47 protein-coding genes and 2 pseudogenes are annotated in these 49,963 nt (G+C 74.7%); 27 read left to right on the plus strand and 22 right to left on the minus strand.

The window, feature by feature from the left end; genetic code table 11:
- Positions 1 to 308, minus strand: a pseudogene (locus ACFXAM_RS13120) (hypothetical protein); the annotation flags it as partial.
- A gap of 173 nt (positions 309 to 481) precedes the next feature.
- Between ACFXAM_RS13120 and ACFXAM_RS13125 the strand changes: the two are divergent.
- Positions 482 to 1,540 (plus strand): aldo/keto reductase, encoded by a 1,059-nt coding sequence (locus tag ACFXAM_RS13125; protein WP_380290459.1) that lies wholly within the window; start codon positions 482 to 484, stop codon positions 1,538 to 1,540.
- A 42-nt stretch (positions 1,541 to 1,582) separates the two neighbouring features.
- Here ACFXAM_RS13125 and ACFXAM_RS13130 read toward each other — a convergent pair whose 3' ends face one another.
- Positions 1,583 to 2,500 (minus strand): NAD(P)-dependent oxidoreductase, encoded by a 918-nt coding sequence (locus ACFXAM_RS13130; protein WP_380290461.1) that lies wholly within the window; start codon positions 2,498 to 2,500, stop codon positions 1,583 to 1,585.
- 104 nt (positions 2,501 to 2,604) lie between these two features.
- On the opposite strand from ACFXAM_RS13130, the gene ACFXAM_RS13135 reads away from it, so the two are divergent.
- Positions 2,605 to 2,952 (plus strand): winged helix-turn-helix transcriptional regulator, encoded by a 348-nt coding sequence (locus ACFXAM_RS13135; RefSeq protein WP_380290548.1) that lies wholly within the window; start codon positions 2,605 to 2,607, stop codon positions 2,950 to 2,952.
- 10 nt (positions 2,953 to 2,962) lie between these two features.
- Here ACFXAM_RS13135 and ACFXAM_RS13140 read toward each other — a convergent pair whose 3' ends face one another.
- Positions 2,963 to 3,385 (minus strand): DUF350 domain-containing protein, encoded by a 423-nt coding sequence (locus tag ACFXAM_RS13140; RefSeq protein WP_380290463.1) that lies wholly within the window; start codon positions 3,383 to 3,385, stop codon positions 2,963 to 2,965.
- A 171-nt stretch (positions 3,386 to 3,556) separates the two neighbouring features.
- On the opposite strand from ACFXAM_RS13140, the gene ACFXAM_RS13145 reads away from it, so the two are divergent.
- The 3 genes from ACFXAM_RS13145 (at position 3,557) to ACFXAM_RS13155 (ending at position 7,109) form a co-directional block, all read left to right on the plus strand.
- A complete protein-coding gene (locus ACFXAM_RS13145; protein WP_380290465.1) occupies positions 3,557 to 3,973 on the plus strand; it encodes a hypothetical protein in 417 nt (138 codons plus the stop codon).
- Between the two features lie 6 nt (positions 3,974 to 3,979).
- A complete protein-coding gene (locus tag ACFXAM_RS13150) occupies positions 3,980 to 5,209 on the plus strand; it encodes a glutathionylspermidine synthase family protein (protein ID WP_380290467.1) in 1,230 nt (409 codons plus the stop codon).
- 82 nt (positions 5,210 to 5,291) lie between these two features.
- A complete protein-coding gene (locus tag ACFXAM_RS13155) occupies positions 5,292 to 7,109 on the plus strand; it encodes an NHL domain-containing thioredoxin family protein (protein WP_380290469.1) in 1,818 nt (605 codons plus the stop codon).
- Between the two features lie 76 nt (positions 7,110 to 7,185).
- Here ACFXAM_RS13155 and ACFXAM_RS13160 read toward each other — a convergent pair whose 3' ends face one another.
- Both ACFXAM_RS13160 and ACFXAM_RS13165 read right to left on the minus strand, forming a co-directional pair.
- Entirely contained in the window at positions 7,186 to 8,499 is a 1,314-nt protein-coding gene (locus ACFXAM_RS13160; RefSeq protein ID WP_380290471.1) for a M18 family aminopeptidase, read from the minus strand.
- A 312-nt stretch (positions 8,500 to 8,811) separates the two neighbouring features.
- Positions 8,812 to 10,641, minus strand: coding sequence for an acyl-CoA dehydrogenase (locus ACFXAM_RS13165; protein WP_380290473.1), 1,830 nt, complete (start codon positions 10,639 to 10,641; stop codon positions 8,812 to 8,814).
- Positions 10,642 to 10,867: 226 nt separating this feature from the next.
- Between ACFXAM_RS13165 and ACFXAM_RS13170 the strand changes: the two genes are divergently transcribed.
- Together ACFXAM_RS13170 and ACFXAM_RS13175 are read left to right on the plus strand one after the other, a co-directional pair.
- Positions 10,868 to 11,368 carry an SseB family protein gene (locus ACFXAM_RS13170; RefSeq protein WP_380290475.1) on the plus strand — a complete coding sequence of 167 codons (501 nt, stop codon included), beginning with the start codon at positions 10,868 to 10,870 and terminating at the stop codon, positions 11,366 to 11,368.
- Positions 11,369 to 11,509: 141 nt separating this feature from the next.
- Positions 11,510 to 12,469, plus strand: coding sequence for a pirin family protein (locus ACFXAM_RS13175; RefSeq protein ID WP_380290477.1), 960 nt, complete (start codon positions 11,510 to 11,512; stop codon positions 12,467 to 12,469).
- Between the two features lie 341 nt (positions 12,470 to 12,810).
- Here ACFXAM_RS13175 and ACFXAM_RS13180 read toward each other — a convergent pair whose 3' ends face one another.
- Both ACFXAM_RS13180 and ACFXAM_RS13185 read right to left on the minus strand, forming a co-directional pair.
- Positions 12,811 to 13,404, minus strand: a complete 594-nt coding sequence (locus tag ACFXAM_RS13180; RefSeq protein ID WP_380290479.1) for a hypothetical protein — start codon at positions 13,402 to 13,404, stop codon at positions 12,811 to 12,813.
- Positions 13,401 to 14,288: an alpha/beta fold hydrolase gene (locus ACFXAM_RS13185; protein ID WP_380290481.1), complete on the minus strand. Its 888-nt coding sequence runs from the start codon at positions 14,286 to 14,288 to the stop codon at positions 13,401 to 13,403. The genes ACFXAM_RS13180 and ACFXAM_RS13185 overlap by 4 nt, the downstream gene beginning before the upstream one ends.
- Before the next feature lie 139 nt (positions 14,289 to 14,427).
- On the opposite strand from ACFXAM_RS13185, the gene ACFXAM_RS13190 reads away from it, so the two are divergent.
- The gene (locus ACFXAM_RS13190) at positions 14,428 to 15,075 is read left to right on the plus strand and encodes a TetR/AcrR family transcriptional regulator (protein WP_380290483.1); all 648 of its coding nucleotides are present in this window, start codon (positions 14,428 to 14,430) and stop codon (positions 15,073 to 15,075) included.
- A 10-nt stretch (positions 15,076 to 15,085) separates the two neighbouring features.
- Here ACFXAM_RS13190 and ACFXAM_RS13195 read toward each other — a convergent pair whose 3' ends face one another.
- From ACFXAM_RS13195 to alc, 3 genes are all read right to left on the minus strand, one after another.
- Complete coding sequence (locus tag ACFXAM_RS13195; protein ID WP_380290485.1) at positions 15,086 to 16,405, minus strand: amidase; 1,320 nt, start codon at positions 16,403 to 16,405, stop codon at positions 15,086 to 15,088.
- Positions 16,406 to 16,463: 58 nt separating this feature from the next.
- Positions 16,464 to 16,727 (minus strand): hypothetical protein, encoded by a 264-nt coding sequence (locus tag ACFXAM_RS13200; protein ID WP_380290487.1) that lies wholly within the window; start codon positions 16,725 to 16,727, stop codon positions 16,464 to 16,466.
- Positions 16,728 to 16,799: 72 nt separating this feature from the next.
- The gene (gene alc / locus ACFXAM_RS13205) at positions 16,800 to 17,861 is read right to left on the minus strand and encodes an allantoicase (RefSeq protein ID WP_380290550.1); all 1,062 of its coding nucleotides are present in this window, start codon (positions 17,859 to 17,861) and stop codon (positions 16,800 to 16,802) included.
- A gap of 259 nt (positions 17,862 to 18,120) precedes the next feature.
- Between alc and ACFXAM_RS13210 the strand changes: the two genes are divergently transcribed.
- The 3 genes from ACFXAM_RS13210 to ACFXAM_RS13220 all read left to right on the plus strand — a co-directional run bounded on the left by ACFXAM_RS13210 (position 18,121) and on the right by ACFXAM_RS13220 (position 21,468).
- Positions 18,121 to 19,146, plus strand: a complete 1,026-nt coding sequence (locus ACFXAM_RS13210) for an LAETG motif-containing sortase-dependent surface protein (RefSeq protein WP_380290489.1) — start codon at positions 18,121 to 18,123, stop codon at positions 19,144 to 19,146.
- Positions 19,147 to 19,260: 114 nt separating this feature from the next.
- Positions 19,261 to 20,289, plus strand: a complete 1,029-nt coding sequence (locus ACFXAM_RS13215) for an LPXTG cell wall anchor domain-containing protein (protein ID WP_380290491.1) — start codon at positions 19,261 to 19,263, stop codon at positions 20,287 to 20,289.
- 66 nt (positions 20,290 to 20,355) lie between these two features.
- Complete coding sequence (locus ACFXAM_RS13220; protein WP_380290493.1) at positions 20,356 to 21,468, plus strand: hypothetical protein; 1,113 nt, start codon at positions 20,356 to 20,358, stop codon at positions 21,466 to 21,468.
- 514 nt (positions 21,469 to 21,982) lie between these two features.
- Here the strand turns inward: ACFXAM_RS13220 and ACFXAM_RS13225 are convergent.
- Positions 21,983 to 22,630 carry an ATP-binding protein gene (locus ACFXAM_RS13225; RefSeq protein WP_380290495.1) on the minus strand — a complete coding sequence of 216 codons (648 nt, stop codon included), beginning with the start codon at positions 22,628 to 22,630 and terminating at the stop codon, positions 21,983 to 21,985.
- A 228-nt stretch (positions 22,631 to 22,858) separates the two neighbouring features.
- On the opposite strand from ACFXAM_RS13225, the gene ACFXAM_RS13230 reads away from it, so the two are divergent.
- From ACFXAM_RS13230 to ACFXAM_RS13275, 10 genes are all read left to right on the plus strand, one after another.
- The gene (locus tag ACFXAM_RS13230; protein WP_380290497.1) at positions 22,859 to 23,698 is read left to right on the plus strand and encodes a hypothetical protein; all 840 of its coding nucleotides are present in this window, start codon (positions 22,859 to 22,861) and stop codon (positions 23,696 to 23,698) included.
- A gap of 210 nt (positions 23,699 to 23,908) precedes the next feature.
- Positions 23,909 to 24,676: a YcnI family protein gene (locus tag ACFXAM_RS13235; protein ID WP_380290499.1), complete on the plus strand. Its 768-nt coding sequence runs from the start codon at positions 23,909 to 23,911 to the stop codon at positions 24,674 to 24,676.
- Between the two features lie 104 nt (positions 24,677 to 24,780).
- A complete protein-coding gene (locus ACFXAM_RS13240; RefSeq protein ID WP_380290501.1) occupies positions 24,781 to 25,461 on the plus strand; it encodes an SCO family protein in 681 nt (226 codons plus the stop codon).
- Positions 25,458 to 25,964: a copper chaperone PCu(A)C gene (locus ACFXAM_RS13245; protein WP_380290503.1), complete on the plus strand. Its 507-nt coding sequence runs from the start codon at positions 25,458 to 25,460 to the stop codon at positions 25,962 to 25,964. Before ACFXAM_RS13240 ends, ACFXAM_RS13245 begins: the two co-directional genes overlap by 4 nt.
- A 12-nt stretch (positions 25,965 to 25,976) precedes the next feature.
- Positions 25,977 to 28,070: a FixH family protein gene (locus ACFXAM_RS13250; RefSeq protein WP_380290506.1), complete on the plus strand. Its 2,094-nt coding sequence runs from the start codon at positions 25,977 to 25,979 to the stop codon at positions 28,068 to 28,070.
- A gap of 13 nt (positions 28,071 to 28,083) precedes the next feature.
- The gene (gene efeB, locus ACFXAM_RS13255) at positions 28,084 to 29,385 is read left to right on the plus strand and encodes an iron uptake transporter deferrochelatase/peroxidase subunit (RefSeq protein WP_380290508.1); all 1,302 of its coding nucleotides are present in this window, start codon (positions 28,084 to 28,086) and stop codon (positions 29,383 to 29,385) included.
- A gap of 150 nt (positions 29,386 to 29,535) precedes the next feature.
- Complete coding sequence (gene pheA / locus ACFXAM_RS13260) at positions 29,536 to 30,471, plus strand: prephenate dehydratase (protein ID WP_380290510.1); 936 nt, start codon at positions 29,536 to 29,538, stop codon at positions 30,469 to 30,471.
- Positions 30,472 to 30,989: 518 nt separating this feature from the next.
- Positions 30,990 to 32,264, plus strand: a complete 1,275-nt coding sequence (gene serS / locus ACFXAM_RS13265; protein ID WP_380290512.1) for a serine--tRNA ligase — start codon at positions 30,990 to 30,992, stop codon at positions 32,262 to 32,264.
- A gap of 91 nt (positions 32,265 to 32,355) precedes the next feature.
- A complete protein-coding gene (locus ACFXAM_RS13270) occupies positions 32,356 to 33,210 on the plus strand; it encodes an HAD family hydrolase (protein ID WP_380290514.1) in 855 nt (284 codons plus the stop codon).
- Between the two features lie 244 nt (positions 33,211 to 33,454).
- Positions 33,455 to 35,305 (plus strand): LCP family protein, encoded by a 1,851-nt coding sequence (locus ACFXAM_RS13275; RefSeq protein WP_380290516.1) that lies wholly within the window; start codon positions 33,455 to 33,457, stop codon positions 35,303 to 35,305.
- Between the two features lie 68 nt (positions 35,306 to 35,373).
- Here the strand turns inward: ACFXAM_RS13275 and ACFXAM_RS13280 are convergent, their stop codons facing one another.
- Entirely contained in the window at positions 35,374 to 36,138 is a 765-nt protein-coding gene (locus tag ACFXAM_RS13280) for a sporulation protein (protein ID WP_380290518.1), read from the minus strand.
- 198 nt (positions 36,139 to 36,336) lie between these two features.
- Between ACFXAM_RS13280 and ACFXAM_RS13285 the strand changes: the two genes are divergently transcribed.
- Together ACFXAM_RS13285 and ACFXAM_RS13290 are read left to right on the plus strand one after the other, a co-directional pair.
- Positions 36,337 to 37,086, plus strand: a complete 750-nt coding sequence (locus ACFXAM_RS13285; protein ID WP_380290520.1) for a FadR/GntR family transcriptional regulator — start codon at positions 36,337 to 36,339, stop codon at positions 37,084 to 37,086.
- A gap of 76 nt (positions 37,087 to 37,162) precedes the next feature.
- The gene (locus ACFXAM_RS13290) at positions 37,163 to 38,440 is read left to right on the plus strand and encodes a CynX/NimT family MFS transporter (RefSeq protein WP_380290522.1); all 1,278 of its coding nucleotides are present in this window, start codon (positions 37,163 to 37,165) and stop codon (positions 38,438 to 38,440) included.
- A gap of 37 nt (positions 38,441 to 38,477) precedes the next feature.
- On the opposite strand, the gene ACFXAM_RS13295 is transcribed toward ACFXAM_RS13290, so the two are convergent.
- The 6 genes from ACFXAM_RS13295 to ACFXAM_RS13320 all read right to left on the minus strand — a co-directional run bounded on the left by ACFXAM_RS13295 (position 38,478) and on the right by ACFXAM_RS13320 (position 44,115).
- On the minus strand, positions 38,478 to 39,194 hold the full coding sequence (locus ACFXAM_RS13295) for an ABC transporter permease (RefSeq protein ID WP_380290524.1): 717 nt from the start codon (positions 39,192 to 39,194) through the stop codon (positions 38,478 to 38,480).
- Positions 39,195 to 39,265: 71 nt separating this feature from the next.
- Positions 39,266 to 40,183 (minus strand): ABC transporter ATP-binding protein, encoded by a 918-nt coding sequence (locus ACFXAM_RS13300; RefSeq protein ID WP_380290526.1) that lies wholly within the window; start codon positions 40,181 to 40,183, stop codon positions 39,266 to 39,268.
- A gap of 9 nt (positions 40,184 to 40,192) precedes the next feature.
- Complete coding sequence (locus ACFXAM_RS13305; RefSeq protein ID WP_380290528.1) at positions 40,193 to 41,104, minus strand: ABC transporter permease; 912 nt, start codon at positions 41,102 to 41,104, stop codon at positions 40,193 to 40,195.
- Positions 41,088 to 42,098 carry an ABC transporter ATP-binding protein gene (locus tag ACFXAM_RS13310; protein WP_380290530.1) on the minus strand — a complete coding sequence of 337 codons (1,011 nt, stop codon included), beginning with the start codon at positions 42,096 to 42,098 and terminating at the stop codon, positions 41,088 to 41,090. The genes ACFXAM_RS13305 and ACFXAM_RS13310 overlap by 17 nt, the downstream gene beginning before the upstream one ends.
- Positions 42,099 to 42,255: 157 nt before the next feature.
- The gene (locus ACFXAM_RS13315; protein ID WP_380290532.1) at positions 42,256 to 43,143 is read right to left on the minus strand and encodes an LLM class flavin-dependent oxidoreductase; all 888 of its coding nucleotides are present in this window, start codon (positions 43,141 to 43,143) and stop codon (positions 42,256 to 42,258) included.
- A 60-nt stretch (positions 43,144 to 43,203) separates the two neighbouring features.
- On the minus strand, positions 43,204 to 44,115 hold the full coding sequence (locus ACFXAM_RS13320) for a serine/threonine-protein kinase (protein WP_380290534.1): 912 nt from the start codon (positions 44,113 to 44,115) through the stop codon (positions 43,204 to 43,206).
- Positions 44,116 to 44,201: 86 nt separating this feature from the next.
- On the opposite strand from ACFXAM_RS13320, the gene ACFXAM_RS13325 reads away from it, so the two are divergent.
- From ACFXAM_RS13325 to ACFXAM_RS13335, 3 genes are all read left to right on the plus strand, one after another.
- Positions 44,202 to 44,747 carry an RNA polymerase sigma factor gene (locus ACFXAM_RS13325; protein ID WP_380290536.1) on the plus strand — a complete coding sequence of 182 codons (546 nt, stop codon included), beginning with the start codon at positions 44,202 to 44,204 and terminating at the stop codon, positions 44,745 to 44,747.
- A 157-nt stretch (positions 44,748 to 44,904) separates the two neighbouring features.
- Positions 44,905 to 45,606 (plus strand): hypothetical protein, encoded by a 702-nt coding sequence (locus tag ACFXAM_RS13330; RefSeq protein ID WP_380290538.1) that lies wholly within the window; start codon positions 44,905 to 44,907, stop codon positions 45,604 to 45,606.
- Positions 45,607 to 45,700: 94 nt separating this feature from the next.
- Positions 45,701 to 46,381 carry a hypothetical protein gene (locus ACFXAM_RS13335; protein ID WP_380290540.1) on the plus strand — a complete coding sequence of 227 codons (681 nt, stop codon included), beginning with the start codon at positions 45,701 to 45,703 and terminating at the stop codon, positions 46,379 to 46,381.
- 84 nt (positions 46,382 to 46,465) lie between these two features.
- Here the strand turns inward: ACFXAM_RS13335 and ACFXAM_RS13340 are convergent, their stop codons facing one another.
- A complete protein-coding gene (locus tag ACFXAM_RS13340) occupies positions 46,466 to 46,654 on the minus strand; it encodes a hypothetical protein (protein ID WP_380290542.1) in 189 nt (62 codons plus the stop codon).
- A gap of 208 nt (positions 46,655 to 46,862) precedes the next feature.
- Between ACFXAM_RS13340 and ACFXAM_RS13345 the strand changes: the two genes are divergently transcribed.
- Positions 46,863 to 47,702, plus strand: a complete 840-nt coding sequence (locus tag ACFXAM_RS13345; protein WP_380290544.1) for an HAD-IIB family hydrolase — start codon at positions 46,863 to 46,865, stop codon at positions 47,700 to 47,702.
- Positions 47,703 to 47,720: 18 nt separating this feature from the next.
- Here the strand turns inward: ACFXAM_RS13345 and ACFXAM_RS13350 are convergent, their stop codons facing one another.
- From ACFXAM_RS13350 to ACFXAM_RS13360, 3 genes and pseudogenes are all read right to left on the minus strand, one after another.
- Positions 47,721 to 48,497, minus strand: a complete 777-nt coding sequence (locus ACFXAM_RS13350; RefSeq protein WP_380290552.1) for a phosphate ABC transporter ATP-binding protein — start codon at positions 48,495 to 48,497, stop codon at positions 47,721 to 47,723.
- Between the two features lie 176 nt (positions 48,498 to 48,673).
- Positions 48,674 to 49,612 carry a class E sortase gene (locus ACFXAM_RS13355; RefSeq protein ID WP_380290546.1) on the minus strand — a complete coding sequence of 313 codons (939 nt, stop codon included), beginning with the start codon at positions 49,610 to 49,612 and terminating at the stop codon, positions 48,674 to 48,676.
- Positions 49,609 to 49,963, minus strand: a pseudogene (locus tag ACFXAM_RS13360) (phosphate ABC transporter substrate-binding protein); the annotation flags it as partial. The gene ACFXAM_RS13355 and the pseudogene ACFXAM_RS13360, both read right to left, overlap by 4 nt.

A 49,963-nucleotide genomic window follows, 5' to 3' on the forward strand; every position in this document is an offset into this window, starting at 1 on the left:
ACCCCGCCCCCCCCGCCCCCCCCCCCCCGCCCCCACCACCCCTCCCGCACCCCCGGGCCCGGCCCCCCGCCGCCCACCCCCGCGCCCGCCGCCACCGCGGCCAGGCCCACCGCCGCCACCGCCCAGCCCGCGGCGGCGGCGCCGAACAGCGGCGCCCCCGGCAGCGGTGTCCCGCCCAGCGCGCAGCCCGCGCCGAACACCGCGTACCCGACGCCCCAGGCGGCCACCGCCCGCCCGGCCGCCCCCACGTCCGCCCACCACCGCCGGGACGGCCACCGCCGCCCCCGCCACCCGCGCGTCGTCGTCATGCCGTCACGCTCGCAGCGGGCGGACCGCCCGCGCCTCGCCCACCGGAACGAGCCCGCTCCCCCCGCCGGGGGAGCTTTCCGCTTGCCCTGGAGCGCACTCCAACTCCTAGGGTTCGGCAGGCGGATCACCGAACGGAACGCACCACCGACGCACCACGAGGGGGACCACCACCATGCGCTACCGCACGCTCGGCGGCACCGGCATCGAGGTCAGCACCTACTGCCTCGGCACCATGATGTTCGGCGCGATCGGCAACCCCGACCACGACGACTGCGCCCGGATCGTCCACGCCGCGCTCGACGCGGGCGTCAACTTCGTCGACACCGCCGACATGTACTCGGCGGGCGAGTCCGAGGAGATCGTCGGCAAGGCCCTGCAGGCCCGCGGCGACCGCGACGACGTCGTGCTCGCCACCAAGGTCCACTTCCCGATGGGCGAGGGCCGCAACCACAGCGGCAACTCCCGCCGCTGGATCGTCCGGGAGGTCGAGGAGAGCCTGCGCCGGCTGCGCACCGACCGGATCGACCTCTACCAGGTGCACCGGCCGGACCCGGACACCGACCTGGAGGAGACCCTCGCCGTCCTCGGCGACCTGGTGCGGGCCGGCAAGATCCTCGCCTTCGGCTGCTCGACCTTCCCCGCCCACGAGCTCGTCGAGGCCCACCACGTCGCCGAGCGGCGCGGCCTGCCCCGTTTCCGCACCGAGCAGCCGCCGTACTCGCTGCTCGCCCGCGGCATCGAGCGGGACGTCCTGCCGACCGTGCGGCGGCTAGGAATGGGGGCGCTGACCTGGTCCCCGCTCGCCTCCGGCTTCCTCACCGGCCGCTACCGCAAGCACCGGCCGGTCGACCTCGGCAGCGGGCGCGCCGCCCTCATGCCGGCCCGCTTCGACCCGGCGCTGCCGGTCAACCAGGCCAAGCTGGACGCCGTCGAGCAGCTGACCGCCGTCGCCGAGGACCTCGGCCGCACCCTGCCCGAACTGGCCCTCGCCTTCCCGCTCGCCCACCCGGCGGTCACCTCGGTGATCATCGGACCGCGCACCCCCGGCCAGCTGGAGGCGGCCCTCAAGGGCGCCGACCTCGTCCTCGACGACGCCACCCTGGACCGGATCGACGCGATCGTGCCGCCCGGCACCGACGTCTACCCCCCGGACGGCGTCTGGCGGCCCCGCGCCCTGACCGACCCCGCCCTGCGCCGCCGCCCGGCCGCCGACCGCCCGGCGGCCGACTGACCGGGAGGCGGGACACCGGCCGGAGAGGGCGGGGCGGGCGTCCTACCCGCACAGCAGGTCGACCACGCCGGTGAGGTCCTCCACGCCGTGCCGGGCCGGGTCGGCGTCTAGGCGGCGGCGCATCAGCTCGAAGTAGGGCGTGAGCAGTTCGCTGCTCACCCCCTGCTCCTCGGCGGTGCGCAGGAAGGTCGGCACCCCGGCGACCTGCATCGCCAGGCTGGAGACGACGCCCTCGGTGTAGTCGCCGGCCGCCAGCTGCCCGGCGGTGGCCGCCACCGAGCCGGTCATCGCGGTGAGCCAGGAGGAGAGCAGCGGGGCCAGCGCGCGCGGGTCGACGGACTCGCCGCGGACCAGCGCGAAGGCGTGCGCGACACCCGCGAACATGCCGTACATCGCGCTCAGCAGCGCCACGTCGTGCAGCGCGGCGTGGCCGGCGTCCGCGCCGACGTACCGGGCGTCGGCCGGGGCCGCGAGGGTCGCGCGGTGCTCCTCGAACAGCTCCGGGGAGCCGCTGTAGAAGACGTACGGTCCGGCCTGCGGAACGCCGATCATCGGCGGGACGGCCATGATGCCGCCGTCCAGGTAGCGGGCGCCCCGGCCGGTCACCAGGGCCGCGCGGGCGCGGGCCGTGCCCGGGGTGCTGGTGACCAGGTTGACGACGTCCTTGCCGGTGAGGTCGACGCCGGCCAGCGCCTCCTCGACCGAGGCGTCGTCGAGCAGGCAGACCACCACCAGCCGGTTGGCGGCCACCGCCTCGCCCGCGGTGGCGGCGACGGCGGCGCCCCGGGCGGCGAGCGGTTCGGCCCGGGCGGCGGTGCGGTTCCAGACGGTGAGCGGGTGCCCGGCGGCGAGCCAGGCGCCGGCCAGCGCGGTGCCCATCGCACCGAGGCCGAGCAGGGTGAGCGGGGTGAGCGGGGTGAGCGGGGTCCTCGAAACGGCGTCAGCGGCGTTCTGTGTCATGCCGGCCAGCCTCGTTCTGGCCCCGGGAACGATCAAGTACGCACTTCGGAGTGGGTGGTTACCCTGAGGTGAGCGAGCAGGCCGGCGAAGGGGCGGGGCAGGAGATGGCGGTGACCGTGCCGAGGGCCGGTGCGTACGTCTGCGGGATCGACGCCGCGATGGACGTCATCGGCGGCAAGTGGAAGGTGCTGATCCTCTGGGCGCTGGGCGAGCGGCCGCACCTGCGCTTCGGCGAGCTGCGCCGCCAGGTGCCGGGGGTCACCGAGAAGGTGCTCGCCGCCCACCTGCGCGAGTTGGAGGCGGACGGCATCGTGCACCGCGCCTCGTACGACGAGGTGCCGCCCCGGGTCGAGTACTCGCTCACGCCCGCCGGGCACCGGCTCAACGAGGCGCTGGCGCCGCTGGGCGCCTGGGGCCGGCAGCACGTGCTGAACGACGCCCCGCACTCCTGAACGGGCCGGATCAGGCGATCGAGGCGGACACGATCGCCGCCACCGCGAGGTTGCAGCTGGCGGTCACCCAGACCGCCGGGTGCGGCTCCGGGTCGACCAGGATCGCGCCCAGCTTGCCCGGCGTCAGCACGTCCACCACCCAGAACGCGACGGCCATCAGCACCAGGCCGAGCACGCCGAAGCAGACGGTGGAGACCAGGCCCTTCCCGAAGTCCTCGTAGGTGTAGAGGATCGCGGTGAAGACGATGCCGCCGATGCCGAGCAGTGCCGAGCTGAGCAGCACGGCGGCGTTGCGGTTGCGGTCCACCCAGATCTGCCGGCCGAGCTTGCCGGGCGTCAGGACGTCCACCAGGACGATGCCGAGCAGCAGCAGGACCACGCCGACGCCGCCGAAGGCCGCCGCCGCGCCGAGACCGTGCAGGATGTCGTTCATGGGTGTCCGCCCCCCGGGTCGGTGTCACAGGTCGCCCGCCGAAAGCGGGCCGGCCGCGCGCAGGCCCCCTCCCGCGGTCAAGGATCGGCAAAAGATAACCCATCACGACCGGGTTCCGAGCGGGAACGGACCCCTCCCGCACCATCCGGACCACGCGTACCATCGGACGCCATGACCCAGCCGCCGCCCGTCGGTTCCACCCGGACACCGGACGCCACCGGACCTGTCGCCGCCGAGACGGCCGCCGCCGGACCCTCCGTCGCGGGGCCCCGCGCCACGGCGCCGGGCGCCCCCGTCCGCCGCCGCTCCGGCTTCGTCGCCCTGGGCATGGTCGGCACCCTCGCGCTCGCCCTCTCCGGCTGCTCGTCCTCCTCCGGGAAGAACCCGCCGAGCCGCTGCGTCGACCCGGCCACCCTCAAGGTCCTCGACAGCCACTCCTGCACGACCAAGGGCACCACCACCGCCGGCCGCTGGTACTACTGCGGCTCCGGCGCCACCACCGCCACCGGCGGCACCTTCGACAAGGCCGCCACCAAGCGCGGCGGCTTCGGGTGCCCGTCCGGCTCCAGCGGCTCGGGCGGGGGCTGATCCGCCGTGCGCCGCCGCACCGTCGAACCCCGCCCCGACTGGCTGGCCACCGTCGAGGGCCAGGGCCTCATCTACGCGATGTGCTCGGACCCCTGCAACCAGGGCGGCCCGCACGCCTACTGGGACGAGTCCGCCTACTACGAGTTCTCGCTGCCCGAGGTGGAGGCGCTGGAGGAGGTCGTCGAGGAGCTGCACGAGATGTCACTGGCCGCCGCCGGCCACGTGGTCCGCACCGGCCGGTTCGCCGACTACGGCATCACCGACCCGCGGCTCGCCGCCGCCGTCGCCGAGTCCTGGCGGCGCCGCGACGAACAGCCCACCCTCTACGGGCGGTTCGACCTCGCCTACGACGGCACCGGCCCGGCGAAGCTGTTCGAGTACAACGCCGACACCCCGACCTCGCTGATCGAGGCGGCCGGCCCGCAGTGGTTCTGGATGGAGGAGCGGTTCCCGCACGCCGACCAGTGGAACTCGCTGCACGAGCGGCTGGTCGCCGCCTGGGCCCGGCAGAAGCACCTGCTGCCGCCCGGCCCGGTGCACTTCGCGCACTCGCGCGGCGACACCGAGGGCGAGGACTGGATGACCACCCTCTACCTCCAGGAGTGCGCCGGGCAGGCGGGCATCGAGACGGTCGGCATCGCCGTGGAGGACATCGGCTGGGACGGCCTGTCCGGCCGCTTCGTCGACCTGGAGCACCGCTTCGTGCGCGCCGCGTTCAAGCTCTACCCGTGGGAGTGGCTGGCTTCCGACGAGTTCGGCGAGCAGCTGCTGGACGTCGTCGACCACGGCGGCTCGACCGGCTCCACCCTGTGGATCGAGCCGGCCTGGAAGATGCTGCTCTCCAACAAGGCGCTGCTGGCCGTCCTCTGGGAGCTGTACCCGGGCCACCCCAACCTGCTGCCCGCCTACCTGGACGGCCCGCGCGAGCTCGCCGGCCCGGACGGCCCGGGCTACGCCGCCAAGCCGCTGCTCGGCCGCGAGGGCGCGGGCGTGCGCATCGTCGAGCCGGGCGGCCGCGAGACCCGGCTCGCCGACTGGGCCGGCGACCCGGACCGCTACGGCGCCGAGGGCCACTGCTACCAGCAGCTCCACCCGCTGCCCGACTTCGACGGCAACCGCCCCGTCCTCGGCACCTGGGTGGTCGACGGCGAGGCCGCGGGCCTGGGCATCCGCGAGACCGACGACAGCCCCATCACCCACCAGGGCGCCCGCTTCCTGCCCCACCTCATCGTCTGAGCCACCGGACCCCGCCCGCCCCGCCGCCGCCCGCCCGCCCCGCCGCGGAATGCGGGCCGGGCGGGTGCGGTTTGATGGAGTTATGGCATCTCGTGCACGTGTACGCGCCCCCGAGCTGGTCGGGGCAGGCGGTTGGCTGAACACCGGCGGCAAGGAGCTGACGCTCGCCGACTTCCGGGGCAAGATCACCATTCTGGACTTCTGGACGTTCTGCTGCGTCAACTGTCTGCACGTCCTCGACGAGCTGCGGGAGCTGGAGGAGAAGCACCGGGACACGCTGGTGATCGTCGGCGTGCACTCGCCCAAGTTCGTGCACGAGGCCGACCACCGGGCCGTGGTGGACGCGGTGGACCGGTACGAGGTGCACCACCCGGTGCTGGACGACCCGGCGCTCGCGACGTGGAAGCAGTACGCGGTGCGGGCCTGGCCGACGCTGGTGGTGATCGACCCGGAGGGCTACGTCGTCGCCCAGCACGCCGGCGAGGGGCACGCGCACGCGCTCGCCCGGCTGGTCGAGGACCTGGAGGCGGAGCACGCGGCGAAGGGCACCCTGCGGCGCGGCGACGGCCCGTACGTGGCGCCCGAGCCGACCGCCGGGGACCTCAAGTTCCCGGGCAAGGCCGTCCGGCTGCCGAACGGCCACTTCCTGGTGGCCGACTCCGGCCACCACTCGCTGGTCGAGCTGGAGGCCGACGGCGAGACCGTGGTGCGCCGGATCGGTGACGGCGTGCGCGGGCTGGTGGACGGCACCGGCCCCCGGTTCAGCGAGCCGCAGGGCCTCGTGCTGCTGCCGGAGGGCACCGCCGACTACGACCTGGTGGTCGCCGACACCGTCAACCACGCGCTGCGCGGCGTCCGGCTCTCCGACGGCGCCGTGACCACCCTGGCCGGCACCGGCCGCCAGTGGTGGCAGGGCTCGGCGACCGAGGGCCCGGCCCGCGAGGTCGACCTCTCCTCGCCGTGGGACGTCGCCTGGTTCGACGGCCGGGTGTGGATCGCGATGGCGGGCGTCCACCAGCTGTGGGCGTACGACCCGGCCGCCGGCACGGTCGGCGTCGCGGCCGGCACCACCAACGAGGGCCTGGTCGACGGTCCCGCCGCCGAGGCCTGGTTCGCCCAGCCGTCCGGCCTGGCCGTGTCGGCGGACGGCGAGCGGCTCTGGGTCGCCGACTCCGAGACCTCGGCGCTGCGCTGGGTTTCACGTGAAACCAAGGCCGTGCACAGCGCCGTCGGCACCGGCCTGTTCGACTTCGGGCACCGGGACGGCGCGGCCGCGCAGGCCCTGCTCCAGCACCCGCTGGGCGTCACCGTGCTGCCGGACGGCTCGGTGGCCGTCAGCGACACCTACAACCACGCGCTGCGCCGCTACGACCCGGTGAGCGGCGAGGTCAGCACGCTCGCCACCGACCTGCGCGAGCCGTCCGGCGCGGTGCTGGTCGACGGCGACATCGTGGTGGTCGAGTCCGCCCGGCACCGGCTGACCCGACTGCGGCTGCCCGAGGAGGCCGTCCGGGTGGACGCGGTCGCGCACCGCACCCAGCGGGCCGCGACCGAGGTCGCCCCGGGCGCGCTGCGCCTCGACGTGGTCTTCCGGGCGCCCACCGGCCAGAAGCTGGACGAGCGCTACGGACCGTCCACCCGGCTGCTGGTCAGCGCCACCCCGCCCGAGCTGCTGGTCTCCGGCGCGGGCGCGGACAGCGCGCTCTCCCGCGAGCTGGTGCTCTCCGGCACGGTGACCGAGGGCGTGCTGCACGTCTCGGCGATGGCGGCGTCCTGCGACGACGACCCGGCGATCGAGTACCCGGCCTGCCACGTCCACCAGCAGGACTGGGGCGTGCCGGTGAAGCTCACCGACGGCGGCGCGCGCCGGCTGCCGCTGGTGCTGGCCGGCCTGGAGTAGCCGCCCGCCGCACCCGGTGGCGCAGGGGCCCGGCGGGCGTGAAACCCGCCGGGCCCCCGCGCGTCCCGCCGGTGGCTCAGCCCTCCAGGAACGCCTTGATCGCGCTCGCCAGCAGGTACGGGTCCTCCGCACCGCACAGCTCGCGCGCCGAGTGCATGGAGAGCGCCGCGATGCCGCAGTCCACGGTCTGGATGCCGAGACGGGCCGCGGTGATCGGGCCGATCGTCGTCCCACAGGGCATGGCGTTGTTGGAGACGAAGGTCTGCCACGGCACGCCGGCCTTCTCGCAGGCCGCCGCGAACACCGCCCGGCCGACGCCGTCGGTGGCGTACCGGTTGTTGACGTTGACCTTGAGGATCGGCCCGCCGTTGGGCATCGGGTGGTGGCCCGGCTCGTGCCGCTCGCTGTAGTTCGGGTGGACGGCGTGGCCCATGTCCGAGGAGAGGCAGACGGTGCCGGCCAGCGCCCGGGCCCGGTCCTCCAGGCCGCCGCCGCGCGCGTACACGCTGCGCTCCAGGACGTTGCCGAGCAGCGGGCTCTGCGCGCCGGTGTCCGACTCGCTGCCGGTCTCCTCGTGGTCGAAGGCGGCCAGCACCGGGATGTACGGCAGCGCCGCGCCGTCCGTCTCGGCGGCGGCGGCCACCGCGGCCAGCGCGGCGGTGGCGGCGTGCACCGAGAGCAGGTTGTCCAGCCGCGGGCCGGCCAGCAGCTCGCGGTCCCGGCCCAGGTAGGAGGCGGGCTGGACGTCGTGGGTCATGAGGTCCCAGCCGCTCACGTCGGCCGCGTCGACCCCCGCCCGCTGGGCGACATAGCCGATCAGCGAGCCCTCGTCGACCGGGCCGAGGCCCCAGATCGGCGTGAGGTGGCGCTGCTTGTCCAGCTTCATGCCGTCGTTGACCTGGCGGTCCAGGTGGATCGCCAGCTGCGGCACGCGCAGCAGCGGCTCGTCCAGCTGGACCAGCCGCCGGCTGCCGTCGCGCAGGGTGAGCCGGCCGGAGAGGCCGAGGTCCCGGTCGAGCCAGGTGTTGAGCGGCACCCCGCCGTAGATCTCCACCGCGACCTGCCGCCAGCCCGCCGACCCGGTGTCGGGAATCGGCTTGACCCGCAGGTTGGGTGAGTCGGTATGGGTGCCGACCACGCGGAACGGCGTCTCCGGGCCCGCGCCGGCCGGCACGTACCAGGCGATCAGCGCGCCGCCGCGGACGACGTACCGGCCGCCGGCCACGCCGTCCCAGGAGTCCGTTTCCAGCACCTGCCGGAAGCCGGCTTTCTCCAGACGCTCGGCCGCGCTCGCGACCGCGTGGTAGGGCGACGGCGAGGTGCCGAGGAAGGCGATCAGGTCATCGGTGTGCGTCCGGTCGAAGAAGGCCTGGCGGGCGGCGGTCGACATGCTGCTCCTGGGTCGAGGGAGGGCCGAGGCCGAAATGGGGGATCGGCTTCGCACCTTGAGCATATGCCCGTACACGGACATGACACTCGGAGCATCCCAACGGATGCAGAACGCAGACAGAAACGTGAACTGACGCCCCCTCCACTGTCGCTGGACCACTGGTACGGTGCCCGGCCGGCCCGACCGGCGCCGGGCACACCGAAGGGCCCGGTCGGCGGGACCGGGCCCTTCGGTGTGAGGGTGGGGTCAGGCGGTCAGGACGGTGTCACGCACGGCGTGCCCGGTGAAGGGCGGCGGCGGGGACGGGTGGCGTCAGAACGCCTCCTCCGCCAGCTCCATGATCTCGTTGTCGATGCCCTCGGCGATCAGGCGCTGCGAGGCGACGGTCGGCAGCACGTTCTTCGCGAAGAAGCGGGCCGCCGCGACCTTGCCCCGGTAGAACGGCACGTCCTTCCCGGAGGCGCCGGCCTCCAGCTTGGCCAGGGCCACCGCGGCCTGGCGCAGCAACAGCCAGCCGACCACGACGTCGCCGGAGACCATCAGCAGGCGGGTGGTGTTCAGGCCCACCTTGTACATGTTCTTGACGTCCTGCTCGACCGAGGAGAGGTCGGCGAGCAGCTTGCCGACGATGGCCTCCAGGTCGCCGGCGGCCTGGGCGAGCAGCGCGCGCTCGGCGGCCAGGGCGTCGCCGCCCTCGGCGGAGCCGAGGAACTTCTGGATCTGCTCGGACAGCGCGGTGAGCGCCTGGCCGCCGTCCTTGACGATCTTGCGGAAGAAGAAGTCCTGGCCCTGGATGGCCGTGGTGCCCTCGTAGAGGGTGTCGATCTTGGCGTCCCGGATGTACTGCTCGATCGGGTACTCCTGCAGGTAGCCGGAGCCGCCGAAGGTCTGCAGGGACTGCGCGAGCTGCTCGTAGGACTTCTCCGAGCCGTAGCCCTTGACGATCGGCAGGAGCAGGTCGTTGAGGCGCTCGGCGGCCTCGTCGTGCTCGCCGCGCAGCTTGGCCGCGGTCATGTCGTCCTGGACGGAGGCGGTGAACAGCACCAGGGCGCGCATGCCCTCGGCGTACGCCTTCTGGGTCAGCAGCGAGCGGCGCACGTCCGGGTGGTGGGTGATGGTGACGCGCGGGGCGGTCTTGTCCAGGAACTGCGAGATGTCGGCGCCCTGCACGCGCTCCTTGGCGTACTCCAGCGCGTTCAGGTAGCCGGTGGAGAGGGTGGCGATGGCCTTCGTGCCGACCATCATCCGGGCAAACTCGATGATCTTGAACATCTGGCGGATGCCGTCGACCTTCTCGCCCAGCAGCCAGCCCTTGGCCGGGTGCTTGGCGCCGAAGGTCATCTCGCAGGTGTTCGAGGCCTTGAGGCCCATCTTGTGCTCGACGTTGGTGGCGTAGACGCCGTTGCGCTCGCCCAGCTCGCCGGTCTCCCAGTCGAAGTCGAACTTGGGGACGATGAACAGGCCCAGGCCCTTGGTGCCCGGCTTGCCGCCCTCGGGGCGGGCCAGCACCATGTGGACGATGTTCTCGGACATGTCGTGCTCGCCCGAGGTGATGAAGCGCTTGACGCCCTCGATGTGCCAGGAGCCGTCCTCCTGCCGGACCGCCTTGGTGCGGCCGGCGCCCACGTCCGAGCCGGCGTCCGGCTCGGTGAGGACCATGGTGGAGCCCCACAGGCGGTCGGTCATCCGCCTGGCGATCTCGAGCTGGGCCTCGGTGCCCTCCTCGGCGATGACGCCGGCGAAGGCCGGGCCGGAGGAGTACATCCAGATGGCCGGGTTGGAGCCGAGGATCTGCTCCGCGAAGGCCCAGATCAGCGAGTTCGGGGTGACCTGGCCGCCGATCGACTCCGGGATGCCCAGGCGCCACCACTCGGCGTCCATGAAGGCCTGGTAGCTCTTCTTGAAGGTCGCCGGGATCGGCGCGGTGCTGGTCTCCGGGTCGAAGACCGGGGGGTTGCGGTCGGTGTCGGCGAAGGACGCGGCGAGGTCGTTCTCGGCGAGGCGCGCGATCTCGCTCAGGATGTTCTTCGCGGTCTCGACGTCCATCTCCGCGAACGGTCCGGTGCCGTACACCTGCTCGCGGCCGAACACCTCGAAGAGGTTGAACTCGACGTCGCGCAGGTTGGACTTGTAGTGACCCATGGCCGTTATCTCCGGTTCGTCGCTGCCGGGACACCTCCGCGTTCGGGCGCCCGTACCCACCAGTAGGCCTCATGATGCTACCCAGCGGTAACTTATTTCAAGCCCCCGCCGGTGAATCCTCCGCGGATCACCGCATGAACGTGGTCACGTCCCACAAGCCGGGACGGTCCGCTCTTGTCAGGATCGACGCCCGCGCGGGGCCCCGCGCTCCCGATAGCCTGTCCGTGTGTACGGCTATGACCAGAACGCGTACCCGGGCGATCCCTACCAGCAGGCGGGGCCGCAGCCGGGCATGAACGGCATGCCCGGCCCCGGCCCGTACGGCGAACAGCCGCCGAGCGCACAGCAGTCCCTCTACCCGGAACCGTCGCCGCCATCCCTGGCGGACGCGGTCCGGGCCTTCACCACCGGCTCGATGGCGGTGGAGGACTTCCAGGCCATCTTCATCACCTCCAAGGTGCACTGCCCGCGCGGCGACCGGCCGGGCTTCCTGGCCCTGCACAACACGCCGACGCCGGTCATCCCGATGTTCAGCTCGCTGAAGGAGCTGCGCCGGTACGCCGGCAAGGACTCCAAGCACTTCACCGTCACCGGCGCCGAGGTCCTCGACCTGCTGCCGACCGGCTACGGCTTCGCGCTGGACATGGAGGGCGAGCACCGGATGGTGTTCGACGCCAAGGCGGTCGAGCAGATGGTCGACTTCACCATGCGCCGGATGTACGGCTGACGGACGATGGACGGGGGCCCACCCGCCCCCGCCCGGCGGCCGTCCCGTCCGGGTTTGGTTCAAAATTCAACTTGCTTCTTGTTGAGGATTGAACTAATCTCGTGGACACAGGCCAGAGGAGCACCCCCGAAGGAGGCCGACATGCCCGCCGTGACCGTCGACAACCCGCTGACCCTCCCGCGCGTCACCACCCCCGACCCCGCTGCCTCGGCCGCCCGGCCCGTCCTCGCGGTGGCCACCGCCCCCGAGGGCTTCGAGGGCGAGGGCTTCCCCGTCCGCCGCGCCTTCGCCAAGATCAACCAGAAGTACCTCGACCCGTTCATCATGATGGACCAGATGGGCGAGGTGGATTACGCGGCCGGGGAGCCGAAGGGCACCCCCTGGCACCCGCACCGCGGCTTCGAGACCGTCACCTACATCATCGACGGAACGTTCATCCACCGGGACTCGCACGGCGGTGGCGGCACCATCACCGACGGTGACACCCAGTGGATGACCGCCGGCTCCGGTCTGCTGCACATCGAGACCCCGCCGGAGTCGCTGGTGCGGTCGGGCGGCCTGTTCCACGGCCTCCAGCTGTGGGTCAACCTGCCCGCCTCGGACAAGATGATCACCCCCAAGTACCAGGACATCCGCGGCGGCAGCGTCAAGCTGCTCAGCACCGAGGACGGCGGCGCGCTGCTGCGCGTCATCGCGGGCGAGCTGGGCGGCCACCAGGGCCCGGGCACCACCTTCACCCCGATCACCATGATCCACGCGTCGATCAGCCCCGGCGCCCAGATCACCCTGCCCTGGCGCTCCGACTTCAACGCCCTCGCCTACGGCCTCGCCGGCAACGGCGCCGCCGGCACCGACCTCCGCCCCTTCCACCGCGGCCAGGCCGTCGTCTTCGGCGACGGCGACTCGATCACCCTGCGCGCCGACGAGAAGCAGGACTCCCGCGACACCAACTTCGAGGTCGTCCTCCTCGGCGGCCTGCCGATCCGCGAGCCCGTCGCCCACTACGGCCCGTTCGTCATGAACAGCCACCGCGAACTCCAGCAGGCCATGGAGGACTTCCAGGCCGGCCGCCTCGGCACCATCCCCGCCGACGGCCACTGATCCGGCCACGGACCGGTGACCGGTCGCGCACCCGCGACGCCCTCCGCCGCCCGAACGCCGCCCCCGCGGCGCTCCGGGCGGCGGAGGCGTTCCGGTGGCAGGGCGGGGGATCCGGCCCTACCGTCGGACCACGGGGGACGTTCCGGCCGAGTGTGAGGAGCGACGGGATGTTCTGGCAGTTCATCGTGGTGACGGCCGCCTCGTTCGGCTTCCCGACCGCCGCGCTGCTCTTCTTCATCGGCGGGCCGCGCTTCCCCGACGAGCGACGCGACGACCGGTAGCGGGTCGGCGCGCCGGCGGGTCGGCGGGCCGGTGCGCCGGTGCGCCGGTGCGCCGGCCGGTCAGCGCGCCGGGAGCGCCCAGGCCGTGTCGCGGCCCAGCAGGGCGAGCGTCCGCGCGAACGGCCCGGCCGCCCCCGCCCCCGGCCGTACGGCGGCCGGGGCCCGGCCCGGCCGCCGGTCCGCCGCCGCGAGCAGTGCCGCGGCGAGCGGCGGTTCGCCCTCCACCGCGGCGATCAGCCGGGCCGGCGAGCCCAGGGCCGCCGCCACGTCCCAGGCGTGCACCAGCGTGTCCCGCAGCTGGAGGCCGACCGCCCGGTCGAACGGGAGCGGCGCGCCGCCGTCGACGTCCGGCAGCCGCAGCGGCGCGGCGTGCGGTGCGGCGGCGGCGAGGGCGACGGTCAGCCGCGCGGCGGAGTGCCGGAACGCGCCGGCCGGGTCGCCGTGCACCGGGACGCCGCGCCAGAGCGCGGGGTCCGGCCCGGCCCCGGCCGCCGTGGCGGCGAGCCCCAGGTGCCGCCCGACCATGTGCTCCAGCAGCCACCGCAGCGGCCGGCCCGCGCAGGGCGTCTCCAGCACCAGTTGCTCCGGCTGCACGGTGTCCACCACCGCGGCGGCCAACTCCAGGGACCGGCTGTGCAGTTCGAGCAGGCTCATGCCGCACCCGGCTCCGTGACCGCGGCCGCCGGCGCCCCGGCGGACAGGAAGCCGATCACGTTGTCGATCACGGTCGGCTCGGTGAGGATCCGCCGGTGGCCCAGCCCCCGGGTGACCAGCAGTTCCAGCCGGTCCCCGTAGGCGGCCCGCAGCCGGCCGGCCTGGGTGAACGGGACGACGTCGTCGTCCTCGTCGTGCGCCACCAGGATCGGCAGGCCGATCTCCTCGGGGCTGCGGGTGGCGTCGAAGTGCGCCCGGACGTCGGCGATCCCGGGGAACATCGCGCCGCCCTCCACCCGGCGCCGCAACTCCCGCTCCACGGTGGCGTTCAGGCCGAGCATGGCGCAGAAACCGGCGGGCATCCAGGAGACCTCGGCGACCCCGGCCACCGCGGCCAGCCGCCCGGCCCGCAGCCCTTCGCGCAGCGCCAGGAAGGCCGCGTTGACGCCCAGCGAGTGGGCGATCACCGCCTCGAAGGCACCGTACTCCTCCTGCAGCCGCAGCGCGATGGCGCGGTGGTCCAGCACGGTGGCGGTGCGGCCGCCGGAGTCGCCGTGCCCGGGGGCGTCGTAGCCGACGGCGGTGAGGCCGAGCCCGCGCAGCCGGGGCACGAAGTCCGCGAAGCGCGAGGCCCGGGACTGCCAGCCGTGCATCAGCAGCACGGGCCGGGTGCCGTCGCCCCAGCGGTGGACGACCACCTGCTCGCCGCGGTGGCGCAGCGTCCGGGTGTCGGCCCGGTCGTGCACCGCGCGCTCGCGGGTGCGGACGCGGCCGCGCCGCAGGGGGTGGCGGTAGAGCTCGTACGCGGCCCGGCCGGCCAGACCGGGGGCGGCCAGCGAGGTGGCGTTCAGGGTGGTGCGGATCAGTGCGACGGCCGGGTCCATGCGGGACTCCCTGTGGGTGCCGAGGGGCAAGAGCCGAACGGGACGAGATGTTAGCACGACCGTTCGTTCACTTTTCTGCCCACCGGCCCGCCCCGCTACCCTGGCGGCACGGACATGCCGGAGGACTGGGGTGAGAGCGGTGGCCGGAGCGACCACGGACGGACGGGTCCTGCGCGGCGAGGAGACCCGCCGGACGGTCCTGCGCAGGGCCGTCGAGATCGCCTCCGTCGAGGGTCTGGACGCCCTGTCGATCGGCCGGCTCGCCACCGACCTCGGCCTCAGCAAGAGCGGGGTCTTCGCCGGCTTCGGCTCCAAGGAGGAGCTCCAGCTCGCCACCGTCCGGGCGGCCCGGCGGATCTTCTCCGACGCGGTGCTCGCCCCGATCGCCGACGAGCCCCCCGGCCTGCGCAAGCTCCGCCTGCTCTGCGAGTCCTGGCTGGCCTACTCACGCGCCCGGGTCTTCCCCGGCGGCTGCTTCTTCTACGAGGTCAACGCCGAGTACGACGCCCGCCCCGGCCCGGTGCGCGACGCCCTCGCGGCCAACTGGCGGGAGTGGCACGCCACCGTCCTCGCCCTGGTGACCGGGGCCCTCGGCACCGGCGAACTGCGCGCCGACGCCGACCCGGAGGACATCACCTTCACGCTGATCGCCCTGCTGGAGAACGCCAATCCGCAGGCCCTGCTGTTCGGCGAGGACACCCCGTACGAACGCGCCCACCGCGCCGCGCTGCGCCGGCTGCGCTCGGACGCCGTCGACCCGGACACCCCCGCGCTGCGGACCGGCTGAACCGGCGCGCTCAGGCGGCGTCCAGCACCCGTTCCAGGACCGCCGCCCGGGCCAGCAGCCGTTCGTCCGCCCCGGCCTCGCCGACCAGCTGCAGGCCCAGCGGGAGGCCCTGCTCCGTCACCCCGGCGGGCAGGCTCAGCGCGGGCAGCCCGGCGAGGCTCCACGGCAGCGACATCACGGCGCTGCCGGTGCTGCCCAGCCCGGACGGGGCCGGGCCGGTCGCCGAGGGGGCCAGCAGCACGTCCACCCCGGCCCGCCGGCGCTGCCCGGCGAGCCGCGCGCGGAAGTCCTCGCGGGCCCGCAGCGCCGCCCGGTAGGCGGCCGGGGTGACGGCGCGCCCCTGCCGGATCCCCGCCACCGTCTCCGGCCGGTAGAGGGCCCCGAAGCGGTCGAACCACTCGGCGTGCGAGGCCGCCATCTCGAACCGGTTGATCGCCTGCAACTGCCGCTCCAGCTCGTCGAAGTCCGGCAGCAGGTCCAGTTGACGCACCGTCAGGCCGCGGACGGACAGCAGCTCCAGCTGCCTCCGGAAGGCCCGCAGCGCCTCCGGGCGGGCCCGCTCCAGGTACGGGCCGACCGGGACGCCGAGCACCGGCACGTCGTCGTCCCCGGTGCGCCGGGGCCCGGTCTCCCAGTCGTCGCAGAGCAGCGGGGCGGCCAGCGCGACGCCCGCGAGGTCGGCGGTGAAGACGCCCGGGGTGTCGAGGCTCGGCGCGTTCGGGATCACGCCCGCCGCCGGAATCCGCCCGTGCGTCGGCCGGAAGCCCACCACACCGCAGTAGGCGGCCGGGCGGACGACCGAGCCGACCGTCTGGGTGCCGACCGCCAGCGGCACCAGCCCGGCCGCGACCGCCGCCGCCGAGCCGCTGCTGGAGCCGCCCGGGGTGTGGCCCGGATGGTGCGGGTTGCGGGTCGGGCCCGGGGCGCCGCCCGCGAACTCGGCGGTCACCGTCTTGCCCGCGACCAGCGCGCCGGCCGCCCGCAGCCGGTCCACCAGGGCGGCCTGCGGACCGGCCAGGACGCCCGGCGGAAGCGCCGAGCCGGCGTGCGTGGGCAGGCCGTCCACGTGCACGATGTCCTTGACCCCGACGGCCACCCCGTACAGCGGCGGCGCCTGCGCCGGATCGGGGTGCCGGGCGGCGAGCGCCCGGGCCTCGGCGTGCAGCCGGTCGGCCCGGCCGGGTTCCGGCACGAAGGCGTGGATCAGCGGGTCCACCTGCTCGATCCGGGCGCAGAGCCGGTCGACGTGGACGGCCAGGGCGGGTACGCCCGCGCGCAGCGCGGCGGCCTCACGGGTCAACGACCGCGGCCGGACCGGGGATTCCTCCATGGCGACCACGGTAGCCCCGGCCACGCGCAAGCCGTTCACCGCATCACCGGTGCGGCGTTCAGCCGGTCGGCCAGGCCGTCTCCCGCTGCTCGCCGGGCGGGCGCGGCCGGTGCTCGTCGGCCAGCCAGGGGGCCTCGCGCAGCAGGTAGGCCCCGCAGGTGTGGCAGCAGAGCTCGGGGGCGCGCCCCCAGTCCACCGCCTCCCGGGCGGGCGCCAGCGGGTCCAGCTCCCGGCCGCACATCGCCACGCTCCCGCCGCCGCGGACCATGTGCCACAACCGCACCCCGGCGGGCGCGCCGCCGGGCGCGTACTCGGCACGCATCCGGTGCATCATGCCCCCATCGTCCGGCGGTCCGCCGGGCCCGGCAAGCGGGGCCGGGCCCGGCGGAGGTGGTCAGACCAGCCCGCCCCACAGCCGCAGCCGGGCGATCCCGCCGTCCGGGAAGACGTCCAGCCGGACGTGGGTGGCCGGGCGCGGCGCGTCGATCACCAGGCGGTGCACGGCGTCCGGCTGCAGCCGGGTGCGCGGCACCAGCGCGAACCACTCCCCGGGGTCCGCGCCCAGCGCGTCCCGGCCGGACAGCGCCGCCCAGCCCGCGGCGTTGCCGACGTAGTAGCCGGTGTCGATCTCCACCGCCCGCACCGCGCCCCGCCCGGCCAGCCGCAGCCGGACCCAGTCGTGGCCGGCGTCGCGGCGCCGGCGGTTCTCCCAGCCGTCCCCCATCGCCCGGGACCGGCCGGGCAGGACGAGGCCGACCGGGGCGGAGTAGAAGCGGTCCGAGGCGTCCTCGACGGCGCCGCCGTTCTCGGCCGCCGCCAGGTCGAAGGTGCCGAGCGCGGCCAGCCAGCCGGGGTCCGGCCGGGCCTCGCCGTGCACCCGGAAGCGCGCGATGCCGCCGTCGGGGTACTGGCTGAGCCGCAGGTGGGTGATCCGGTGGCGGTCGCCGACCGCGAAGCCGTTGGCGGCGTGGCCGCGCACCGGGGAGCGGGGGACCAGCGGGTGCCAGACGGTCCCCGGGGCCAGCAGGTCCTCCGGGCCCGGGGTGCCGGGGAGTTCGGCGCCCTCGACGGCGATCCGCCGCGGGTGGTTGCCCCGGAAGTGCGCGGTGTCGACGACGACGCCGTGCACGACGCCCGGCACGCCCAGCCGGACCAGCGCCCAGTCGTGGTCGCCGTCGGCCGGGTGCGGGTGGTCGGCGTCGGCGCCGCGCCGCCGCCTGGTCTCCCAACCGTCCATGAGCTGGCCCTTGTTGCCGAAGGTGTGCGGGCGGAACACGGCCGGCCCGGGCAGCAGCAGGTTCTCCCGGTCGGCGAACAGCTCGTCGTTGGCGGCGACGACGGCGCCGCCCAGCCGGCGGTCGGCGAGGTCGGTCAGGGCGGTGAACGGGAACTCGGCGGCGCGGTAGTCGGCGTACGGGTCGCCACCGCCGTACGGCGGGGCGCAGGTGTCGGACAACTGGTCGGGATTCGGGCTGGAGTTCGCGTCGGCGGTCATGCCTCCACCCTCGCGCCGGGCCCCGTTCGGGTCCATCACCGGAACCGGGCGGAGCTCCTCGGCCGCCCGGCCCGTCGGCGATGCTTTCCGGCCACCCCCGCGGAACCCGGCACGCCCCCCTCGATAGGGTGCCGCTCCTGCGACAGCGCCGGTGATCATCATCGGCCGTCAAGTCGTCACATTCCGGACAGATTTCACCCAAAACGCTGGAGCCACGATCGTGCGCACTTCCCGCCTCCTGGCCGCGTCCACGCTGCTCGCGCTCACCCTCGGCGCGACGGCCGGCACGGCCGTCGCCGGCGCCGTCGCCGTCTCCCCCACCCCGACGGCCACCGGTACCGCCACCGGCACGCCCGGCCCCACGGCCACGGCCACCGCCACCGCCACCCCGAGCACCACGGGGACCCCCTCGGCGAGCGCCTCCCCGAGCGCCTCGCCGAGCGCCACGGCCACGCCCTCGGCGACCCCGACGCACCGGCCCACGGTGCCGCCGACCCTGCTCCCCACCACCGCACCGGGCCTCGCCTGCTCGGGCGGCGTGTCCCAGGGCGAGGAGTGGCTGAAGGTCACCGGCACCGGCCTGTGGAACACCACCCTCGCCCCCGGCGCGACCCAGGAGACCTCCGTGACCTGGGAGAACCTCAGCGGGGTCGAGCTGACGAAGTTCCACACCTACCTCTACCTGACCCTGTTCGACCGGGAGGACGGCGTCGACAGCCACGCGTGGGACAAGGACTTCTTCACCGTCCAGTTCCACGCACCCGGCCAGGACTGGAAGTCCGTCGAGCTGAACGACTGGTACCTCGACACCGGCACCTTCCGGCTCGGCAAGGGCGAGAAGCTCACCCTCCGGTTCCGCATCACGCCGACCGCCAAGGCGCCGCTCGCCATGTACTCGGGCAACTTCGGCGGCGGCGACACGGCCATGGACAACGCCCTGCTGCCCCACCCCGCCAAGCCCGACCCGAAGGGCTGCACGCAGTACATCAACCTCTACGAGGGCGAGTTCAAGCTGACCGGGGCCGGCGCCGCGAGCACCGCGTCCGCCGCCGCCAAGCCCTCCGCCCCGGCCTCCGCCAAGCCGGCCGGCACCGCCTCGCCGTCCGCGGCGAGCGGCCCGCACCTGGCCGAGACCGGCTCCGACTCCTCCACCCTGCCGATCGCCGTCGCCGGCGCGGCGGTGCTCGCGGCCGGTGCCGGGACGCTCCTCGTGCTGCGCCGCCGCAAGGCCGGGGCGCACAACTGATCGGTGGCCGAAAAGAAATACGAGGATCGCGTACAACCGACCGCACCCCTCGCACGTCACCTCAACGTAGTAACCACCAAGCAGCCGTCACCATCGAACGCCGGAGCCGTGATCGTGCGCACCTCCCGACTGACCGCCACCGCCGCCCTGCTCGTCCTGACCACCGGGATGACCGTGGCCGGCACCACCGGCGCCTTCGCCGCGGACCCGACCACCGCGCCCTCGGCCACCGCGACCGCCGAGCCGACCGCGGCTCCGTCGGCCACCGCCGAGGCGACCGGAACCCCGTCCGCGACCACCGGGCCGACGGCCACCGGCACGCCCGCCCCGACCGCGACGCCCTCGGCCACGGCCACGGCCACCCTGCCCGAGGGCTGCACGTCCCAGCGCGACGTCAAGATGCCGGTGCAGGTCAGCCCCGCCGACTTCGTGATCGTCAAGGACGGCACGGCGCAGGAGATCGCCGTCTCCTTCCAGAACACCAGCTCGACCACGCTGACGGACTTCAAGCTCACCTACCGGATCGACTCGAACAAGAGCCTCTGGAGGCCCAAGTCCGAGGTGAAGGTCCAGAACGGCGAGTGGAAGCCGGCCAACGCGACCACCGACCACGGCTCGGTGGAGCTCGGCACCTTCCAGGTCAAGCCGAACGAGACGATCGTCACGAAGATCCGGCTCACCGTCGACTACTCGCCGTGGCAGGAGTTCTACCTCGACCTCAACGGCGCCTCCGAGGTGCTCCCGTACGGGGTGGGCCCGGAGAACGTCAAGTACACCTGCAACCGGCTGGTCGGCTCGTACTCGTCCACCATCAAGGCCGTCGACAAGCCCACCGCGTCGCCCTCGGCCACCACCGCGCCGAGCTCCACCGCGACCAAGGCGCCGACGGCCACCGCCACCGCGAGCACCACCGCGAGCGCCTCCGCCACCGCCACGGCCACGGCCACCGCGAGCACCTCGCCGTCCCCGACCGTCACCCAGCCGGCCGGCACCACCGGCGGCACCGGCGCGAACGGCGGCCACCTCGCCAGCACCGGTGCGAACGGCTCCACCGTGCCGCTCGCCATCACCGGCGGCGTCGCCGTCCTGCTCGGCGCCGGCGCCCTGCTGATCGCCCGCCGCCGCAAGGCCGCCCGCGGCTGACCCACCGCCCGGACCGGTCAGCGTCCGGGTCCGTGATCCAGATCCTCCGAAACAGGAGCACGTCACTTGAGCTCTTCCCGACTCCTGACCGCCGCCACGCTGGTCGCGCTCTCGCTGGGCGCGACGGCCGGCGCGGCCACCGCCGGAGCGGTCACCGTCCCGGCCTCCCCGACGACCGCGTCGTCCGAGGCCGCGACGGCAGAACCGACCGCCACGGCGGAACCGACCCCGTCCGCCACGGCCGAGCCGACGGCGACCGCGGAACCGACCGCGACTGCGACCGCCGAGCCGACCGCGACCGCCACCGCCACCGCCACCGCCGAGCCGACCGCGACCGCCACCGCCACCGCCACCGCCGAGCCGACCCCGACCGCGACGGCCACCGGCACGCCGACCGGCCTCCCCACCACACCCGCCGAGTGCACGCCGCAGCGTGACCTCGCCCTGCCCCTCTACGCGTACCCGGGCACGACGGCCACCGTCGTCAAGGGCGGTGCGGCGCAGGACATCTTCGTCACCGTCAACAACACCGGCAGCCTGCCGGTGAAGGACTACCGGATCACCCTGCTGATCCAGGGCCCGCAGGGTTCCGCCCCGCTCAAGACCCTGGTGCAGACGCAGGCCGGCCCCTTCAAGCCGGTGGAGCAGAACGCCGGCGGCGAGCCGCTGTCCATCGGCTCCTTCCCGATCCCCCCGAACGAGCACTTCACCGTCGGCCTGCGGATCTCCGCCGACGCGGCGTCCGTCCTCGGGAACTACTCGATCTCCCTCAAGGGCGCCTCGGAGGCGCTCCCGGCCGGCTCGGGCAAGGGCGAGGACGTCTGCCACCGGATGACGGCCTCCTACACGGGCAAGCTCACCGTCTCCGACACGGCCCCCACCGCCACCCCGACGGCGAGCGGATCGCCGACGGCCACGCCGTCGGCCACCGGGACGCCCGGCACGAGCGCGAGCCCGTCCGCCTCGTCCTCGCCGAGCGCCGCCATCCCGGCCGGCACCACCGGCGGCGGCACCACCACCGGCACCGGCGGCTCGACCGGGATCCTCCCGACCTCCGCCCGCCTCGCCGAGACCGGCACGGGCTCCACCGCGCCGCTCGCCCTCACCGGCGCCGCCGCGATCACCCTCGGAGCCGGTTCCGTGTTCACCGCCCGCCGCCGCAAGGCCGCCCGCGGCTGACCCACCGCCCCACCCGCCCCGTCCCGCCCGCGCACACCAGTGCGGGCGGGACGCCGCGTTCCCGCCCTGAACGACAACGCCACCTGCACCGGCGGCTCAACACCGCCACCACCCCCGCTGCCGCGGCAGGCCATCGCCCCGCCACCCGCGAATCCCGGGGCTTCCCCACGCACCGACGCCACCACGCCCACCCCCGGCGCCCAGGCAGGACACCGCCCGACGACCCCACGACGCCCGCCGCAGCAAGGCGTCGCCCCACCGCCCGCAGACCCCGGCACCACCACCCCCACCGCCGCCCGACGACCCCGCGAGGCCCGCCGCAGCAGGGCATCACCCCGGCACCCGCGCAGAACGCCGGGCTCGACGCTACGAGGCCCGACGGAGCAGGGCGTCGCCCCACCGCCCGCGGCCCCCGGCACCACCACCCCCACCCCCGCCGCCGCCCGACGACCCCGCGAGGCCCGCCGCAGCAGGGGCATCGCCCCGGCACCCGCGCGGAACGCCGGGCTCGACGCTACGAGGCTCGGCGGAGCAGGGCGTCGTCCTGCCACTTGAGGATCTTGTCGAAGCTGACGATCGCCCCGCGCAGCGGGTGGTTGCGGAGTTGGACGTGGTCGGTGAGGGCGTGGATGAGGAAGAGGCCGCGGCCGGATTCGGCGGTGAGGTCCGGGAGCGTGTCGAGGTCCAGCGGCCGGAGGTAGGACAGCGGCGCCGGGTCGGCGGCCGGTGGCAGGACGTGGGTGTCGTACGGGCGGCCGTCGAGGGGCGGGCGGTGCGCGGTGAGCAGCGGGGCGGGGACGGTGGCGCGTCCGCGCCGGGGCCGGGGCCGCTCCCGCCCGGCCCTGCGGGCGGACGGCGGCGGGGCGGGGGCCGGACGGCCGGCGGCCGGGGTGGCGGGGCCGGGCAGGCCGGGGCCCGAGTCGGTCACCTCGATCCGCAGCAGGTCGCCGCTGATCGAGGCGGTGACCTGGTAGCCGTCGTCGGGCCGGGTGCCCGCGCCGTGCTCGACGGCGTTGGCGCAGGCCTCGCTGAGGGCGACGCCGAGGTCCTGGGCGATCTGCGGATCGACGCCGGCGGTCGCCATCGCGCCCAGCAGTATGCGGCGGGCCAGCGGCACGCTGGCCGGGTCGCGCTTGAGGTGCAGAGTCCACCAGATGTCCACGGGAGGTCCCTCCTGGCTGCGGCTCCACATATAACGAGGTATCTCCGAACGGTGCGCAGGTGAACCGTGCCGGAGGTCCGCTACCGCCCGTTCGGCGGATGGACGGGGGGACGGGCATGTGCCGGGCGGCGCGTCGGCGGGGTGGTGCGCGGGGCCGATCGGGGCATTCGTAGGGATTTCCCACCCTGCCGGTCCGGCAGGGGTGGGCGATGAGATGATGGCCCGGCCATGACTGCCCCAGCCGCCGCCCCGCACCCGGGCGCCCTCGCACCGGACGCGCCGGTGGGGGCCGCCGCCTGGGACCTGCGGCTTGCCCGGGCGGTCCCGTTCGCCCTGGTGTGCACGCTGATCGCGGCCGCCGGGCACGCCCTGGCGGGCGGCGGGGACCCCACGCTTCCCGCGCTCGCGACCGGGTTCGCCGCCGTCCTGGTGCTCGCCGCCGCCTTCGGCGGGCGGGAGCGCTCGCTCGGTGCGATCGCCGGGGCGCTGGCGGCGGGCCAGTTCGGGCTGCACTGCCTCTTCCACTCCTTCGGCGGCCACGCGGCCGCCGGCGCGGCCGGTGCGCACCACGGCGGTCCGCCGGGCTCCGGCCCGCTGACCCTGCCGCAGGTGGCGGGCCGGCTGATCTGCAACGAGGCCCGGCCCGGCACCCTGGCCGGCCTGCCCGGCAGCCCGACCGCCGAGCAGCTGGTGGCCGGCGCGGGGCTGGATCCGCAGGCGTACGCGACCGTGCCGTGGTGGCAGGGCGGGGTGCTCGGGATGACCCCGACGATGCTGGCGGCCCACCTGGCCGCGGCCCTGGTGGCCGGCTGGTGGCTGCGGCGCGGCGAGGCGGCGCTCTGGCGGCTGGTGCGGATCGCCGCGTCGGCCGCGCGGGCCCGCGCGGCGGAGCCGCTGCGCACCGCGTGCGCCCTGGCCGCGGTGCTGCTGCGCGGTCTGTTCGGCCTGCCCGCCGGCCCGGTCCGCCGGCCCGCCGGCCCGGGCGGGGACGATCCGCTGCCGGCCGGTGCCGCGCTGCGGCACAGCGTGGTGCGGCGCGGTCCGCCGCTCGGGGCCCTCGCGTACTGACCCGCCCCCCGGTGTCCCCCGGTGCCCCCCACCGGTTCCGGCCCGACGGCGGACGGGTGTACGCGGCAGCCGTGCCGTACCCGCCCACTCGTGCGGTCCTGCGGCCTCCCCCACCTCGTCCCCCCGCCGCACGGCCCCGCCGCGGCACGGGTCCTCCCGTGCCCGGGAGCGGGCCTGCCCGCCGAGCCTCCGAACGGAGCCACGAACCCCATGCGTTCCCTTTCCCCCCGCCGCACCGCCACCGTCGCCCTCGCCGCAGCCGCCGCCGTGGTGGCCCTGGCCGGCCCCGCCTCCGCGCACGTCACCGTGAACCCGGGCAGCGCCGACCAGGGCGGCTACACCGCCGTCGACTTCCGCGTCCCGAACGAGAACGACGCCGCCGGCACCGTGAAGCTGGAGGTCAACCTCCCGGTCGACCACCCGCTGGCGTCGGTCCGCACCCAGCCGCTGCCGGGCTGGACCGTCACCGTCGAGAAGGCCAAGCTGGACAAGCCGCTCAAGGTGCACGGCAACGACGTCAACGAGGCCGTCTCCAAGATCACGTGGACCGCCGACGCCGGGGTGAAGATCGCCCCCGGCCAGTTCCAGGAGTTCCGCGTCTCGCTCGGCCCGCTGCCGACCGACGCCGACTCCCTGGTCTTCAAGACGCTGCAGAGCTACGAGAACGGCGACGTCGTCCGGTGGATCGACGAGGCCAAGGACGGCCAGCCGGAGCCGGCCAAGCCCGCCCCGGTGCTGAAGCTGACCAAGGCCCCCGCCGGCGAGGCCTCCGGGGTGACCGCCACCGCCTCCCCGTCGGCCGCCGGCGGCCACGGCGACGGCCACGGCGACGCGACCACCGCGGCCGCCCCGGCCGACGACAAGGCCAGTGACTCCACCGCCCGGGTGCTCGGGGTCGTCGGCATCGTGGTCGGCGTGATCGGCACCGCCGTCGGCGTCCTCGGCCTGCGCCGCCGCAGCGGCGGCTCGGCCTCCTGACCCCAGCACCGGCGGGGCCGCGCCCGGCACCCTCCACGGGCCGCGCGCCCGTGTCCCGGCCGCGGCCCCGCCGGTGATCCACCGCACACGATCGGACCTCTCCCATGCCCCTCGCCCCCCGCACCGCCCGTCCCGCCCGGCTGGCCGGCGCCGCCGCCGTCGCCCTCGCCGCCGCGCTCACCCTGACCGCCTGCGGCTCCGACGGCGGCGGTTCCGCCTCCCCCGCCAAGGTCGTCCAGCAGAAGTCCGACTCGCCCTACGAGGGCACCGTGCTCGGCAAGAACTTCGAGAAGCCGGACCTCCAGCTGACCGACACCGCCGGCCGGCCGTACGACCTGCGGCAGAAGACCGCCGGCCGGACCACCCTGCTGTTCTTCGGCTACACCAGCTGCCCGGACGTCTGCCCGACCACCATGGGCGACATCGGCGTGGCGATGAAGAAGCTCTCCCCGGAGGAGCGGCAGAAGGTCGACGTCGTCTTCGTCTCCACCGACCCGCAGCGCGACACCCCGCAGGTGCTGCGCACCTGGCTGGACTCGATGGGCAGCGACTTCATAGGCCTGACCGGGGACCTGGAGAAGGTGAAGGCCGCCGCCAAGGCGCTCGGCATCCTGATCGAGGACCCGGTGGTCAACGCGGACGGCACCGTCACCTCCACCCACGGCGCCCAGGTGCTGGCCTTCCTGCCCTCCGACGACAAGGCCCACGTGCTCTACCTGAGCGGCACCGAGGTGAAGACCTTCGAGCACGACCTGCCGCTGCTCGCCCGGGGGGTCGCCGCGTGAAGGGCTCCCTCGGATTCCGCCGGACGGCACTCGCGGGGGCGGCGCTGGCGACGGCACTGGGCGGCGGCGCCTTCCTGGTCGCCTGCGGCGCCGGCGGCCAGGACGCCGGCGCCGGCGCGTCCGCGAGCGGCGCGGCCCGGCTGAGCGTCGCCGACTCCTACATCCCGATGCCGCCGGCCGGCGGCATGGCGGCCGGCTACCTCACGGTGCGCAACGACGGCGGCCAGGGCGACGCCCTGGTCAAGGTCTCCAGCCCCGGCGCCTCCTCGGTCACCATGCACCGCTCCACGGCCAGCTCCATGGAGCAGGTCGACACGCTGGACGTCCCCGCGCACGGCGCGTTGGAGCTCGCCCGCGGCGGCGCCCATCTGATGATCATGGGGTGGCAGAAGGCCCCCGCCCTCGGCGACGAGCTGGAGCTCGACCTGACCTTCGCCCGGACCGGCACCATCTCGGTCAAGGTGCCGGTCAAGGAGCTCACCTACCGCCCCGGCCAGCAGTAAGGGACCCGCACGATGCTGAACGCACCGGGACTGATGGGACGGCGCGCCGTCGGGCTGCTCGGCGTGCTGGGCGCCGTCGTCGCACTGCTGCTCGGCGGCGCCGGGCCGGCCGCCGCGCACGCCACCCTGCAGTCCACCGACCCCGCGCAGAACGCCGTCCTGCCCGCCGCTCCGCAGTCGGTCACGCTGACCTTCAGCGAGGCCGTCTCGCTCTCCTCGGACTCGGTGCGGGTGCTCGACCCGGCCGGCAGGGCCGTGGACGCGGGCAACCCGGCGCACGCCGACGGCCGGAACAACACCGCCCGGGTCGGGCTCGGCAGCGGACTGGCCAACGGCACGTACACCGTCGCCTGGCGGGCCGTCTCCGACGACTCGCACCCGATCGGCGGGGCGTTCACCTTCTCCATCGGCGCGCCGTCGGCCACCACCGTCTCCACCACCGCGCTGCAGAGCGCCGAGGCGGACGGCCTGGTCGCCGCGCTCTACGGCACCGGCCGGGCGGTCGCGTACGGGGCGTTCGCGCTGCTCGCCGGAGCGGCCGGCTTCGTGCTGCTCTGCTGGCCGGCCGGGGCGGCCCGGCGACCGGTGCAGCGGCTGCTGATGAGCGGCTGGGTGGCGCTGCTGGTGTCCACCGTCGCGGTGCTGATGCTGCGCGGCCCGTACGAGCGGGGCTGGGGGATCGGCAAGGCGTTCGACCTGTCGCTGGTGCGCACCACGCTGGACGAGCGGATCGGCACCGCGCTGGCCGCCCGGCTGCTGCTGCTCGCGGCCAGTGGGGTGTTCCTGTCGCTGCTGGTCGGCCAGCTCGGGCAGCCGGCGGGCCGCGCCGCCGGGACCGGAAGCGGGACCGGGACGGCGCCGGAGGACGGCGACAGCGAGGAGGCCGAGCTGCGGGAGCTGGAGCGGCGCGCCGCCGAACGCCCGCAGCGCGACGCCCGGCTGGGCCTCGGGGTGGCCGGACTGGTGCTGGCCGTCGCGCTCTCGGCGACCTGGGCCGGCGCCGACCACGCCTCGGTGGGCATCCAGGTCTGGCTGGCGCTGCCGCTCGGCATGCTCCACCTGGTCGCCATGGCGCTCTGGCTGGGCGGCCTGGCGGCCATGCTGGTCGGGTTGCGCGAGGGGATCGGCGCGGACGTCGCCGGCCGCTTCTCCACGGTCGCCTTCGGCTCCGTCGTGGTGCTGGCCGGCACCGGCCTCTACCAGTCCTGGCGCGGCGTCGGCAGCTGGGACGCGCTGACCGGCACCGACTACGGGCGGCTGCTGCTGGTGAAGACCGGCTGCGTGATCGCGATGCTGGGCGCGGCCTGGCTGTCCCGCGGCCGGCTGGCCCGGCTGCGGGCCACCCCGGAGGAGGCGGCCGAGGTCGTCCCGGCGGCGCTCGCCGTCGCGGCCGGCGGCTCCGTCACCACGGACCGCGGCACGGACCGCGGCGGGAGCAGCGCGAGCAGCGGGACCGACGGGAGCGGCGACGAGGGCGGCACGGACTCCGACGACCCGGTCCGGCGGGCCCAGCTGGCCCGCCAGCGGGCCGCCCGGGAGAACGCCGACCGGGACCGCGGACTCACCCCCGCCCGGGCCGGGCTGCGCCGCTCGGTGCTGATCGAGGCGGCCGTCGCGGTGGCCGTCCTGGTCGCCACCACGCTGCTCACCAACGCCCCGCCCGGACGGGTGGCCGGCGAGGTCGAGGCCGGGGCCGCGAACGGCACCGCCCCGGCGGCCGGCGCCGGCGCGGGCGCCTCGGCCCCGCAGACGGTGCCGGGCCGGACGCTGGAGCTCAAGCTCCCGTACGACACCAAGGGCCGCACGCCGAACGCCAAGGGCACCGCCACGGTCACCCTCAACCCGGCGGGCACCGGGTCCAACGAGGTGCACCTGGCCCTGGACGGCGCGGACGGGCAGCCGGTCGAGGTGCCGGAGGTGGAGCTCGCCTTCACCCTGCCGGACCGCGACCTCGGCCCGCTCACCGTGCCGCTGACCGCCGAGGGCACCGGGCGCTGGACCGGCACGGCGCAGCTGCCGCTGACCGGGAACTGGGTCGTGTCGGTGCTGGTCAGATCCTCCGACATCGACCAGACCACGGAGATCAAGCAGCTGAAGATCGGATAGGCGGACCGTCCTCATGGAGATCAGCACCGACAGCGCCACCGAGCACGACAGCACCACCGCCGCCACCGGCGGGAGCACCGCTTCCGGCTTCACCCGGCGGGCCCTGCTCGGCACCGCCGGGGCCGGCCTGGTGGTCGGCGCGGGCGCCGGCGCCGCCGCGGCCCTGGCCGCGGACCGGCCCGGCCCGCACCGCCCGGCGTCCCCGGCCGGCGGCCTCGGGCCCGCCCGGGTGGAGTTCCACGGCGAGCACCAGGGCGGGATCCTCGAACCCCAGCAGGCCCGGGTCCAGCTGGCCGCCTTCGACCTGGCCGACGGGGCCGGCCGGGACGCCCTGCGCGCCCTGCTCCGGCGCTGGTCGCGGACGGCCGCCCGGATGGCCGCGGGGGAGCCCGCCGACGAGTTCGAGAACCAGGTCGCCCTGGACGCCGGCCCCTGCTCGCTCACCGTCACCTTCGGCTTCGGCGCGGGCCTGTTCGAGAAGACCGGCCTGACCGGCGAGCGCCCGGCCGGGCTGGAGCCGCTGCCCGCGTTCCCGGCCGACGCGCTCGACCCGGCGCGCGGGGACGGCGACCTGTTCGTGCAGATCGGCGCCGACGACGCGCTGGTGGCCGTGCACGCCCTGCGGGTGCTGCAGCGCCAGGCGGCCGGGACGGCGGCGCTGCGCTGGCAGATGTCCGGCTTCGCCCGGACGCCCGGCGCCACCGCCGCCCCGATGACCGGGCGCAATCTGATGGGCCAGATCGACGGCACCAACAACCCCCGGCCCGGTGAGGAGGGCTTCGCCGCCAAGGTGTTCGTCACCGCCGGGGGAGAGCAGCCGGCCTGGCTGGCGGGCGGCTCGTTCCTGGTGTTCCGGCGGATCCGGATGCTGCTGGACAGCTGGGAGGCGCTGCCGGTGGACCGCCAGGAGCGGGTGATCGGTCGGCGCAAGTCGGACGGCGCCCCGCTCGGTGCCCCCGAGGGCGCGGGCGAGCGGACCGCGGTGGACCTCGCCGCCCAGGGGCCGGACGGATCGCTGGCCGTCCCGTCGGACGCGCACATCCGGGTCGCGGCGCCGGCCGCCAACGGCGGGGCGGCCATGCTGCGGCGCGGCTTCTCGTACCACGACGGGCTGCTGGCCGACGGCTCCCCGGACGCCGGGCTGCTCTTCCTCGCCTTCCAGGCCGACCCGCGCAGGGGGTTCACCCCCGTGCAGCGCAAGCTGGCCCGGGGCGACGGCCTCTCCCGCTTCCTGCGGCACGAGGCGAGCGGCGTGTACGCCGTCCCGCCGGGCGCGCCGCAGGGCGGGTACGTCGGACAGGGCCTGTTCGGCTGACCTCGCCCGACGGCCCCGGCGTCCACCACGCGTACCGCCCGCTCCCACGGAGCGGAACGCGATCACGGGAGCGGGCCGAAGTGGTTAAGGTGACTCCTTTCGGCGTTCCGCCGTTCTCTTCCCACAGGTCCCGTTCCCCTTGGAGGCGTCATGTCGGCAACCCGCTACACGTACCTCGGGCCGGCGGGCACCTTTACCGAGGCGGCCCTGCGCACCCTGCCGGAGGCGGCGACCCGGGAGCTGGTCCCGATGTCCTCGGTGCAGCTGGTGCTGGACGCGGTGCGCGGCGGTGAGGCGTCCGGCGCGTTCGTGCCGATCGAGAACTCGGTCGAGGGCGCCGTCACGGCGACCAACGACGAGCTGGCGGCGGGCGCGCCGCTGATGATCTACCGCGAGGTGCTGCTGCCGATCACCTTCGCGCTGCTGGTGCGGCCGGGCACGGCGCTGGCCGACGTGAAGACCGTGACCAGCCACCCGGTGGCCCAGGCGCAGGTCCGCCGCTGGCTGGCCGCCAACCTGCCGGACGCGCACTGGGAGTCCGCCGCCTCGAACGCCGACGGCGCCCGGCTGGTGGCCGAGGGCCGGTACGACGGCGCGTTCGCGGGCGAGTTCGCGGCGCCGATCTACGGGCTCGACCCGCTGGTCAAGGACATCGTGGACGCGCAGAGCGCGACCACCCGGTTCGTGCTGGTGGGGCGGCCCGGGCGGGTCTCCTCGCCGACCGGGGCGGACAAGACCTCGATGGTGGTCTGGCTGCCGGACGACCACCCGGGTGCGCTGCTGGAGCTGCTCCAGGAGTTCGCGGTGCGGGGGGTCAACCTGATGCGGATCGAGTCCCGGCCGACCGGCGAGGGGCTGGGCAACTACTGCTTCCTCATCGACTGCGAGGGGCACCTCAGCGACCGCCGGGTGGCCGAGGCGATGATGGGCCTCAAGCGGATCTGCCCGCAGGTGCGGTTCCTCGGTTCCTATCCGCGCGCCGACCAGCAGGCGTCGCGGCACCCGCGGCCCGGTACCTCGGACGCGGATTTCACCGCGGCCTCGGACTGGCTCTCGCGCTGCCTCGACGGCCGCGGGGACATCTGAGCCCCGAGGCACCCCCGACACTCCGGACATCCGGGCGCCATTCACCGGCCAACTGTCCTTTTCGAACCGTTTTCCACCCCGCCGGGCGGCCGTCCACAGGGCGGCCGCCCCGGTGCGGGGCTTGTCCACAGGGGCGGTCACTGTCCACAGGTCCGAGTTATCCACAGGCCTGGGGATGAGTCGACAAACCGGTATAGCCACTGCACGTTTCGGTCGGATCATCGGTTTGCGTCGCAGAGATGACTAATCGGACCAGAGTCACCCGGGTGCCAGCAAATCACCCGTCCGAGTGCTTCAATTCGCTCACCCGGGAAGGTCAATTCAGGTTTGAAACGTGAATTCCTCGGTTCGGTCCGTTGTCCACCGGAGCCGCCCCACGATCCACAGGCCACGGCCCCAGCCTGTGGATAACTGCCCCCCGAGCCGTTGTCCACCAGGGTTATCCACAGGCTGGGGAGAGTTATCCCCAGGGAAAACCGGTACCGGTGGACAGGTCCCCGCCCGGTAGGCTTGGGCCCGTGATTGACCTTCGCCTGCTCCGTGAGGACCCTGACCGAGTGCGCGCCTCGCAGCGCGTCCGTGGCGAGGACGTCGACCTGGTCGACGCCCTCCTCTCCGCCGACGAGCGGCGCCGGTCCTCGGGCACCCGCTTCGACGAGCTGCGCAACGAGCAGAAGTCGCTCGGCAAGCTCGTCGCCAAGGCCCAGGGCGAGGAGAAGGCCGCCCTGCTCCAGCGCACCAAGGAGCTGGCCGCCGAGGTCAAGGCCGCCGACGCCGAGCAGACCGGCGCCAAGGAGGAGGCCGAGCGCCTGCTCCGCTCGCTGGCGAACCTCATCGACCCGGCCGCCCCGGTCGGCGGCGAGGAGGACTTCGTCACCCTGGAGGAGATCGGCACCCCGCGCGACTTCGCCGCCGAGGGCTTCGAGCCCCGCGACCACGTCGAGCTGGGCCAGCTGCTGGGCGCGATCGACACCGAGCGCGGCGCCAAGGTCGCCGGTGCCCGGTCGTACTACCTGACCGGTGTTGGCGCGCTGCTGGAGCTCGCCCTGGTCAACATGGCGATCGCCCAAGCCACCGCCGCCGGCTTCACCCCGATGATCACCCCGGCCCTGGTCCGCCCGGCCGCCATGGACGGCACCGGCTTCCTCGGCCAGGCCGCGGAGAACGTGTACTTCCTGGAGGGCGACGACCGCTACCTGGTCGGCACCAGCGAGGTCCCGCTCGCGGCGTACCACATGGACGAGATCCTGGACGCCGAGAAGCTGCCGCTGCGCTACGCCGGCTACTCGTCCTGCTTCCGCCGGGAGGCCGGCACCTACGGCAAGGACACCCGCGGCATCATCCGCGTCCACCAGTTCGAGAAGGTGGAGATGTTCGTCTACACCACGCCCGAGGACGCCGAGAACGAACACCGCCGCCTGCTCCAGTGGGAGAAGGACTTCCTCAACGCCCTCGAACTGCCCTACCGGGTGATCGACGTCGCCTCCGGCGACCTCGGTGCCTCGGCCGCGCGCAAGTTCGACATCGAGGCCTGGATCCCCACCCAGGGCAAGTACCGCGAGGTCACCTCGACCTCCAACACCACCGAGTACCAGTCGCGCCGCCTCGCCATCCGGATGCGCGAGGAGGGCAAGGTCCGCCCGCTGGCCACGCTGAACGGCACCCTGGTCGCCGTCCCGCGCACCATCGTGGCGATCCTGGAGAACCACCAGCAGGCCGACGGCTCGGTCGTCGTCCCCGAGGCGCTCCGCCCCTACCTCGGCGGCCGCACCGTCCTGACGCCGGTCAAGTAGCGCCGGCACCGGCCGGTTCCGGCACCGGAACCGGCCGGCACCGCGGCGACGCGGACGCAGTAACGAAGCAACTCCCGGGAGACCACGGCCCATGAGCACCACCGACCCCAGCCCCGTCTCCCCCGCGAACGGCAACGGCCTGCCCTTCAAGCTGGTCGCCACCGACCTCGACGGCACCCTGCTGAACAGCGTGGAGAGCGTCTCGACGCGCAATCGCGCGGCGCTGGCCGACGCCACCGCCGCCGGGGCGCTGCACATCATCGTCACCGGCCGCTCGGCCGGCTGGGCCCGCCCGGTCTTCGACGAGATCGGCTACCGGGGCATAGCCGTCTGCGGCCAGGGCGCCCAGGTCTACGACGCGGGCGCGCACAAGCTGCTCACCTCGCTCACCCTGGACCGCCGGGTGGCCGCCCTCGCGATCGAGCGGATCGAGGAGGAGACCGGCCCGCTGGCGATCGCCGCCAACCAGGACGGCCTGGACGGCGACGTGCTGGCCGGCCCCGGCTACGAGCTGCTGATCGGCTCCGACCTGCCGGTCGTCCGGGCCGCGAAGGACGAGCTGCTCACCGCCCCGATCAGCAAGCTGTACATCCAGCACCACGGCCTGACCGACGACGCCCTCGCCGACGCCGCCCGTCGGCTGGCCGGCGACCTGGTCGGCGTGGTGATGGCCGGCGCCGGTGTGGTCGAGCTGCTGCCGCTCGGCCTCTCCAAGGCCACCGGGCTGGCCGTCGCCGCCCATCGGCTCGGCGTGAAGGCCGCCGACACCATCGCCTTCGGCGACATGCCCAACGACGTGCCGATGTTCGGCTGGGCGCGGTACGGCGTCGCGATGGCCAACGCGCACCAGGAGCTGCTCGCGGTGGCCGACGAGGTCACCCTGAGCAATGACGAGGACGGCGTCGCGGCCGTGCTGGAGCGGCTCTACCCGGCCGGGCTGGTCTAGGTCCTCTCTCTCGGATCACGCCAGGCGGTCCGACGTGATCCGAGAGAGAGGGCCTGGGGCCCGTCTCCGCCGGGTGAACGTCCTTCCCGTCCCCGCCGGTTCAGCCGTTGGAGTGACCCTGCGGTGAGCCGCCGCGGCGAAGCCGCGGGTCGGCGGGGGTGCGGCCGCGTTCGGCGGCCGGGCGGCCCCGGTGGAGTTTGTATGCTCCCAGGGTTGCCCGCTTCCGCCCTGAGAGGTGCGCGCCATGTCAGTCCAGTGGGGCCAGAGCCCGCCGGATCCGGCGGGGCGGCGGCGTGCCGACGGCGGCGGACTCCGGACCGAACCCCCCGAGGACGCCCCGGGGATCCCGGTGCCGCGCACCGGCGGCCGGGCGGAGGCCCGCCGGGCGGCGCAGAGCCGCACCGCCCAGAACCGCACCGCCCAGAACCGCACAGCCCAGGGCCGGGCCGTACCACCGACCCGCACCGGCCAGGGCCGGACGGTGCGCGACCGCGGCGACCGCGGCGACCGGTCCCGGCGGCGGGCCGCCCCGCAGGGCCGGTCGCGCGACGCCCGGCGCGGCGCCCGGCGGCTGATCGCCTGGTCGGTGGCCGGAGTGCTGGTGGCCCTGGCCGGCGCCGGCGGCGCGGTGTACTACCGGCTGAACGGCAACCTCCGGTCCTTCGACCCCGACGCCATCGCCCGCGACCGCCCGCCCGAACCGAGCGCCGACGCCCACGGCCACCGGCCGGTCAACCTGCTGCTGATCGGCTCCGACTCGCGGGCCGGGGGGAACGCCGACCTCGGCGGCGGCGACGAGGGCGGCGCCCGCTCCGACACCACGATCCTGCTGCACGTCCACGCCGACCACCGGCACGCGGTCGGCGTCTCGATCCCCCGCGACGCCCTGGTGACGATCCCCCGTTGCAAGCTCCCGAACGGCACCTGGACCCGGGAGCAGCCCGGACAGATGTTCAACTCCGCTTTCTCGGTGGGCAATTCCGAGGCCGGCAACCCCGCCTGCACCCAGAACACGGTGGAGAAGCTCACCGGCATCCGGATCGACCACACCATCGAGGTCAACTTCGCCGGGTTCGCCGCGATGACCGGCGCCGTCGGCGGCGTCGACGTCTGCCTGCCGAACGCCGTCCACGAGGGGAACATCAACCCCAACCTGGGCCGCAAGGGCAAGGTGGTGCTCGCCAAGGGCCGCCAGCGGGTCTCCGGGCAGCAGGCGCTGGACTACGTGCGGCTGCGGCACGGCATCGGCGACGACTCGGACGTCGGGCGGATGAAGCGTCAGCAGGCCTTCCTCGCCTCGCTGCTGGCCAGGATCAAGAGCAAGGGGCTGAACCCGGGCACCCTGCTGCCGCTGGCCGACGCCGCCACCCGGTCGATGACGGTCGACCCCGGCCTCGACTCGGCGGCCAAGCTGGTGGACTTCGCCCTGACGCTCAAGGACATCGACCTGCACGAGGTCAAGTTCCTGACCACGCCCTGGCGTTACAACGGCCCCCGGATCGACCTGGTGCACCCGGCGGTCGACACCCTGTGGCGGACCCTGCAGGCCGACCGGACCATCGACGGCCAGGACGCCACCGGCCACCGGCAGGACGCGCCCGCCGAACCGTCCCCGCCCCCGGCGCCCGCCGCGCCTCCGCCGTCACCGCCGCCCCCGCCCCCGCCCCCGACGCTCGGGGCCGACGGCGCGCCGATCCGGGTCACCGTCCACAACGGCACCGGCACCCCCGGCCTGGCCGCCCGGGCCGCCGAGATGCTCCGGGCGGCCCGGGTCACCGTCGCCAAGGCGGCCACCGCGCGCGGCCCCGCCCGGCCGGCCACCACCACCGTCGAGTACGGGGCCGGTCAGCGGGCCGACGCGCAGAAGGTCGCCGCGCTGTTCCCGGGCGCCGCGCTGGCGCCCGGGCGGGGAGCCGGGATCAGCGTGCGGCTCGGTCTGGACTACGCCGCCGGGGCCGCGGGCGGCGCGCCGGCACCGGCCACCGCCCCGGCCGCCGCGGTGCCGCCCGGCGCCCCGGCACGGCTGCCCGCCGCCGTGGTCGGCGAGGCACGGTCCGCCGACGACGACATCTGCAGCAACGTCTCCTACGGCTGACGCCCCGGCCGGAGCGCGACCGGAGCGGGCCGGGCCGCGGCCAGAGCGGGCCGGCCGGGGCGCGGGACTCAGAGCGCGGAGCGGATCCAGCCGTCGACCAGCCCGGTGAGGTCCTCGTCGGCCTGGCCGTGGCCGACCACATGGGTGCGGATCACGTCCCCGCCGCCGCCGAACAGGCCGCCGCGCCGGTCCGCCTCCAGCACCACCTCGACCTTGCCCTCGGTGGTCACGAAGCTGACCTCCAGCGAGTTGCAGGCGTGCGCGTACTGCGGCGCCGAGGAGTACTCGATCTCCTGGTAGAACGGCAGCGTCTGCCCGGTGCCGCGGATGTGCCCGGCCTCCAGGTCCGCCGAGCGGAACCGGAAGCCCAGCTGGAGCAGGGTCTCCAGGATCCGGCGCTGCACCGGCAGCGGCTCGACCTCCAGCGGGTCGGAGTCGCCCTTGTCCAGCGCGCCCGCGATGTCGACCTCGGTGCGCACCCCGAGCTGCATGCCGTGCAGGTGCTGTCCGGCGATGGTGGTGACCGGGGTCTCCCACGGCACCTGGACGGCGAACGGGATCGAGCGGTTCTCGCCCGGCGCCAGCTTCAGCGGCGCGGTCACCGAGAAGCGCGCGAACGGGTACACGCCGGTGCTCTCGCCGTCCTCGTGCTCGATCTCCACCCGGGCGACCAGGGTCAGCGTGATCCCCCGGATGTCCGCCTCCACCGTCCCCCCGGTCAGCTCGACCGTGCCGGCCATCGTCCCGCCGGGCTGCACGACCGGCGTGCTCAGAACGGTGTCGACGCCGGGACCGCCGACGCCCAGGGCACCGAGCAGCTTCTTGAAGACCATGCGGACGCTCTCCTCGCATCAAGGGGGTGTGGACCGGTCCCCGTCGTCACCGGATCGCCGGTCGTCCGGAGGAACGCCAGGGTGACACGGACGGTTCCCGCGCCGTTCGACCGCAGTTGTAGGATGACCGGGCAAGCAGTTGTAGGATGACCGACGACCGAGGCCTCGCACGGCCCCGCACCCGGGGAGGAGCCCGCCATGAGCAGCGCGCACAGCGCCCACAGCGCCCACGACACGCTGCAGACCGCCGGCCGCCGCTCCCTCGTCGACACCGCGATCGAGCAGCTGCGGGAGCAGCTGAGCGCCGGCGTCTGGCCGGTCGGCTCGCGGATCCCGACCGAGCACGAGCTCGCCGAGCGGCTCGGCATCGGGCGCAACACCGTGCGCGAGGCGATCCGGGTGCTGGTGCACGCGGGCATGCTGGTCTCCCGGCAGGGCGAGGGCACCTTCGTGCGCTCCACCAGCGATCCGGCCGCCGTGCTGCGCGGTGTCCAGCGCTCCGGCGTGCGGGACGTCCTGGAGGTCCGCGCCGCCCTGGAGGCCGAGGCCGCCCGGCTGGCCGCGCTGCGGCACACCCCCGAGGACATCCGGCGGATGCGGGCCGCGCTGGCCCGCGAGGCCGAGGTGATCGCGGCGCACCCCGAGCGGGCCGGCCGCGAGGCGACCGTCGAGCACGACCTGGAGTTCCACACCGCCGTCGTCGAGGCCGCGCACAACCCGGCGCTGACCGAGGTGTACCGCTACTTCGGCGCCTCGGTGCGCGAGTCGATGCGCACGGCGTTCGGCGACCACGACATGCCCGAGGTGGTCGTGGCGACCCACCAGGCCCTCGTCGACGCGATCGAGAGCGGCGACCCGGACCGGGCCGAGCGGGCGTGTCGCGAGCTGCTCGCCGAGCCGACCGCCGCCGTCGAGCAGCTCCTCGCCGCCATCGCCGCCCGGAAGTGAACGGGCCGAGGCCCCCGTTCCCCGCTCCCCGGGTGTGCCCCCGCACGCCTCGAACTCCACGAAAGCAGCACCACCCATGGCCGTCACCCGTGCCCAGCAGCCGGTTGTCACCACCACCGCCGGCTCCGCGCCGCTCCCCGTCCGCAGCCGGCTGGCGCACCCCGCACTGCTGCTGACCGGCATCGTGCTGGTCGCCCTGAACATGCGCGCCTGCCTGGCGGCGGTGTCGCCGATGGTGGCCGAGATCCAGCACACCTTCGGGCTCTCCGCCACCGCGAGCGGGCTGATCACCACCGTGCCGGTGCTCTTCCAGGGCGTCGGCGCCCCGCTCACCCCCCGGCTGACCCGGCGCTTCGGCACCGAGCGGGTGGTGCTGGGCGCGGTGCTGGTGCTCGGCGCGGGCGTGCTGCTGCGGGTGCTGCCCTCGGTGGCGGCGCTGTACGCCGGGTGCGTGGTGATCGGTGTCGCGATCGCCGTACTGAACGTGTCGATGCCGGGTCTGGTCAAGCGGGAGTTCCCGGGCCGGGCCGCGGCGATGACCGGCGTCTACTCGACCACCATGCTGGTCGGCGCGACCATGGCGGCCGGCCTCTCGGTGCCGCTGGAGCACGCGCTCGGCGGCGGCTGGCAGGCCTCGCTGGGCTCCTGGTCGGTGCTGGCGCTGGTCGCGGCGGTGGCCTGGCTGCCGCAGGTGCTGCGGGCGCGGGCCGCCCGCACCGCCGCCGCCCCGGGCGCGCCGGGTGCCTCCCCGACCGCCGCCCCGGCCGCCTCCGCGCGCCCGATCGAGGGCATCTGGCGCTCGCCGCTGGCCTGGCAGATCAGCCTGTTCATGGGCATCTCGTCGCTGCTGGTCTACACCCTGGTCGCCTGGATGCCGACCATCCTGGCCGACCACGGCATGGACCGCGGCGAGGCCGGCCTGGTCTTCGCCTTCTCCAACCTGGTGCAGGTGGCCGGCGCGTTCCTGGTGCCGCTGTTCGCCGGCCGGATGACCAGCCAGCGGGCGCTCGCCGTCTCGATGGCCGCGCTCAACGGCCTCGGCATCGCCGTCCTGCTGATCGCCCCGGTGCCCGGTGCCTGGGTGTCGGCCACCATCCTCGGGGTCGCCCAGGGCGGCTCGCTCGGCCTCGGCCTCGCCTTCATCGTGCTGCGCACCGACAGCGTCGCCGGCGCCGCCCAGCTGGGCGGTATGTCGCAGGCGGTCGGCTATCTGGTCGCGGCGGCCGGCCCGGTCGGCGCCGGCGCCCTGCACCAGCTGACCGGCGGGTGGACCACGCCGCTGGCGCTGATGCTGGTGCTGGCCGCCGTGGTCGCCGCCGCGGGCTGGGGCGCCGGCCGCAACCGGACGCTCTGAGCCCCCGCGCAGCCGCCCCCGCGCGCGCGTCGGTGTCCTACTCGTCCGACGCCAGGGTGAGCCCGGCCAGCCGCACCGAGGCCGCCGCGGTCGCCCCCACGACGACCACCAGCAGCAGCGGCACGGCCAGGCCGAGCGAGACCGCCGAGGTGAGCGAGCCCTCGGCGGCCACCGACTCGGCCACCGCCAGCCCCCACTGCTGGACGCTGAGCGTGCGGGCGCCCTCGACGAAGTTGCCGACCAGCGACTCCCACACCAGCGCGTACGCCAGCCCGGCCACCACCGCGTGCCGGGTCACCACCCCGAGCAGCAGGAACAGCGCGCTGTACGCGGCCCCGGCGACCAGCGCGGCGGCCGTGTAGCCGAGCGCCAGCCCCTCCTTCGTCCCGTACATCAGCAGCCCGGCGAGCAGGACCGGCACCGCCGCGAACGCCCAGGTGGTGCCGATCGCGACCACCAGCTTGGTGGTGATGATCTTCCACCGCGGCAGCGGCTTGGCCAGCAGGTAGACGATCGAGCCGTCGTCGATCTCGGTGGCGATGGCGCCGGTGCCGACGACCAGGCCGAGGATCGGCAGCAGGGTGCCGAGGCCGAGCTTGCCGAGGACGTTCACGACGAGGTCGTGCTTGTCGCCGCTGGACCCGGCGGCGATCGCCGAGACGACCAGCAGCAGGGCGGGGACCACCAGCAGCAGCAGGCCGCGGCGGCGGCCGAGCAGGCCGCGCAGCGTCAGCCTGGCGACGGTCGGGTTCATGGTGGGTCGGCCTTCCTGAGGTCCTTGGTGGTGGGTGCCGGTCGGCGGGGCGGTGCCCCCGCTGCGCGCCGCTAGGCGGAGACGAGGTAGGAGAACACGCTCTCCAGCGACTCGTCCGCCGGTGCCACGGTGTACAGCCGGATCCCGGCCCGCTGGGCGACCTTCGGCAGCAGCGTGGTGAAGCCCTGGAAGTTCACCGCCTGGATGCGCAGGGCGTTGTCCTGCCGGTCCAGCTCGATGCCGGAGGTCGACGGGTCGGCGATCAGCGCCGCCGCGAGCCGCCGGTCGTCGCTGGAGCGCACCAGGTAGCGGTGCGGGCGGTCGGTCATCAGCCGGCGGATCTTCCGGAAGTCGCCGGAGGCGGCGTGCCGTCCGGCCACCACGACCTCGATGTGCCGGGCCAGCTGCTCGACCTCCTCCAGGATGTGCGAGGAGAACAGCACCGTCCGGCCGTCCGAGCCGAAGCGCCGCAGCAGGTCCATCAGCTGGAGCCGCTGGCGCGGGTCCATGCCGTTGAACGGCTCGTCCAGCAGCAGCACGGCCGGGTCGTGGACCAGCGCCGAGGCCATCTTGACCCGCTGCTTCATGCCCTTGGAGTAGGTGCCGGTCCGCCGTTCCTGGGCGTACTCCATCTCGACCAGGGCGAGCGCCCTGCGGGCCGCGGCGCCCGGGTGCGCCAGCCCGTGCAGTTCGGCGTTGGCGAGGACGAACTCCCAACCGGTCAGGTAGTCGTACATCGACTCCCGCTCGGGGACCAGACCGATCTGCCGGTACACCTGCTGGTTGCGCCAGATCGGCGCGCCGTCCAGGGTCACCGCCCCGGTGGACGGCGCCAGGAAGCCGCTCATCATGTGGATGAGGGTCGACTTCCCGGCCCCGTTCGGCCCCAGCAGGCCGGTGATGCCGGGGCCGATCGCCATGCTGACGTCGTTGACGGCGACCACGTTGCCGAACCAGCGGGAGACCTTGTCGATGGTGATGGTGGCCATGACGCCCTCTCAAACGTTGCGGTAGCGGCGCAGCAGCAGCCGGTACGAGCCGGCCACCATCGCGGCGGCGACGGCGGTGAACACCAGCAGGCCGAGCCCGCCCGGCGCGTGCAGCCGCTCGGCGCCGGTGCCGAGGTCGAACAGCTCGTTGGTCAGGCTCTCCACCAGCCCGCCGGGCGACAGCAGCACCGCCCACTGCGCGGAGTCCGGGAGGTTCTCGTCGAAGCCGACGGTCGTCATGCTCATCCCGACCACGACCGCGACCACCGTGGTGCTGATCGCGAGGTAGCCCATGATCGCGGCCACCCCGAAGCCGCGGCGGGGCGTGGCGGCGGCGATCACCACCGCGACCGAGGTCGGCACCAGCGCGTAGAGCACCGCCGCCACCAGGCCGTAGAAGAAGTGCTCGGTCTGGTCGCCGAAGTCCAGCTTGATCAGCAGCGAACCGGCGTACAGCACCACCAGCGGCGCGAGCATCAGCAGCAGCTGGGCGCAGGCCATCGCTCCGAACTTGGCCCGCACGTAGTCGGCGCGGGTGATCGGGCGGGAGAAGTACAGCGGCACGGTGTGGTGGCGCAGGTCCCGGGAGAACAGCACCGGCGCCTGCGAGGCGAGGAAGATCGAGACCACCAGCCCGATCGCGCTCAGGTACTGCGCGTAGTCCACCGGGAGCCGGTCGGACGCGGTCATCAGCGCGACCGCCACGATGATCAGGGCCGGCACGGTGGCCGCGCCCAGCACGATCATCGGCAGCACCTTGGACTTGCCGGACCGCCCGAGGCCGTAGGCGGCGCGCAGGCTCTGGGTGAACAGCGAGCGCGCGGCGTACGCCCGGCCGAGCCGGGGCCCGGTGTAGCCGCGGTAGCCGATGTCGTGGATGACACCGGTGTCGGCCGACCGGAACTCAGGAGGCAGCGACATCTGCGGTACTCCCCTCGTTCTCCGTCGTCCCCGTCGTGTCCGTCGTGTCCGTCGTGCCCGTCGTGTCCGCGTCCCGGGTGAAGAGTTCGGCGACCCGGTGCCGCCGTTCCTCCAGCCGGACCAGCCCGAGCCCGAGGTCCGCGACCGCGTCCCGGATCGCGTCGTAGGTGTCGTCACCGGCCAGCCGCACCAGCAGGACCCGCGTGCCCTCCGGCTCCACCGAGAGGCCCCGCGCCGCCAGCCGCTCGCGCACCGCGGCGCCCGCGTCCAGGCCGTGGTCCTGCGGGTGGTCCGTCACCTCGACCGCCAGGGTGGCCGTCGTCCCGGTGAAGGACGCGGTGGACGAGGAGCGCAGCAGCTTGCCGCCGTCGATGACCACCAGGTGGTCGCAGGTGCGCTCCAGCTCGCCGAGCAGATGGGTGGTGACCAGCACCGAGATGCCGAAGTCGGTGTACACCCGGCGGATCAGCGCCAGCATGTCGTCGCGGCCCACCGGGTCCAGCCCGTTGGTCGGCTCGTCCAGCAGCACCAGCTTCGGGTCGTGCACCAGCGCCTGGGCCAGCTTCACCCGCTGCTTCATGCCCGTCGAGTAGCCGCCCATCGGGCGGTAGCGCTCCTCGTAGAGCCCGACGTGCCGCAGCGTGTCCGCCGTCCGCTCGCGCGCCGCGGCGGCCGGCAGCCCGGCCATCCGCGCCATGTGCACCACGAATTCGGTGGCCGAGACGTCCGGCGGCAGGCAGTCGTGCTCCGGCATGTAGCCGACCTGCTCGCGGATCTCCGACCCCTGGGTGGCGATGTCCAGCCCGAGCACCCGCCCGGTTCCGGAGGTCGCCGGGGCCAGCCCCAGCAGGATCTTGATGAGTGTGGACTTGCCCGCCCCGTTCGCCCCCACCAGACCGACCACCCCGGGCTCGACCTCAACGGTCAGCTGATCGAGGGCGGTCACCCGGGGGAACCTCTTGGTGAGGCCGTCCGTCTTGATGACAGTGGACACGGCCCTCACCGTAGTGCCCGCCCCCGTCTCCGGTCATGAGCTGCGATGAGGACCCCGCCTGCTGCTCCGGTATGACGGCGCCGCCCGCTTCCCCTAGGGGATCACCGCTCCCGCCCCGGGGGGCGGCGGCCACCGCACGCCGCCCCCCGAGCCGTCGTCAACCCAGCTGCGCGAGGCCCTCGGTGGCGATCCGCTCGAAGACCGCGAAGTCATTGGCGAAGATCGAGTCCGGCACCGGCCAGTGCACCACCAGCTCGGTGATGCCCAGCTCCCGGTAGGTGCCCGCCCAGTCCACGAAGGCGTCCAGCGAGGCCAGCGGCCGCTCCGCCGTCGAGCCCTGGAGCAGCATCTTCTCCAGCGTCGCGACGTCCCGGCCCTTCTCCTCGCAGGCGGCCGTCAGCTTCTCGATCTGCGTCGCGACGACCGCGGGCGCCTGCTCGGCCGGCACGTCCGCCGGTCCCTTCGGATCGCCGTAGGTCACCCAGCCCTGGCCGTACTCGGCGGCCAGCCGCAGGCCGCGCGGTCCGGCCGCGGCGACGTAGAACGGCACCCGGGGCCGCTGCACGCAGCCGGGGATGTTCCGGGCCTCGACCGCCGAGTAGAAGCTGCCCTCGCGGGTCGTCGCGTCGTTGCGCAGCAGCTCGTCGAGCAGCGGCAGGAACTCCCCGAAGCGGTCCGCCCGCTCCTTCGGCGTCCACGCCCGCTGGCCCATCGCCGTCGCGTCGTAGCCGGTCCCGCCGGCCCCGATGCCGACCGTCAGCCGCCCGCCCGAGACGTCGTCGAGGGTGATCAGGTCCTTCGCCAGGGTCACCGGGTGCCGGAAGTTCGGCGAGGTCACCAGGGTGCCCAGGCGGAGGCGCTCGGTGGCGGTGGCGGCGGCCGTCAGGGTCGGGACGGCGCCGAACCACGGCTCGTCGCGGAAGCTCCGCCACGAGAGGTGGTCGTAGGTGTACGCGGCGTGGAAGCCGAGGTCCTCGGCCTGCCGCCAGATCTTCTGTCCCTCGCCCCACCGGTGGATGGGGAGGATCACCGTGCTCAGTCGCATGCTCCCGACCCTATGGTCTGCGGTGCGCGACCGCCGGTGCGCGCGGGCTCCGTGTCGGGTTCAGCGCGGCAGCCAGCTCAGCAGGGCCGCCGCCGTGAACACCGCGCCCGCCGCCAGGCAGACCGCGCGCCGGGTCAGCCGCCCGGAGCCCGCCGGGGGCCGGGGCTGCGGGACCGGGGCCAGCAGCGCGTCCGCGAAGGCCCGGGCGGTCGGCGGGCGGTCCGCCGGCTCGACGGACATCGCGGCCCGCAGCAGCAGGGCGACGTCCGGCGGGAGCTCCGCTGCGGCCGGGAGCGGCGGCAGCGTCGAGGCGGCCGGCCCGTCGGTCATCATGGCGGTGGCGCGTCCGCCCGGGCCGAACGGCTTCTGCCCGGTCAGCAGCTCGTAGGCCACGACGGCCAGCGCGTACACGTCGGCCCTGCCGTCGAACCCGCCGGTCTGGAAGGCCTGTTCCGGCGCCATGTAGGCGGGCGTGCCCGTGGTCACCGTCAGCCCGGACGCGTCGGCCAGCCGCTTGGCGCTGCCCAGGTCCGCCACCAGCACCGCGGCGGGCGCGGGGCCGGTGGCGAGCAGCAGGTTGGACGGCTTGACGTCGCGGTGCACCACGCCCGCCTCGTGCAGGACCTGGACGGCGTAGCCCGCCTCCGCGGCCAGTCGCAGCGCCTCCTGCGGGTCGCACCGCCCGACCAGGTCCGCCAGGGTGCCGCCGCGCACGAGGTCCATGACGAAGAAGGGCCGGTCCTCCTGCACCCCGACGTCGTGCACCCGGACCACCCGCGGACTGGCGATCCGGCGCAGCAGCCTCGCCTCCGCCAGGAACCGCTCGCGCACGTCGGCGTTGGCGGCCCAGTTCTCGGCCAGCACCTTCACCGCGACCTCGGTGTCGAGCTCCGGATCGTAGGCCTTCCAGACCGTGGCGAAGGAGCCGGCTCCGAGCCGCTCCAGGAGGAGGTAACGACCGAGCTTGCGCATGTGGCAGCATTCTGCCGGAGTCGGGGGGAGCGTGGAACTCCCGTTCGACGGGCGGGGTGCCGGGCGGGACGAACGGGGGGATCCGGGTGTTCGAGGAGGGCGAGCTGGAACGGCTCGTGGAGGCCGCTCGGGCGGGGGACCCGGGATCGATGGAGCACCTGCTGGCCAGGCTGCGGCCGGTGGTGCTGCGCCGCTGCTCGCGTTTCCTGCCCCACCACGCCGACGCGGAGGAGGCCGCGCAGGACGCGCTGCTGTCCATCAGCACGCACCTGGGCGGGTACGGCGGCCGCGGCTCCTTCCTGGGCTGGGTGACGGTGATCGCCTCGAACGCCGCCCGGTCCACCTACCGCTCGATGCGCCGGCGCGCCGAGGACAGCCACGCCGACCTCCCCGAGTCCGCCGACCCGCGCACCACCAGCGTCATCGCCGGGACCCGGCTCGACCTGATGGAGGCGCTGGCCGCGATGGAGCAGCAGCACCCCGCCCTGGTGGAGGCCTTCGTGCTGCGCGACCTCGGCGACCTGACCTACGTCCAGGTGGCCGAGGAGCTGGACGTCCCGTTGGGCACGGTCAAGGACCGCATCCACCAGGCCCGCCGCTTCATGCGCGAGCGCCTGGTCACCGGACCGTGAACGGCCGTCCCCCGGCGGGCGGCCGCGCCGTCGTCCGGCCCCGGTCCGCCGTCGCCGCCCTGCTGGCGGCCGCCGCGCTCGGGCTGGCGACCGGCCGCTTCGTCCTGCCACCGCCCCCGGCGCCACCGCGCACCCGGCGGCGCGGCCGACCGCCGCGGTGTCCGCCGGGTCCGTCCCGACGCCCGCCTCCCCGGCCTCCGGCTCCGCCTCGCCGACCGGCACGACCGGCGCGACCGGCGCGACCGGCACGACCGGCACGACCGCCGCGACCGGCGCGACCGGGCCGATGACGACCGCGAACCTCCTGGGACCCGCGGCGTTCCGCCCGGACGTCGACACCGGCCGGATCCACGTCACCGACCGGTACGGCGACGGCAACTACGCCAACGCGGCCTGCACCGGCGAGAAGACCTTCACGCAGACCCTCGGCGGGCCCGGTGCCCACTTCCGCGGACTGCTGACCGGCACCCGGACCGCGCCGGACGACCCCACGCGGGCCATCGACCGCGCCGACCAGGTCGCCCTGGAGGTCGCCGCCGAGGCCCCGAGCCCCGCCCTGGCGCAGAACTTCGCCGATCGCCTGCTGCTGGAGGAGGTGCCCTGCCAGCAGGAACCGCCGGGGCACTGGGTCTACGGAAGGACCACGACGCTGCAGCTCGCCCCGGACGTCACCGCGAGCTGGATGGGCGTCTACCAGGGAACGCTCAACACCACCGGCCGAGCGCCCGAGGGCGAGGAGCCCTGCGGCGGCGTCGCCGTGCTCCGCAGCGGCCGCCACTACGGGATCCTGGAGGTCTCCGCCTGCCTGGGCACGGCCGCGATGGACCGCGTCGTCAGGGCCGCTCTGTCACAGCTGTGAAACAGCCGGTCGGGGGGCCAACTTTCCCTCCTCCGGCGTCATCACCCCGGTTGTACGAGGACGCAGCGGGCGTCCCGACCAGCAGGGGGACCAGATGACCGAGAACCGTTCCGTCCAGCAGACGTCCGTTCGCCGCCGCAACCGGCTCGCCGCCGTGGCCTGCTTCGCCGCCGCCGTGATCACGGCCGGCGTCGTCGGCACCCAGTCGGCCACCGCCGACGGGGCCGCGCGCACCGCCGCGCCCGGCACCGCGGCCGCCGCGCCCGGACTCGGCTCCACCGGCCTCGTCCAGAGCGAGGACTTCCGGCGGGGCCCGAACCCGGTCGGCGCGACCGTCGCGCTGGACGGCCGCCAGGGGCTGTCCGCGTGCTCCGGCGAGGAGACGATGCGCGGCCTGACCAAGGACCGGGCCACCGCGTACGCGTCCGTGACCTGGACCTTCGACACCGAGGGCGCGCTGAACGAGACGGCCGCGAACGCCCCCACCCGGGCGGCGGCCGACACCTGGGAGAAGCAGCTCGTCGCGCTCGTCCAGGCCTGCCAGGACGAGCCCGCCGGCCACTGGTACTACGGCGCGGCCCACACCCTGACCGCCCCCGGCGGCACCGCCCGCTGGTACCTGTCCTACAACGGCGACGGCGTCGTCAGCGGCGGGGCCGCGGTCCTGCGCAGCGGCACCCGGGTCGGCGTCGTCGAGCTCGTCGACCGGTCCACCGGTACCCCGGGCCGCGTCGAGGACCTCGTCGGCGCGGCGCTGAAGCGCCTCTCCTCCTGAGGGACGGCCCGCTCCGCCCGCACGGCCGGGCGGAGCGGGCCGGAACCCCGAAGGCGGGGGGGTCGCCCGGCCCGCGGGAGGGGGTCAGGGGTGGGGGCGCTGGGCGGGCAGGCGCAGGGAGTGGGCGGGGGTGGTGCGGCGGGCGAGGTCGGCGAGGGTCTCGAAGAGGATGTCGCCGATCAGCACGGGTTCGCGGGAGGGCGGTGGGGCCTGCTCCTCGGGGAGGGGCGCGGGCTCGATCTCGATCTCGTCTCGGACCTGGCGAGTTCGCATGGCTCTTCCTGCCGACGGGGTGGCCGAGTGGGTCCTGCCCGGTCGGGGGCGGTGGGACACCCCGGAAGCGGGCGGATCGGCCGGAACTGGCGCAGCGGGGGCCGAAACGTGCCGCGGTGATCACGACGGGGACGGAACGGGGACGGGCCGGGGACCGGACGGGGACGGGGAGTGGGGGGCCGCGTCGGCGGTGGGCGAAGATGGAGCGGTGACCACACCGCACACCGCTCCCCCGACCCGGCTGATCGCCACCGACCTGGACGGCACGCTGCTCTGCTCCGGCGGCACCGTCACCGAGCGCACCGCCGCCGCGCTGGCCGCCGCCGAGGCGGCCGGGATCCAGGTGGTGTTCGTGACCGGCCGCCCGCCGCGCTGGATGCAGCAGGTGAGCGCGCACATCGGCGGCCACGGGGTGGCGATCTGCTCGAACGGCGGCGCCGTGGTGGACGTGCGGCGCGGGGCGCTGCTGGAGTCGTTCCCGCTGGCGGCCGAGGACGCGCTGGCGGTGGTGCGCCGGCTGCGCGCCAAGCTGCCGGGCACCGCGTTCGCCTTCGAGTACCCGGAGGGCTTCGCCCGGGAGCCCGGTTACGAGGTGCGGATGTGGGGGCAGGACGAGAACCACCCGGTCGGCCCGGCCGAGGAGCTGCTCGGCCCGGGCGGCGCGGTGCGCGGGCTGTTCAAGCTGCTCGCCAAGCACCCGGACCTGGACCCGGACAAGCTGCTCGCCGAGGCCAGGGACGCCGCCGGGGAGCTCGCCGAGATCACCCGCTCGGCGCCGATACCGCTGCTGGAGATCAGTGCGCCCGGCGTCACCAAGGCGAGCACGCTGGCCCGCTGGTGCGCCGGGCGGGGGATCGACCGGAGCGAGGTGGTGGCCTTCGGCGACATGCCGAACGACCTGGAGATGCTGGCCTGGGCCGGCACCGCGTACGCCGTGGCCAACGCCCATCCGCAGGTGCTGGCGGCGGTGCCGCTGCACACCGTGAGCAATGAGCAGGACGGCGTCGCCGCGGTGCTGGAGGAGATCCTCCGGCACCGCGGCGAGTGAGGGCGGCGGCGGCCGCCGTTATCCGAAGCGGCCGTTGACGTAGTCGGCGGTCCGCTGGTCGCGCGGGTGGTGGAAGACCTGCTCGGTCGGCCCTGCCTCGACGATCCGGCCGGGGGTGTCGTGGGTGGCCAGGAAGAACGCGCAGCTCTGCGACACGCGCTGGGCCTGCTGCATGTTGTGGGTCACGATCACGATGGTGAGCCGGCCGCGCAGCTCCTCGATGGTCTCCTCGACCCGGCGGGTCGAGGTCGGGTCGAGCGCCGAGCAGGGCTCGTCCATCAGCAGGATGTCCGGCGAGACCGCCAGCGACCGCGCGATGCACAGGCGCTGCTGCTGGCCGCCGGAGAGCGAGCCGCCGGGGGCGTCGAGGCGGCTGGCCACCTCGTCCCAGAGGCCGGCCTGGCGCAGGCTGGTCTCCACCAGGTACTCGCGCTCGTCCTTGGACACCTTGATCCCGGCGAGCTTGAGCCCGCTGGAGACGTTGTCCTTGATGGACATCGCCGGGAACGGGTTGGGCCGCTGGAACACCATGCCGATCCGGCGGCGCACCTCGGCGGGGCGACGGCCGGGGCGGTAGACGTCGTCGCCCTCCAGCAGCACCTGGCCGGAGAGCGCGGCGCCGCGGACCATCTCGTGCATCCGGTTGAGGATCCGCAGGTAGGTGGACTTGCCGCAGCCGGACGGGCCGATCAGGGCGGTCACCTCCCCGGCGGGCATGGCGAGCGAGACCCGCTCCAGCACCTTGCGGGAGCCGAACCAGGCGGAGACGTCGCGGGTCTCCAGCCCGGCCAGCACGGGCTCCTGCTCGTAGCCGTCGTAGTGCGCGTCCTGCGGGTAGAGCAGCTTCCCGTCCTGGCCGGCGTAGTCGGCGGCCGGCAGCGTCATCGTGGTCTCGTCGGCCCCCGGGGCCTGGTCGTGCGGCAGGTCGGTCATCGGTGCATCCGTCATCGGTACGGTCCTCCGGGCGCGCTTCAGTAGAGGTTGGGCAGCAGGGCGGCGGCGTTCTCGTAGACCGCCCAGAGCAGCGCGCCGATCACCGGCGCGAGGCTGAGGTAGGCGGCCGAGCGGTGCCAGTACCGGGCCAGGACGACGACCGCGGTCACCGCGCCGAGCAGGCCCAGCGTCCACAGCTGCAGCGTGGCCAGCACGCCCTTGTCGGCGGCCAGCGCCTTGTCGTACGGCACGGTGGCGGGACGGCCGCCCGGGTTGGCCACCGGGTCGTTGTCCAGCCGGGCGCCGATCATCACCGTGGAGCGCGGGATCCAGTCGGAGTCGCTGGTGACCAGCACCAACCGGTTGCGCACCGGGTCCGCGATCGGGTGGTCCCCGTCGCCGTACACGTTGACGGTGTAGGTGAACTTGCCCTGCCCGGTGGTGGCCTCGATCTTGTCGCCCACCCGCAGCTTGGTCAGTTCGGCGAACGGCGCCCCGAAGGTCGCCCCGCGGCCGAACAGCACCGCGACGCCGGTCTGTCCGGGCAGCGCGGTGTCCCGGCGGTGGCCGGGACCGCGCATGAGGTCCCGGCCGGTGGTGCCCTCCACCACGACCACCTGGTGCAGGCCGATCGCGGGGATGTCCAGCAGGGCGACGGGGGAGCCGTCCGGCGCCTTGCCGGTCGGCGCGGTCGCCTTGCCGAGCTGGTCGCGGAAGGACTTGTAGGCGGTGGACTGGAAGTGCTTCTGCTGCACGTGCGAGAGCGTGAACAGGTAGCCGACGAAGCCCATGGTGATCGCCGCCAGCAGGCTCACCGCCCAGGCCCCTTGCAGGAACCGGACCCGCTTGGCCGTCCGGCCGGGGCCGCCGGAGGCGGAGCCGGACCCGGCGCCCTCGGCGGCGGGCGCGGGGTCGGCCGCCGGGGCCGGCGCGGACTGCGCCGGCCCGACGGGCTTCTCCAGGGCGGGGGCCGTCATGACCGGCCGCCCGTCTGCGAACGGCGGCGCAGCAGGCGGCGGCCGAGCAGCGGCGGGACGATGACGACGGCGAGCAGTTCGAGCGCGGTGAGGGTGCTCAGGGTCCAGTCCTCCGGACGGCCGGCGACCTCGACGACGTCCGCCGCGACCTCGGTGCCGGCGCCGCTGCGGCCGCGGGCGACCACCTGGCCGGTCTGCGGGTCGACGACCTGCTCGACCGCCTGGTCCCCGCCGTCGCCGGCCGGCGCGTTCGGGTCGGCAGCGTCGGCCGCCGGGGCGTTGGGGGCGCCCGCCGCACCGGTGCCCGCGGCGCCGGCGCCGCCCGTGCCACCGGCCCCAGCTCCAGTCGAC

This window comes from Kitasatospora sp. NPDC059462, assembly GCF_042749955.1.
Taxonomy (GTDB): domain Bacteria; phylum Actinomycetota; class Actinomycetes; order Streptomycetales; family Streptomycetaceae; genus Kitasatospora.

Excerpts from the sequence above, each read along its gene's own strand:
- ACFXAM_RS13125 (WP_380290459.1), top strand. The coding sequence starts at position 482 with ATGCGCTACCGCACGCTCGGCGGCACCGGCATCGAGGTCAGCACCTAC.
- ACFXAM_RS13130 (WP_380290461.1), bottom strand. The coding sequence starts at position 2,500 with ATGACACAGAACGCCGCTGACGCCGTTTCGAGGACCCCGCTCACCCCG.
- ACFXAM_RS13135 (WP_380290548.1), top strand. The coding sequence starts at position 2,605 with ATGGCGGTGACCGTGCCGAGGGCCGGTGCGTACGTCTGCGGGATCGAC.
- ACFXAM_RS13140 (WP_380290463.1), bottom strand. The coding sequence starts at position 3,385 with ATGAACGACATCCTGCACGGTCTCGGCGCGGCGGCGGCCTTCGGCGGC.
- ACFXAM_RS13145 (WP_380290465.1), top strand. The coding sequence starts at position 3,557 with ATGACCCAGCCGCCGCCCGTCGGTTCCACCCGGACACCGGACGCCACC.
- ACFXAM_RS13155 (WP_380290469.1), top strand. The coding sequence starts at position 5,292 with ATGGCATCTCGTGCACGTGTACGCGCCCCCGAGCTGGTCGGGGCAGGC.
- ACFXAM_RS13160 (WP_380290471.1), bottom strand. The coding sequence starts at position 8,499 with ATGTCGACCGCCGCCCGCCAGGCCTTCTTCGACCGGACGCACACCGAT.
- ACFXAM_RS13165 (WP_380290473.1), bottom strand. The coding sequence starts at position 10,641 with ATGGGTCACTACAAGTCCAACCTGCGCGACGTCGAGTTCAACCTCTTC.
- ACFXAM_RS13175 (WP_380290477.1), top strand. The coding sequence starts at position 11,510 with ATGCCCGCCGTGACCGTCGACAACCCGCTGACCCTCCCGCGCGTCACC.
- ACFXAM_RS13180 (WP_380290479.1), bottom strand. The coding sequence starts at position 13,404 with ATGAGCCTGCTCGAACTGCACAGCCGGTCCCTGGAGTTGGCCGCCGCG.
- ACFXAM_RS13185 (WP_380290481.1), bottom strand. The coding sequence starts at position 14,288 with ATGGACCCGGCCGTCGCACTGATCCGCACCACCCTGAACGCCACCTCG.
- ACFXAM_RS13195 (WP_380290485.1), bottom strand. The coding sequence starts at position 16,405 with ATGGAGGAATCCCCGGTCCGGCCGCGGTCGTTGACCCGTGAGGCCGCC.
- ACFXAM_RS13200 (WP_380290487.1), bottom strand. The coding sequence starts at position 16,727 with ATGCGTGCCGAGTACGCGCCCGGCGGCGCGCCCGCCGGGGTGCGGTTG.
- ACFXAM_RS13230 (WP_380290497.1), top strand. The coding sequence starts at position 22,859 with ATGACTGCCCCAGCCGCCGCCCCGCACCCGGGCGCCCTCGCACCGGAC.
- ACFXAM_RS13235 (WP_380290499.1), top strand. The coding sequence starts at position 23,909 with ATGCGTTCCCTTTCCCCCCGCCGCACCGCCACCGTCGCCCTCGCCGCA.
- ACFXAM_RS13240 (WP_380290501.1), top strand. The coding sequence starts at position 24,781 with ATGCCCCTCGCCCCCCGCACCGCCCGTCCCGCCCGGCTGGCCGGCGCC.
- ACFXAM_RS13250 (WP_380290506.1), top strand. The coding sequence starts at position 25,977 with ATGCTGAACGCACCGGGACTGATGGGACGGCGCGCCGTCGGGCTGCTC.
- efeB (WP_380290508.1), top strand. The coding sequence starts at position 28,084 with ATGGAGATCAGCACCGACAGCGCCACCGAGCACGACAGCACCACCGCC.
- pheA (WP_380290510.1), top strand. The coding sequence starts at position 29,536 with ATGTCGGCAACCCGCTACACGTACCTCGGGCCGGCGGGCACCTTTACC.
- ACFXAM_RS13270 (WP_380290514.1), top strand. The coding sequence starts at position 32,356 with ATGAGCACCACCGACCCCAGCCCCGTCTCCCCCGCGAACGGCAACGGC.
- ACFXAM_RS13275 (WP_380290516.1), top strand. The coding sequence starts at position 33,455 with ATGTCAGTCCAGTGGGGCCAGAGCCCGCCGGATCCGGCGGGGCGGCGG.
- ACFXAM_RS13280 (WP_380290518.1), bottom strand. The coding sequence starts at position 36,138 with ATGGTCTTCAAGAAGCTGCTCGGTGCCCTGGGCGTCGGCGGTCCCGGC.
- ACFXAM_RS13285 (WP_380290520.1), top strand. The coding sequence starts at position 36,337 with ATGAGCAGCGCGCACAGCGCCCACAGCGCCCACGACACGCTGCAGACC.
- ACFXAM_RS13290 (WP_380290522.1), top strand. The coding sequence starts at position 37,163 with ATGGCCGTCACCCGTGCCCAGCAGCCGGTTGTCACCACCACCGCCGGC.
- ACFXAM_RS13295 (WP_380290524.1), bottom strand. The coding sequence starts at position 39,194 with ATGAACCCGACCGTCGCCAGGCTGACGCTGCGCGGCCTGCTCGGCCGC.
- ACFXAM_RS13300 (WP_380290526.1), bottom strand. The coding sequence starts at position 40,183 with ATGGCCACCATCACCATCGACAAGGTCTCCCGCTGGTTCGGCAACGTG.
- ACFXAM_RS13305 (WP_380290528.1), bottom strand. The coding sequence starts at position 41,104 with ATGTCGCTGCCTCCTGAGTTCCGGTCGGCCGACACCGGTGTCATCCAC.
- ACFXAM_RS13315 (WP_380290532.1), bottom strand. The coding sequence starts at position 43,143 with ATGCGACTGAGCACGGTGATCCTCCCCATCCACCGGTGGGGCGAGGGA.
- ACFXAM_RS13320 (WP_380290534.1), bottom strand. The coding sequence starts at position 44,115 with ATGCGCAAGCTCGGTCGTTACCTCCTCCTGGAGCGGCTCGGAGCCGGC.
- ACFXAM_RS13335 (WP_380290540.1), top strand. The coding sequence starts at position 45,701 with ATGACCGAGAACCGTTCCGTCCAGCAGACGTCCGTTCGCCGCCGCAAC.
- ACFXAM_RS13340 (WP_380290542.1), bottom strand. The coding sequence starts at position 46,654 with ATGCGAACTCGCCAGGTCCGAGACGAGATCGAGATCGAGCCCGCGCCC.
- ACFXAM_RS13355 (WP_380290546.1), bottom strand. The coding sequence starts at position 49,612 with ATGACGGCCCCCGCCCTGGAGAAGCCCGTCGGGCCGGCGCAGTCCGCG.